At 69.8% G+C, this 42,056-nt stretch carries 42 protein-coding genes and 1 pseudogene (1 of these 43 cut by a window edge); 22 read left to right on the forward strand and 21 right to left on the reverse strand.

The annotated features are described in order from the left end of the window. Window positions 1-838, reverse strand: the 5' portion of a protein-coding gene (locus tag QZ607_RS06360; RefSeq protein ID WP_295880927.1) for a MerR family transcriptional regulator. 146 nt of this gene lie to the left of the window's left edge; the window shows 838 of its 984 coding nt (coding positions 1-838); the start codon lies at window positions 836-838; its stop codon lies beyond the left edge, outside the window. A gap of 344 nt (window positions 839-1,182) precedes the next feature. Between QZ607_RS06360 and QZ607_RS06365 the strand changes: the two genes are divergently transcribed. After that, window positions 1,183-1,476 (forward strand): hypothetical protein, encoded by a 294-nt coding sequence (locus tag QZ607_RS06365; protein WP_295880931.1) that lies wholly within the window; start codon window positions 1,183-1,185, stop codon window positions 1,474-1,476. A gap of 27 nt (window positions 1,477-1,503) precedes the next feature. Here QZ607_RS06365 and lptF read toward each other — a convergent pair whose 3' ends face one another. Then, window positions 1,504-2,604 (reverse strand): LPS export ABC transporter permease LptF, encoded by a 1,101-nt coding sequence (gene lptF / locus QZ607_RS06370; RefSeq protein WP_295880933.1) that lies wholly within the window; start codon window positions 2,602-2,604, stop codon window positions 1,504-1,506. A 345-nt stretch (window positions 2,605-2,949) separates the two neighbouring features. On the opposite strand from lptF, the gene QZ607_RS06375 reads away from it, so the two are divergent. Continuing rightward, window positions 2,950-4,713, forward strand: coding sequence for a vanadium-dependent haloperoxidase (locus QZ607_RS06375; protein WP_295880935.1), 1,764 nt, complete (start codon window positions 2,950-2,952; stop codon window positions 4,711-4,713). Between the two features lie 86 nt (window positions 4,714-4,799). On the opposite strand, the gene QZ607_RS06380 is transcribed toward QZ607_RS06375, so the two are convergent. The 4 genes from QZ607_RS06380 to QZ607_RS06395 are packed head-to-tail and all read right to left on the reverse strand — an operon-like array spanning window position 4,800 to window position 7,442. Further along, window positions 4,800-5,471: a uracil-DNA glycosylase family protein gene (locus QZ607_RS06380; RefSeq protein ID WP_295880936.1), complete on the reverse strand. Its 672-nt coding sequence runs from the start codon at window positions 5,469-5,471 to the stop codon at window positions 4,800-4,802. Window positions 5,472-5,517: 46 nt separating this feature from the next. Then, window positions 5,518-6,078, reverse strand: a complete 561-nt coding sequence (locus QZ607_RS06385; protein ID WP_295880939.1) for a YdcF family protein — start codon at window positions 6,076-6,078, stop codon at window positions 5,518-5,520. After that, on the reverse strand, window positions 6,068-6,952 hold the full coding sequence (locus tag QZ607_RS06390; protein WP_295880941.1) for an amino acid ABC transporter substrate-binding protein: 885 nt from the start codon (window positions 6,950-6,952) through the stop codon (window positions 6,068-6,070). The genes QZ607_RS06385 and QZ607_RS06390 overlap by 11 nt, the downstream gene beginning before the upstream one ends. 1 nt (window position 6,953) lies before the next feature. Next, window positions 6,954-7,442 (reverse strand): PH domain-containing protein, encoded by a 489-nt coding sequence (locus QZ607_RS06395; RefSeq protein WP_295880943.1) that lies wholly within the window; start codon window positions 7,440-7,442, stop codon window positions 6,954-6,956. Window positions 7,443-7,608: 166 nt separating this feature from the next. Here QZ607_RS06395 and QZ607_RS06400 point away from each other — a divergent pair, with 166 nt between their 5' ends. Further along, window positions 7,609-9,351: an ATP-binding protein gene (locus QZ607_RS06400; RefSeq protein ID WP_295880945.1), complete on the forward strand. Its 1,743-nt coding sequence runs from the start codon at window positions 7,609-7,611 to the stop codon at window positions 9,349-9,351. A 24-nt stretch (window positions 9,352-9,375) separates the two neighbouring features. Here the strand turns inward: QZ607_RS06400 and QZ607_RS06405 are convergent, their stop codons facing one another. Continuing rightward, a complete protein-coding gene (locus QZ607_RS06405) occupies window positions 9,376-10,644 on the reverse strand; it encodes a multifunctional CCA addition/repair protein (RefSeq protein WP_295880947.1) in 1,269 nt (422 codons plus the stop codon). After that, window positions 10,641-10,775 (reverse strand): hypothetical protein, encoded by a 135-nt coding sequence (locus QZ607_RS06410; protein WP_295880949.1) that lies wholly within the window; start codon window positions 10,773-10,775, stop codon window positions 10,641-10,643. The genes QZ607_RS06405 and QZ607_RS06410 overlap by 4 nt, the downstream gene beginning before the upstream one ends. A 157-nt stretch (window positions 10,776-10,932) precedes the next feature. Here QZ607_RS06410 and QZ607_RS06415 point away from each other — a divergent pair, with 157 nt between their 5' ends. Next, the gene (locus QZ607_RS06415) at window positions 10,933-11,421 is read left to right on the forward strand and encodes a DUF2939 domain-containing protein (protein WP_295880950.1); all 489 of its coding nucleotides are present in this window, start codon (window positions 10,933-10,935) and stop codon (window positions 11,419-11,421) included. 32 nt (window positions 11,422-11,453) lie between these two features. On the opposite strand, the gene QZ607_RS06420 is transcribed toward QZ607_RS06415, so the two are convergent. Beyond that, window positions 11,454-11,825, reverse strand: coding sequence for a PF20097 family protein (locus QZ607_RS06420; RefSeq protein ID WP_295880951.1), 372 nt, complete (start codon window positions 11,823-11,825; stop codon window positions 11,454-11,456). A 197-nt stretch (window positions 11,826-12,022) separates the two neighbouring features. Between QZ607_RS06420 and QZ607_RS06425 the strand changes: the two genes are divergently transcribed. Further along, entirely contained in the window at window positions 12,023-12,409 is a 387-nt protein-coding gene (locus QZ607_RS06425; RefSeq protein ID WP_295880953.1) for a hypothetical protein, read from the forward strand. Window positions 12,410-12,472: 63 nt separating this feature from the next. Here the strand turns inward: QZ607_RS06425 and QZ607_RS06430 are convergent, their stop codons facing one another. The 4 genes from QZ607_RS06430 to cysM are packed head-to-tail and all read right to left on the reverse strand — an operon-like array spanning window position 12,473 to window position 16,799. Next, window positions 12,473-13,978 carry an ABC transporter substrate-binding protein gene (locus QZ607_RS06430; RefSeq protein ID WP_295881021.1) on the reverse strand — a complete coding sequence of 502 codons (1,506 nt, stop codon included), beginning with the start codon at window positions 13,976-13,978 and terminating at the stop codon, window positions 12,473-12,475. A gap of 43 nt (window positions 13,979-14,021) precedes the next feature. Beyond that, window positions 14,022-14,489 carry a CYTH domain-containing protein gene (locus QZ607_RS06435; protein ID WP_295880955.1) on the reverse strand — a complete coding sequence of 156 codons (468 nt, stop codon included), beginning with the start codon at window positions 14,487-14,489 and terminating at the stop codon, window positions 14,022-14,024. A gap of 49 nt (window positions 14,490-14,538) precedes the next feature. Then, window positions 14,539-15,882: a 23S rRNA (uracil(1939)-C(5))-methyltransferase RlmD gene (gene rlmD, locus QZ607_RS06440; RefSeq protein ID WP_295880958.1), complete on the reverse strand. Its 1,344-nt coding sequence runs from the start codon at window positions 15,880-15,882 to the stop codon at window positions 14,539-14,541. 26 nt (window positions 15,883-15,908) lie between these two features. Then, a complete protein-coding gene (gene cysM / locus QZ607_RS06445) occupies window positions 15,909-16,799 on the reverse strand; it encodes a cysteine synthase CysM (RefSeq protein WP_295880960.1) in 891 nt (296 codons plus the stop codon). Between the two features lie 210 nt (window positions 16,800-17,009). On the opposite strand from cysM, the gene QZ607_RS06450 reads away from it, so the two are divergent. After that, entirely contained in the window at window positions 17,010-17,366 is a 357-nt protein-coding gene (locus QZ607_RS06450; protein ID WP_295880962.1) for an Hpt domain-containing protein, read from the forward strand. A 51-nt stretch (window positions 17,367-17,417) separates the two neighbouring features. Here QZ607_RS06450 and lptG read toward each other — a convergent pair whose 3' ends face one another. Beyond that, window positions 17,418-18,479 carry an LPS export ABC transporter permease LptG gene (gene lptG / locus QZ607_RS06455; RefSeq protein WP_295880964.1) on the reverse strand — a complete coding sequence of 354 codons (1,062 nt, stop codon included), beginning with the start codon at window positions 18,477-18,479 and terminating at the stop codon, window positions 17,418-17,420. 271 nt (window positions 18,480-18,750) lie between these two features. On the opposite strand from lptG, the gene QZ607_RS06460 reads away from it, so the two are divergent. The 3 genes from QZ607_RS06460 (at window position 18,751) to QZ607_RS06470 (ending at window position 23,296) form a co-directional block, all read left to right on the forward strand. After that, window positions 18,751-20,238 (forward strand): leucyl aminopeptidase, encoded by a 1,488-nt coding sequence (locus QZ607_RS06460; RefSeq protein ID WP_295880965.1) that lies wholly within the window; start codon window positions 18,751-18,753, stop codon window positions 20,236-20,238. Window positions 20,239-20,282: 44 nt separating this feature from the next. Then, window positions 20,283-20,711, forward strand: a complete 429-nt coding sequence (locus QZ607_RS06465; protein WP_295880968.1) for a DNA polymerase III subunit chi — start codon at window positions 20,283-20,285, stop codon at window positions 20,709-20,711. A gap of 338 nt (window positions 20,712-21,049) precedes the next feature. Beyond that, window positions 21,050-23,296, forward strand: coding sequence for a S8 family serine peptidase (locus QZ607_RS06470; protein WP_295880971.1), 2,247 nt, complete (start codon window positions 21,050-21,052; stop codon window positions 23,294-23,296). Window positions 23,297-23,419: 123 nt separating this feature from the next. On the opposite strand, the gene dapB is transcribed toward QZ607_RS06470, so the two are convergent. Further along, the gene (gene dapB / locus QZ607_RS06475) at window positions 23,420-24,235 is read right to left on the reverse strand and encodes a 4-hydroxy-tetrahydrodipicolinate reductase (RefSeq protein ID WP_295881024.1); all 816 of its coding nucleotides are present in this window, start codon (window positions 24,233-24,235) and stop codon (window positions 23,420-23,422) included. A gap of 192 nt (window positions 24,236-24,427) precedes the next feature. Between dapB and QZ607_RS06480 the strand changes: the two genes are divergently transcribed. Beyond that, on the forward strand, window positions 24,428-25,972 hold the full coding sequence (locus tag QZ607_RS06480; protein WP_295880973.1) for an AAA family ATPase: 1,545 nt from the start codon (window positions 24,428-24,430) through the stop codon (window positions 25,970-25,972). 132 nt (window positions 25,973-26,104) lie between these two features. Here the strand turns inward: QZ607_RS06480 and QZ607_RS06485 are convergent, their stop codons facing one another. The 4 genes from QZ607_RS06485 to QZ607_RS06500 form a co-directional block, all read right to left on the reverse strand. Beyond that, the gene (locus QZ607_RS06485; RefSeq protein WP_295880975.1) at window positions 26,105-26,857 is read right to left on the reverse strand and encodes a DUF1194 domain-containing protein; all 753 of its coding nucleotides are present in this window, start codon (window positions 26,855-26,857) and stop codon (window positions 26,105-26,107) included. Window positions 26,858-27,669: 812 nt separating this feature from the next. Then, on the reverse strand, window positions 27,670-28,671 hold the full coding sequence (locus QZ607_RS06490; RefSeq protein WP_295880977.1) for a 5-bromo-4-chloroindolyl phosphate hydrolysis family protein: 1,002 nt from the start codon (window positions 28,669-28,671) through the stop codon (window positions 27,670-27,672). Then, window positions 28,668-28,823 carry a hypothetical protein gene (locus QZ607_RS06495; RefSeq protein ID WP_295880979.1) on the reverse strand — a complete coding sequence of 52 codons (156 nt, stop codon included), beginning with the start codon at window positions 28,821-28,823 and terminating at the stop codon, window positions 28,668-28,670. Before QZ607_RS06495 ends, QZ607_RS06490 begins: the two co-directional genes overlap by 4 nt. Next, window positions 28,820-29,488, reverse strand: coding sequence for a TetR/AcrR family transcriptional regulator (locus QZ607_RS06500; protein ID WP_295880981.1), 669 nt, complete (start codon window positions 29,486-29,488; stop codon window positions 28,820-28,822). The genes QZ607_RS06495 and QZ607_RS06500 overlap by 4 nt, the downstream gene beginning before the upstream one ends. Before the next feature lie 313 nt (window positions 29,489-29,801). On the opposite strand from QZ607_RS06500, the gene QZ607_RS06505 reads away from it, so the two are divergent. From QZ607_RS06505 to QZ607_RS06515, 3 genes are all read left to right on the forward strand, one after another. After that, complete coding sequence (locus QZ607_RS06505) at window positions 29,802-31,094, forward strand: efflux RND transporter periplasmic adaptor subunit (RefSeq protein ID WP_295880982.1); 1,293 nt, start codon at window positions 29,802-29,804, stop codon at window positions 31,092-31,094. 1 nt (window position 31,095) lies between these two features. Then, complete coding sequence (locus QZ607_RS06510; RefSeq protein WP_295880984.1) at window positions 31,096-34,227, forward strand: efflux RND transporter permease subunit; 3,132 nt, start codon at window positions 31,096-31,098, stop codon at window positions 34,225-34,227. A 67-nt stretch (window positions 34,228-34,294) separates the two neighbouring features. After that, complete coding sequence (locus QZ607_RS06515; RefSeq protein WP_295880985.1) at window positions 34,295-34,459, forward strand: hypothetical protein; 165 nt, start codon at window positions 34,295-34,297, stop codon at window positions 34,457-34,459. Between the two features lie 26 nt (window positions 34,460-34,485). Here QZ607_RS06515 and QZ607_RS06520 read toward each other — a convergent pair whose 3' ends face one another. Continuing rightward, window positions 34,486-34,914, reverse strand: coding sequence for a hypothetical protein (locus QZ607_RS06520; RefSeq protein ID WP_295880988.1), 429 nt, complete (start codon window positions 34,912-34,914; stop codon window positions 34,486-34,488). Here QZ607_RS06520 and QZ607_RS06525 point away from each other — a divergent pair. The 7 genes and pseudogenes from QZ607_RS06525 to QZ607_RS06555 form a co-directional block, all read left to right on the forward strand. Further along, window positions 34,913-35,164 (forward strand): annotated as a pseudogene (locus QZ607_RS06525) (sigma 54-interacting transcriptional regulator); the annotation flags it as partial. The gene QZ607_RS06520 and the pseudogene QZ607_RS06525 overlap by 2 nt on opposite strands. 412 nt (window positions 35,165-35,576) lie before the next feature. Continuing rightward, window positions 35,577-35,681 carry a helix-turn-helix domain-containing protein gene (locus tag QZ607_RS06530; RefSeq protein ID WP_295881027.1) on the forward strand — a complete coding sequence of 35 codons (105 nt, stop codon included), beginning with the start codon at window positions 35,577-35,579 and terminating at the stop codon, window positions 35,679-35,681. 245 nt (window positions 35,682-35,926) lie between these two features. Beyond that, window positions 35,927-36,085 carry a hypothetical protein gene (locus tag QZ607_RS06535; RefSeq protein ID WP_295881030.1) on the forward strand — a complete coding sequence of 53 codons (159 nt, stop codon included), beginning with the start codon at window positions 35,927-35,929 and terminating at the stop codon, window positions 36,083-36,085. Continuing rightward, window positions 36,069-36,398: a helix-turn-helix domain-containing protein gene (locus tag QZ607_RS06540; RefSeq protein ID WP_295880991.1), complete on the forward strand. Its 330-nt coding sequence runs from the start codon at window positions 36,069-36,071 to the stop codon at window positions 36,396-36,398. The genes QZ607_RS06535 and QZ607_RS06540 overlap by 17 nt, the downstream gene beginning before the upstream one ends. 141 nt (window positions 36,399-36,539) lie before the next feature. Continuing rightward, window positions 36,540-36,794, forward strand: coding sequence for a transcriptional regulator (locus QZ607_RS06545; RefSeq protein WP_295880994.1), 255 nt, complete (start codon window positions 36,540-36,542; stop codon window positions 36,792-36,794). Between the two features lie 76 nt (window positions 36,795-36,870). Continuing rightward, complete coding sequence (locus QZ607_RS06550; protein ID WP_295880996.1) at window positions 36,871-37,209, forward strand: type II toxin-antitoxin system HicB family antitoxin; 339 nt, start codon at window positions 36,871-36,873, stop codon at window positions 37,207-37,209. Window positions 37,210-37,444: 235 nt separating this feature from the next. Beyond that, the gene (locus QZ607_RS06555) at window positions 37,445-37,729 is read left to right on the forward strand and encodes a UPF0175 family protein (RefSeq protein ID WP_295880997.1); all 285 of its coding nucleotides are present in this window, start codon (window positions 37,445-37,447) and stop codon (window positions 37,727-37,729) included. 355 nt (window positions 37,730-38,084) lie between these two features. On the opposite strand, the gene QZ607_RS06560 is transcribed toward QZ607_RS06555, so the two are convergent. Further along, window positions 38,085-39,506, reverse strand: a complete 1,422-nt coding sequence (locus QZ607_RS06560; protein ID WP_295880999.1) for an IS1380 family transposase — start codon at window positions 39,504-39,506, stop codon at window positions 38,085-38,087. 50 nt (window positions 39,507-39,556) lie between these two features. Here QZ607_RS06560 and QZ607_RS06565 point away from each other — a divergent pair, with 50 nt between their 5' ends. Both QZ607_RS06565 and QZ607_RS06570 read left to right on the forward strand, forming a co-directional pair. Beyond that, window positions 39,557-39,928, forward strand: coding sequence for a toll/interleukin-1 receptor domain-containing protein (locus QZ607_RS06565; protein ID WP_295881002.1), 372 nt, complete (start codon window positions 39,557-39,559; stop codon window positions 39,926-39,928). 10 nt (window positions 39,929-39,938) lie between these two features. Then, a complete protein-coding gene (locus QZ607_RS06570; RefSeq protein ID WP_295881005.1) occupies window positions 39,939-41,984 on the forward strand; it encodes a hypothetical protein in 2,046 nt (681 codons plus the stop codon). The last annotated feature ends 72 nt before the right edge of the window (window positions 41,985-42,056 follow it).

Below are 42,056 nucleotides of genomic sequence, written 5' to 3' on the forward strand. Positions count from 1 at the left end.
AGGCCACCAGGCTTGAGACCAGCTGCACCAGATGGTGCGGACACTCGCACTTGACCGTGGGCGAAGCGGCTGCGATCCGCGACAGGGCCGCGCTGTCATAGAGCCGCGCCGGCGCAGGCTCGCTCAGGTCGAACTCCGCCAGCAGTGCGGCCGCGCCGACGCCGCCCGAGCTGTGCATGGCCACGCACCAGCGCTTGAGCTCGGCGGCATCCACCGGGGCGCGCTTGGCCACCATGTGCTGGGCCTCCAGGCGGTTGACCACGTCGCGGCTCGCGTAGTTGTAGACCACCAGCGTGCGCGGGGCGCCGCTGCGTGCGGCGAGGTCGGCGAGCACGCGCAGCTGATCCTCGTGAATGGTCGGGCACTCCAGCACCAGCAGGTCCAAACCGAGCTGGCTTGCGTGATCGCGGAGCGCCGACTCCTCCGTATACAGACCGACCAGGTGAACGTCCTCGTCGGCCTCCTGCACTGCCTCTGTGCCGTCCGCCCGCAGCAGCAGCGGCAGCGATGGACCCAGCACGGCCACGCGGCAGGGCCGCGCCTCCTGGGCCGCCTGCACCGGGGTGTCCAGTCCCTGCGCCCGCTGCCGCAGGTGCTCCAGGGACAAGCGCGCCACATGGCTGATGGCATCACCGTTGTCCACGAGGCGCTTGATGAGGTTGAGTCGGCTCACGTCCTCGGCGCGATACAGGCGGGTGCCCGCCTCGGAGCGCACGGGCGTCACCACCGAATAGCGCCGCTCCCACACCCGCAGGGTGTCCGGCGGGATACCAGTGAGCCGCGCCACCGCGCCGATGCGGTAAGTCTGGCCGGTCTCGGGTTCTCGGGAATCAGTCACGGGCAACTCCGCGTGTTAATGTTTTGTCCATATCGTATCTGAACAGGCTCTTGACAACGCCAGCAGAGGGGTCTAGCTTGGCACCTACGGTTGGACATTTCTTGGACGGCTGCTGTTTCAGGTGCTGCAGCGACCCAACCGCCACCGACCTTCGGCTGCGTCTACGGAGATGGTGTCGTCGCGGGATCGTCCAAGTTTTGAACAGGCATCACCTGTCACGACACGCGGAAGCTCGCTGCCACCATCACTGGGCGACGCAACCGCCACGTGCCGATCGACACCGTTCAGTGCCCAAGGCGTTGTCTCACCCACGCTGATCGTCCCAACACCAGGAGCCCAGAACCATGCCCCAGTCCATCCTCACCGCCGACCTCAACAATGGCTTCGACCTGGAGCTGCCGCTGCATCCGGCCACCGACACAGCCGAAGACGTGGCAAGGCTGCTCGACCGTCTGCTCACGCTGGTGGACGATTTCTGCGTCGGCAGCAACGCCTCCGACGCGGATGTCGTGCAGGCCCTCACCCTCGCCACCGCGCTGCGCACGGCCATGGCCGAGGTGGGTGGCACGGCGGGCGCGGCGGTTCCCACGCGGCTCCTCGATGTGGAGGTGCGGGACGCCGCGGCCCTGGACGGCTGAGCGCACTGCGCCCGGCGCGCTGCCGGATCAGGTTCGGCGCAGCCGCGCGAGCACACGCCGCGCGAAATAGCTGCCCGGCAGCAGCGCCGCGAAGACGATGGCGATGATCGCCACCTGATACCACAGCAGTCCCAGCCACGGCGGCGTCACGCCGCCGGTCATCCACTCTTCGGCGAGTCGCTGGCCGTTGAAAAAGGCAAAGTAGGCGAGAAACGCCAGCAGCAGCCGCCCGCCGCTGCGACGCCGTGGCGAGAGCTGCGTCAGCGGCACGGCGAGGATGCCCAGCGAGATGACACCCAGGGCCGCTGCGAGCCTGTGCTCCACCTCGGCCCGGTCGCGGATATCGTCCGAGGCCAGCAGCTGCGCCGTCGGCGTCGCAGCCCGCCGCCAGTTCGCCTGCTGCATCGCACTGCCGGCGCTGATGTAGTAGGTCAGCCGGGCGAAATCCACCAGGGTGTAGTCGAGATCGCCCGCGCGCCCGTCGAAACGGCGGCCGTCCTCCAGAATCACGCGCTGCTCGCCATCCGCGGTGCTCTCGCTGTAGTACCCGCGCTCGGACAACACCAGCCGCGGCGGGTCACTGCTGCGGTCCTGCACGAACACATCCACGAAACGGCCGGCACCGTCCATGCCGGCCGCATAAAACGTCATGGTACCGCCCTGCTGCTGGTAGAAGCGCCCGGGCTGAAGCCCGCTGATGCGTGTGGCCTCGTCGTCCTTGCGTGCCTCGATGAGCTGAATCTGCGCCGACGCATAGGGCTTCAGCACCAGCGAGAACCAGGCGGTGATCAGCGCCACCGGCAGCGCGAACAGCAGCACAGCGCGAAACACCCGCCACGGGCTGAGCCCACCCGCTGTGAAGGCGATGAGCTCGCTGTCACGGGCCATGCGCCCGAGCGCCATCAGCACCGCGAGAAACGCCGCGGGCGCGAGCAGTGTGGCCATGTCCCGCAGCAGCTGCAGGCCCAGGAACTGGAGCACCAGCCGCGCCTGAAGATTGCCGACGTTCACCTGCTCCAGCGTGCGCAGGAACAGCATGCTCGCCACCACCAGCACCAGGGTCGCCATGATGGCGGCGAAGACCTTGACGAGCTCGGCAAGAAAGTAGCGGTCGACAATGCTCCACATGCGCAGGGCCTCAGGAACCTGACCGTACATTTTGGGCGCCGAGCGCGGCCCGGCGCAACGCGGCACCGTCGCCGTGCTCGCGCCCGGACGGTTTTGCGACCGGCGGCGTCCTGACAGCCTGTGAGCAGCGGCTGCGCCGTCGCCGCTGCGCCACCCTTTGCCCGCGCGGACCACTCGGAAATGCGCCAATGCGACGACGCGCTTTCTGACAGCAAGCAGGCGCATCCGCCCATTCGCCGACCCTGGGCAATGACCTAGAGTCAGTCGGGCAGCGCCGGCCGACCAAGCGGCCGGTCGCTTGCCGAGAGAGCGTAAACGACACCACAATCATCGGAGCGCAAGACCATGACTGACTACCGTCGCGAAGGAGCGTATCAGCTGCGCCTGTCGGCAGCCCGGAAGGCGAAAGACCGCGAGCACCCGCCGCACCAGGCCAATGGCGATGAGCAGCGCTGGGCCGGCGCCAATTACGCCATGTGCTTCACCAAGGGCCTGCACCATGACCCGGGCACGGGGCTGCTTCAGGTGAAGGCGGATTTCGAGCGCTTTCGCCGGGCCATCGATGAGGGCTTCATCGACGCCTTCACGGCGGGCGTGCGCGCATCGCCTGAGAAGGCGCGCGCCTGGGAGGCGCCCACCGCAGGCGTCGTCTACGACCTCCAGGGACCGGACGCGCAGGCGGTCACCATGCCGCCGGCGCCGGCCCTGGGCTCCGACGAGCTCGCCTACGAGATGGCGGAGGTCTACGAGCTCGCTCTGCTGCGCGACGTGCCCCTGCCGGAGCTACGCGCCGGCGCCACCGACCCGGCCGTGACCGCGGCCGTCGGCCGCCTCGACGCCCTGACTTACGCGCAGGATGGCTTCCCGGGCCGCCCGCGCACCACCGAGGGCGGGTCGGTGACGGCACGTACCCTGTTCCGCGGCTCCTCCCCCGGGGTCGAGGTCGGACCCTATCTGTCGCAGTTCATGCTCATCGGCAATGACCAGCCGGAGCCCGGCGGCAGCGGGGTGGCCGACGGCTATATCCAGTATGGCCCGCTGCGCATCGACCAGCGCGTGCCGGTTGCCGAGACGCAGGATTACATGACCGACTGGGGCGATTGGCTGGCCGTCCAGAACGGTGCCGACGTGCGCAATAACGCCGATCTGTTCTCCGGCGCGCCGCGGCGGTTCATCACCACGCCGCGGGATCTCGCCACCTATGTGCACGACGATGCGCTGTACCAGGCGTACCTCAATGCGTGCCTGATCCTGTTGTCCATGGAGGCACCCTTTGATCCGGGCTTCGGCCATCTCTCCGGACAGTCGCCGTTCTTCCTGAACAGCCTGGATGCAACCGGCGTGCTCGCCGACATCCTGGAGACCCATCCGAGCGCCGCGGGCGGCTTCGCGCTCTACGGCGGCCCGCACATCCTGACCCTGGTCACGGAGGTGGCGACGCGCGCGCTCAAGGCCGTGCGCTACCAGAAGTTCAACACCCACATCCGGCTGCGCCCGGAGACCCTCGCCGGCCGCATCCATCGCGCCGCCGAGATCCAGACCGCCTTCCCCCAGGTCGGCACGGTGTTCGAGGACCTCGAGGGCGCCATCCAGGACACGGTGAACGCCATCCGTGCGGCCAATGGGTCGGGCTCGGCGCTGCTGCCGATGGCCTTCCAGGAAGGCTCCCCGATGCACCCGGCCTATGGCGCAGGACACGCCACTGTGGCCGGGGCCTGTGTCACCATCCTCAAGGCCTATTTCGACACCAACGCCGTCTTCGTCCGGCGCGACGCCAGGGACAGGTTCGCGCTCTACGAGAACGGCGACACCGCCGTGCACTACGAGCCCGAGACCACCCCGGGCAGCCTCGGCGCCAGCCTGGATGAGCGGCTCGACGGCGACTTCCTCACCCTGGAAGGCGAGCTCAACAAGCTCGCCGCCAACATCTCCATCGGCCGCAACATGGCCGGTGTCCATTACTATTCGGACTACTATGACAGCCTGCGCATGGGCGAGCGCATTGCCATCGCCATGCTCGAAGAGCAGGCCCTGTGCTACCCCACCGACCCCTTCGTGCTCACGGTGCCCACCTTCGACGGGGACGTGGTACGGATCGGCGCGCGCTGAGGCGCGGCCAAGCCGGACCCGGCGCAGGGACAGCGCCGGTCTCTCTGCCCCTGCCGGGCGGCCCGGGCAGCACCGCCCCGACCGGGTCAGCCTGGATTAGGCGCGTTACCCGGCGCCGCCTGCATGCAGGCCGAGACGATCTCCTGCCAAGCCGGGTGCGCCGCGATCAGCGCCAGGGCTTGCGGCAGCAGCAGGCGGCCGGGATCTGTCCTGAACCAGGTGGAGGCACCGGACGGATGCGGCAGCGGGATCACATCGGCCGCCACGCCCTCCTGCTCGACACGGAACTGCTGCCCGACCACTGCATCCAGCCGCGGCGCCGCAAGAAAACGCGTGATGGCGAGTCGGCCCACGGGAAGCACCAGACGCGGGCGCACCAGTGCCAGCTCGCGCTGCCACCATGGCGCGCAGTTTGCCACTTCCTCCCGCGTCGGCACCCGATCACCGCCGCGGGCCAGCCCGCCGGGCCAACAGCGGCAGACGGCGCTCATGTAGACCAGGCGCCGGCAGGCGTCCTCGTCCAGCCCAATGCCGGAGAACCAGCCGAACAGGGTGCGCCCGGCGGTCCAGCAAAAGGGCCGGTGCTGCTGAATCTCCCGGCGCCCGGGGGCCTGACCCAGCAGGAGCACCGGCGAGAGCGCGGCCTCACCGTGCACCGGCGGACCCTGCATGCGCGGGCAGCGGCGACAGGCACGCAGCTCACCCTGTAGGCGCCGCAGTGCTGCGAGTCGATCACCCGGGGAGTCTGCCGGCGGCATGGCTCACGCTGGACGGGGCAGATACGACGCCGCCTCAGACGCCAGGTCAGGCGCCCGGCGGATGGGGGCGCCCACGCAGGCGCACACGCAGCCACCGCAGCAGATAGACACAGAGCCCCAGCATTTCGCGCAGCAGCAGCCGTGCCAGTCCCCGCCGCGGCCGCGCAGCCGCACCCTGCGGGCAGCCCGCAGACCGCACGACCAGCCCCTGGGCGCGGAAGGCGAGCGTCGCGCGCGGCAGGTGCCAGGGGTCCGTCACCAGGTACAAGGGCGGCCCGGACCAGGCGTGCGCATGCAGCAGGCGGGCAGTGTGCACGGCGTTTTCCCAGGTGTTGCGCGCCCTGCACTCCAGCAGCATACGCTCGCTGGCAATGCCGGCGGCGCGCAGCGCGTCAGCCGCCGCCGCAGCCTCCGAGCGCGCGCACGGGGCATGCGGCGGGACGCCGCCGGTGATCAGGATGCGCGCCCGGGGCTCGGCCAGCAGCAGCCCCAGGGCGCAGTCGAGGCGGCGGCGCAGCGCTGGCCCGGGGCTTGCGTCCGCGCACAACGGCGCCCCCAGCAGGACCAGGAGCTTCGGCGGGTCATTACGCCCACGCTCAATCGGCAAAGCCGTAGATGAAATAGACGGTCTCCAGCAGTGCCGTCGGCTCCGAGTCCTCGCCGAACCAGCGCTCGAAGATCCGGTCCACTTCCCGGGTGCGATAGATCTGCGCCAGGGCGGTGTTCACCACCAGCCGGAAGTCCGCATCGTTGCGCGGCACGGCGAAGGCATAGGGCTCCACGGAGAAGTCCGCGTCCAGGATGGCGAAGTCCTGGGCGTTGCCCGCCTCCGCCACCTGGCCGATGAGCACCAGGCGGTCGCCGGCGACGGCGTCGAGCGCGCCCTCCTTCAGGCGCTCGCGCCCGTCACGGGCGTCGCGGATGGGCTTCAGCTCCGCATTGATGAGCCGCGCCTCCAGCACCGGGCGCAGGCGCCGCTCCGTGGTGGTCTCCGGGATGACCCCCAGGGTCTTGCCGCCCAGGTCCTCCAGGGCGCGGATGCCGCTGTCGGCGCGCACCAGGACGCCGCCCGACTCCACGAACACCACGTTGGCGAAGTCCACCCGGCGCTGCCGGGCGAGGGTCATGGTGGTGGTGCCGCACTCCAGGTCCGCCTCGGCATTGGCCACTGCGGCGATGCGCCGCGGGGTGTTGCCCTCGATCCAGGCCACCTCCAGGGCATCCAGCTCCAGCGCCCGCTGCACCCCGGCGACAATGCGCCGGCACAGGTCCACGGAGTAGCCCCGCGGGGCGCCGTCGGCATCTTTGAAGGAGATGGGATAGGCGTTGGGGTCGTAGGCGATGGTGATGGTGCCGGACGCCTTGATCCGGTCCAGCGCACCCGTGTCCGCCGCCGCCGGCAGCGCCGCGGCGAGCAGCAGCAGGGCGACGCCCAGAACAGGGTGTTGCCCGCCGGCACCCATGCTGCGCAGCGCCCGCACGTTACTCCCCGCCGCTCTGCTGCTTGATGAGCACACGGATCTCGCCCGGACGCGGCAGCCCTTTGATGGTGAGCTCCGGCTCATCGCCGGTGGTGTAGATGACAAGATCCCCGGCGTTCAGGAGCCGCTGCAGCAGCGACTGCCTGACCCGCACCGTGCGCACCGAGGCCATGTTGGTCTCGGTGTACTGCTTGTTCAGAAAGCCGTGGGTCCACACCAGCTCGTGCGCGGTGATCTCCAGGTGGTCGAACAGCGCGCTGATCCACCAGCCGAGCAGCTGCAGCAGACCCCAGGCGATGAGCAGGTAGCCGACATAGCGCAGATCCGCCCAGGCCGGCAAGGGCGTGTCCGCCAGCAGCGCCGAGACGTAGGGGATGCTGCCGGTGACGGCGATGTAGGCGCCGGCCAGCACCAGGAGCCAGTTGAAGAGGGTTCCGAACGGGTGCATCCGCCAAACCGACGGTCTCGCTGCGTACAATGGCTGGGACATCGGACGGCTCCTTGGGGCCAGGTCGCGGGCACGAAAAGGCGCGCAGATACTACCAGTAACCACGGGGGAGTGACATGCAGCCGGCGTCCATTACGAGCATTTGCGCACAGGCCGCCGCACGCATGGCGGCCACGCTTCTGCCGCAGCCCAGCGCGGCATCCGCGTGATGCGCGAGCGAGCGCTGCGCGGGCGCGAGCGCCTGGCCCTGCTGGTGCTGCTGGTGACGGTCGCCCTCGGTGCCGCCGGCGGCGCCATCGCCGTGCTCCTGGACGTCGCCATGACCGAGCAGCGGCGGCTGCTGGCGGGGCTCGCCGACGGCCAGGCCCGACTCATCGAGGCCGTCGGACAATTCGATCAGCGCTTCTCCCAGGACTTTCCCGCCGGCGCCATGGCTGCGACCCTGGAGCAGGTCCGCCGTGCCGCGCGCACCTACGGTGGTCTCGGGCGCAGCGGCGAGCTGGTGCTCGCGCACCGCACCGGCGACGCCATCGAGTTCCTCGTCGCCGGCGGCGACGCCGAGCGCGCACTGCCGCGCAGCGTGCCCTGGCGCTCCGGCCTCGCCGAGCCCATGCGCGCCGCCCTGTCCGGCGCCGGGCGTGTGCTGGTCGGGCGCGACTACGACGGCACCCGGGTCCTCGCCGCCGCCGAGCCGCTTCCGGCCCTGGGCTGGGGCCTGGTGGCCAAGGTGGATCTGGACGAGATCCGCCGGCCCTTCGTGCGCGCCGCGCTGCTGGCACTCGGCATCACGCTGCTGCTGGCGGCGGCGGGCGCGGTGCTCTTCTTTCGCATCACAGACCCCCTGCTGCGCCGCCTCGCCACCAACGAGGCGCGCTTCCGCGCCCTGTTCGAGAGCGCGCCGCTCGGCATCGGCCTGGTGCAGCAGGACGGCCGGGTCGCCCTGAGCAATCCGGCGCTGCAGCGCATCCTCGGCCGCGATGCACAGACGCTGTCGACACAGGGCTTCGGCGAGTTCACCCATCCGGACGATGTCGCGGCCGACCTGACGCAATACCGGGCGCTCTGGGCCGGCGACATCCGGGGCTACCACCTCGACAAGCGCTACCTGCGCCCCGACGGCAGCCTGGTCTGGGGCCACCTCACCGTGGCCCTGATGCAGGGCGCCGACGGCAGGCCCCTTGGCGCCGTCGGCATGGTGGAGGACATCACCGCTGCCAAGCGCATGCAGGCTGAGCTCCAGGAAGCGCAGGAAAAATCCCTGCAGATGGAGAAGCTCTCGGCGCTCGGGACCTTCGTCGGCGGCATTGCGCACGAGATCAAGAACCCGCTCATGGGGCTCTCCAACTACATCGCCCACGTTGAGGCGAATCTCGCCGACCCGGCGATGCTGGACGTGCTGGCCCGGGCCCAAACCCAGGTGCGCCGCATCGGGCGCATCGTCGACGGCGTGCTCGGCTACGCCCGCGGCGACGACAGCGAGCTGCACCGCCTGGACCCGGCGCAGGTGGCGGCCGACGTGGTGCTGCTGGTGCAGAGCGAGCTGAAGCGCTGGTCCGTCCAGCTGCTCACCGACACACCGGAGACCCCGCTGGCGGTGATCAGCAACCGCGACGCACTGAGTCAGGCGCTGCTGAATCTGGTGCTGAACGCCATCCAGGCGCTGCGGGATGTCGAGCGCCGCGAGCTATGCATCGGCATCAGCGCGCGGGGCGGGCGCGTTGCCATCAGCGTCTGTGACACGGGTCCGGGCGTGCCGGCCGACATCCGGCGGCGCATCTACGACCCCTTCTTCACCACCAAGCCGCCGGGTGAAGGCACCGGTCTCGGCCTGAGCGTGGCCCTGCGCGGCATCGAGTCCGTCGGCGGCGAGCTTAAGCTCACGGACAATCCGGGCGGCGGCGCCTGCTTCACGCTCCTGCTGCCGGCGGCCACGCGCGACGAGCCCAGGTGAGCCGCATCTGGGATGGCCTGCCCATCAGCCCGTCTCGGCGCCACCCACCGGCCGGCGCCTGGCGGTGGCGATGGCGGCGAGGCGGGCGCGACGAATGGCCTCCGGGATGCGCCTCTGGTCGGTGGTGGCGGCGGCAATGGCGCGCTGATTCACCTGCCGGGCGGCGCGGGCGCAGCGGCGCACCAGCTCCCCCTGCGGGTAGGCCCGCTCCTCGAAGCCGGTGCGACCGCGATAGTCCGCCTCGCAGGCCAGCAGCATCTGCTCCAGTCGCCCCGGACGGCGGAACAGGTCCACGGCCTCCAGCATGCCGAGCAGGGTCGCGGGCCTGACGTCCGCCGCCTGGTGCACCAGGCCGTGCCAGCGTGCGGTGAGGCGGGCCAGCTCGCAGAAGCGCTTCGGCACCTTGTAGCGTGCACAGATGTCCGCCACCAGCGCGACACTGCGCGCCTCGTGGCCATGATGGCGCGGCCATTGCTCGCGCGGTGTGGTGCCTTTGCCCAGGTCATGGCAGAGGGCGGCGAAGCGCACCTCGGCGGCATCCGTGAGCCGTGCCGCGGTGTCCACCACCAGCATCACGTGCTCGCCCGTGTCGATCTCCGGGTGGGCTTGGGACGGCTGTGGTACGCCCCAGAGGCGGTCCAGCTCCGGCAGCAGTCGCGCCAGGGCGCCGCACGCCCGCAGCACGGTGAAAAAGCGCGACGGCCTGGACTCGGACAGGGCCTTGGCCATTTCCTGCCACACCCGCTCCGGCACCAGGGCATCCACCTCGCCCGCGGTGACCATGTCCCGCATCAGCGCCATGGTCTGGTCGGCGACGCGAAAGCCGAGCTCAGCGAAGCGCGCCGCGAAGCGGGCCACCCGCAGGATGCGCACCGGGTCTTCCACGAAGGCCGGCGACACATGCCGCAGCACCCGGGCCTTCAGGTCCGCGACGCCGCCGAAGGGGTCGATGATGCGCCCATCCCAGTCCTCGGCAAGGGCGTTGATGGTGAGGTCCCGGCGCGCCAGGTCCTGCTCCAGCGTCACCGTGGCTGAGGCATGCACCTCGAAGCCATGGTAGCCGGGCGCGGACTTGCGCTCGGTGCGGGCCAGCGCGTACTCGTCTTTGGTCTCCGGGTGCAGAAAGACGGGGAAGTCCCTGCCCACCTGGGTGAAGCCGCGCCGCTGCATCTCCTGCGGCGTGGCGCCCACCACCACATAGTCGGACTCGTCCACCGGCAGGCACAGCAGGCGGTCGCGCACGGCCCCGCCCACCAGGTAGATCTCCAACCCATCGGTGGCGGCGCCGCTCACGCGCCCTGCTCCGCGCCCTGCTCCGCGCCCTGCTCCGTGCCGTGCGGCGCGCACGCCGCGGCCGGCGCCCACGAGGAGGTGGCGCCCGCTGCCCGGTGGCGGGCGTCTGCGGCCATGTGCTCCGTTGCCATCGTCGCTCCGCTGGCGGGTTGGCCCCGGATTATAACGCTGCGGCTCCGGGGCTCCGACAGGGCTTGCCGGAGGATGTCATCGGACACGCCGGGCCGCGCGCACCGGGCAAGTCGGTACAATTCGGGGTTTCGGCTCCTGCACGCGGATTGAGACCCCATGCTGCGCCTACTGGGCTATCTCCTGATCCTGGCCGTACTCGGCTACGGCCTCTGGCCCTACTACACGGTGTTTCGCGTGGATGACGCGGTGCGCGATGCGGACCCCGAAACGCTCGCGCCGTTCGTGGACCTGGCGGCCATCCAGGCGCGCTACGCCAAGCGCATCCGCACCGCCGTGCCCGCCTTCGAGCCGCGCCCGGACCCGGGTGCGGACCAGGTGGTGGTATGGCTCAAGAGCAACTTGCCGCGGCTGGGTGATGCGGCGCTGGATCAGGCCATCACGCTTGAGTGGGTGCAGAGCAGCCTGCGTGAGGCGGCGCAGCGCACCACCGAGAGCCGCCCGGCGCTCTTCATGGACGCCATCGACTTCGCCTTCTTCGAGGCCTGGAACCGCTTTGTGATTCGCGTCGGCCCGCTCGGCAGCGAGACCCACGTCGTGCTCGGCCTGGACGGCAAGGACTGGCGCATCGTGGACCTGGTGCGCTGAGGGTGTCGCGCGGGCAGGCACTCGGGGCTGCGTCAATGCACCAGCTTGTCGTGGTCCAGCAGCAGCAGCCGGCAGCGCGGGCAGTGCCAGGCCATGTTGGCGGCGGGCCGCAGGTGCATGCTGAGGGTGTTGGGCAGCGCTCTGCCGATGTGCGCGAAGAGCCCGGGGCGGCCGCGCGCCCGGGGCGAGAAGATGGCCCCCTTGCCCAGCATTACCCAGCCCTGCTCCATGGCGGCCCCGCACTCGGGGCAGCCATAGTCCCGGCCCTGCCAGAGTGCCGGGTCGTCGGGCACGGCGCGGTTGCGCTTGTGTATCCACACCACCAGAGCAAACAGCAGGCCCAGTGCAAGCAGGCCGCCGGCGACACTGACGAGGATGGGCATGAGCTGGCCTGCATCGGCCATGGGCCGGGCTCCGTTGCGAGGTCGCCGCGCCGCGGGGCGGCTCCGCAACAAGCTCCCACAAGGCGCGACTCGGTACTGTGCGCCGCCTCACGCCACCGCAGCCCCACCCCGCAAGGGGTGGGGAGGCCGCAGCGGCGGCTCGGCTAAGATTGCGCCTTTCTCCGCTGCTGATCTGCGCTGCTGATGGAGCCCCGACCATGATACGACGCAACACCACCCTTGCCGCCCTGCTGCTGCTCATCGCCGGCGATGCCGCCGCCTTCAAGTGCATGCCCATCTACGGCAACTGGTGCGGCATCGACCATCCGCGCCGGGGCATGCCGCCGCCGGTGGATGCCTTCGACGCCGCCTGCATGCGCCATGACCTCTGCACCGCCGCCACACCGGTGGACCGGCCCTGCGATATCGCCTTCGTCAACGAGCTGCACGGCATCGCCGCGCAGGTGGGCGGCATGCCCCGGCCGCTGCAATGGGCCGAGTATGTCATCCGGCTGAAGGCCGGTGGGCCCTGGACCGGCATGCCCATGCCGACGCCCTGGGATGCCATGGGGGCCTTCTCCAGCCTGACTGCGCCTTGTTGGTGATGCCGGGCAAGTGCCCGCTGCTCCGACGCAGCGGGTCCGTGCCCTGGGAACGGGCCTGACCGATCAGGCCCTGGCGCTCAGCGTCACGTCCTCGAGGCCGTCGTACTGTCCGTCCGGCGCCAGCCGGTAGCCGGTCACGCCCAGCCGTGCCGCCAGCACCTGGTCTTCGAACCAGAGCGGCACATAGGGCAGGTCCAGGTGCAGCAGGTGCTGGAGCGAGCGGTAGAGCGCCGCCTGCCGCTGCGGGTCCGGCTCCGCGGCGGCGGCGTCGATGAGCCGGTCCGCGGCGGGGCTGAGGTAGCGCCCGCGGTTGGCACCCGCCGGCGGCATGGCGCTGCTGTGGAAGGCGTAGCGGAAGATGTCCGGGCTGCGGATACCCACCCAGGTGAGGCTGTAGAGCTGGAAGCGCCCGGCCTTGACGTCGCCGAAGAAGGTACCCCAGTCGTAGCTCTGCACCCGCACCTCGATGCCGACCTCGCCGAGCTGGGCCTGAATCACCGTGGCCAGGCGTACGCGGAAGGGATCGCTCGAGGTCTTGCAGCTGAGCCGCAGCGGACGGCCGGGACCATAGCCCGCCTGCGCGAGCAACGCCCGTGCCCGCGCCGGGTTGTGCGCATAGGGCGTCAGGTCGGCGGCACCCGCCCAGTGCTCCGGCGGGAACAACGCCTCGGCCAGCCGGCCGTTGCCCCGGAACAGCCAGCGGAGGATGGCCGCGCGGTCGATGGCGTGGGCGATGGCCCGGCGCACCTCGGGCTGCCCCGTCGCCGGGTCCGCCAGATTGAGCCCGAGGTAGGAGAAATTGACGCCCGGCGCCCGCGCCACCTGCACCTCCGGCCGGGCACGCAGGTAATCCACCAGCTCCGGCGGCAGATCGTTCTGAAGCAGTTGCGCCTCGCCGCGCAGCAGCTTCATGACGCGGACGTTCGGGTCCTTCACCGTCACCAGCTCCAGGGCCTGCCCATCGCGCCGGCGCGTCAGTGCGAGCCTGCCCGGCTCCGGCCAGCAGGCGAGCCGCAGCGGCCCACTGCCCACCGGCGCTCGCTGAAACCCGTGGCCGGCCTCCACCAGCCGCGCCGGCAGAATACCGATGCCGAGGTGGTAGGCGAAGAGCGGCTCCGGCGCCTTCAGGTGGACATCCAGGGTGCGCTCGTCGCGCACCACCAGCCGGTCGATCACGGACAGCACGGCACGATGGTGGGAGGCCGTCGCCGGGTCCAGCACAGAGGCATAGGTCGCCGCCACGTCCGCCGCCCGCACCGGGGTGCCGTCGCTGAAGGGCGCAATGTGGTCCCGCAGCCGAAAGCGCCAATGCGTGGGCGAGCGCTGCTCCACATCGGCGATGCCCGGGATCGGTCGGCTCGCGGCATCGAAGGCCACCAGCCGCGCGTAGAGCAGTCGGTTGACCCGCTCGGACACCGCATCCGTCGCGAGGCGCGGGTCGAGGTTGCGGGGCTCCGTGGCGATGGCGAAGCGCAGCGTATCCGCAGCCGGCGCGCGCCGCCCACAGCCGGCGGCGACACCCAGCAGCGGAGCGCCGGCCGCGGCCCGGATCAGCGCCCGGCGGCGCACGACGGACAAGCCATGGGTCGCGGCCGGCTCACCGCTGCCGACCTCACCAGTGCCGGTAGGGATGCCGTGCCAGGTTGACGTTGTAGAAGCGCCCGTCTCCGGTGACCTCACGGCCCGCCCAGTCGGGCATGTCGAAGGCCTCGTCCTCGTGGCTGAGCTCCACCTCGGCCATGACCAGGCCCGCGTTGTCGCCCGCGAAGACGTCCAGGTCCCAGACGTGCCCGCCGTGGCGCACGCGGTAGCGCACCTTGTCGATGGGTGCGGAGACGGCGAGCTCTTCCAGCATGGCCGCGGCGTCCTCGGGCGGGATGGGATACTCGTACTCGCTGCGGCTCGGGCCCTGCATCATGCCCTTGATGGTGAGCCAGGCCTGCTCCCCCGCCACGCGCACGCGCACCGTGGCGTTCTGGTTGTTGGCGAGATAGCCCTGCATGATGCGGGTCTCGGACTCCACGGCGTCCCGCCAGCCCTCGCCCTGCACCAGGAATTTGCGCTCGATTTCGGTCGGCATGGAAGGAGCCTCTGCTCAGGTTGCGCACTGCCGGCAGCAGCCGGCCGCACTACGCATGTTTCTCGAACACCGCCATCGCCTCCAGGTGCGCCGTGTGCGGGAACATGTCCATGGCCCCGGCGGCGGTGAGGCTGAAGCCGAGGTGGTGCACCAGGTGCCCGGCATCCCGGGCCAGGGTGCCGGGGTAGCAGGAAACATAGACCAGCCGGCGCACGCCCGTGGCCGCGAGCGGCTCCAGCACCTCCAGGGCACCGCTGCGCGGCGGGTCGAGCAGGGCGAGGTCGAAGCGCCCGGTGTGCCAGGGTGCGGCGGCGGTGGGCTCGGCGTAGAGGTCCGCGCACTGAAACTCGACGTTGTGGATGCCGTTGTGCGCTGCATTACGGCGTGCGCGGGCGACGAGCCCGTCCTCGCCCTCGACACCCACCACCGCCGCGGCGCGTCGCGCCACCGGCAGCGTGAAGTTGCCGAGGCCGCAGAACAGGTCCAGCACGCGGTCATCCGGTCCCGGGTCCAGCAGCGCCAGGGCCTGATCCAGCATCATGCGGTTCAGTTCCAGGTTCACCTGGGTGAAGTCGGTGGGCTCGAACAGGATCTCGACGGCGTCTGCCGGGTCGTGCGCCGGCAGCACATAGCTGAGCTGCACTGCCTGCCCCGGCAATGGGGCGATGGTCTCGGTGCCGCCGGGCTGAAGATAGACATGCAGGCCGGTGTCGGCGGCGAAGGCCAGGAGCTTGTCCACATCCCCGGCCGACGGCGGGTCCAGCACCCGAAACACCAGCACCATGGGGCCGTCGCCCTGGGCAACCTCGATCTGAGGCACGCGCTCGCGGATGGAGAGGCCCTCCACCAGCGCGGCGAGCTGCGGCAGGCGCTCCCCCACCTCCGGGCGCAGCACGTCGCAATGGGTGAGGTTCGCGACGAAGGACGACCCCCGCTCGCGGAAGCCCACCAGCACCCGGCCCTTCTTGGCCACCCGGCGCACGCCGAGCCGTGCCTTGCGCCGATAGCCCCAGGGCGACGCGACCAGCGGTGGCAGCCAACGCTCGGGCGCCACCTTGCCGATGCGTGCCAGCGTCTCCGCCAGCACCTGCTGCTTCATGTGCACCTGTGCGGCGGGGTCCATGTGCTGGAGGGCACAGCCGCCGCAGACACCGAAGTGGGCGCAGCGCGGCTCGACGCGCTCCGCCGCCGGAGCGAGCACCTCGGTGACCGTGCCCTCGTCGTGGCGCCGGGCGCGACCGGTGTAACGGAACAGCACCCGCTCCCCCGGCAGGGCGCCGTGCACGAACACGGCCTTGCCGTCGATGTGCGTCACGCCCCGGCCGTCGTGGCTCAGCGAGGCGATGTCCGCCGCAACGGGCTCCGTCGGCAGGGGCTTGCGCTTCTTGCCCAAGGTGCTTGCGTGCGCGCTGGATGGGCTCAGGCGGGGTAGACGCCGGTGGAGAGGTAACGGTCGCCGCGGTCGCAGACGATGCTCACGATGACCGCGTCCTCCACCTCCTTGGCAAGCCTGAGTGCGGCGGCCATGGCGCCGCCCGAGGAGACGCCGGCGAAGATGCCCTCGCGGGCGGCCAGGGCGCGCATGGTCTCCTCCGCCTCCTGCTGGGAGACGTCGATGATGCGGTCCACCCGGGAGGCATCGTAGATCTTCGGCAGGTAGGCCTCCGGCCAGCGCCGGATGCCCGGAATGCTGGAGCCCTCCTCCGGCTGCACACCGATGATCTGGACCGCCGGATTCTGGGCCTTCAGGTAGCGGCTGGTGCCCATGATGGTGCCGGTGGTGCCCATGGCGCTCACGAAATGGGTCACGCCGCCGGCGGTGTCGCGCCAGATCTCAGGGCCCGTGGTCTCGGCATGGGCGAGCGGGTTGTCGGGATTGGAGAACTGGTCCAGGCGCACACCGGCGCCCTGGGCCTCCAGGTCGCGGGCGAGGTCGATGGCGCCTTCCATGCTGTCCTCCCGCGGCGTGAGCCGGATCTCCGCCCCATAGGCGGCCATGGCCTGGCGCCGCTCCACGCTCATGTGCTCCGGCATGATGAGCAGCATGCGGTAGCCCTTGATGGCCGCCGCCATGGCGAGCGCAATGCCGGTGTTGCCGCTGGTGGCCTCGATGAGCGTGTCGCCGGGGCGGATCAGCCCGCGCGCCTCGGCATGCGTGATCATGCTGAGCGCGGCGCGGTCCTTGACCGAGCCTGCAGGGTTATTGCCCTCCAGCTTGCCGAGAATGACGTTGGACGTCTCGCCCGGCAGGCGCTTTAAGCGCACCAGCGGCGTATTGCCGACGAATTGCTCGATACCCGGATAGTCCATGTGCCTGTCGCTCTGCTGGCTGCCTGTGTCGCGCCGCGTCCGCCCGGACACGGGCGAGCCGGGCGAGCCGGTGATGGATCATTGTGCACCAGTGGCAACGGTCGGCAAAGACCGCCGCGGACCCTGCCCGAGGACCCGCTGGTATACAGCGCCGGCCCTGCGCGCTAGGTTAGCGGGTCACAGCGTCAGCCACAGTTGCGCGGAGCCGCCATGCAGCAGCCGGACAGCACCGATGAGCTTCCCGTCTGGGACCAAGCCGCCGCCGTGCGCAGCGTCGGCGACCTCGGCCTGGCGCGTCGGCTGCTGGCGCAGCTGTGCGCGGGCCTGCCGGACGACCTGGCGGCGCTGCGCCGCCTGCACGCTGCGGGCGAGCTCACCGAGCTCGCCGAGCGTGCCCATCACGTGAGCGGCGGCGCGGCCTACTGTGGGGTCACAGCGCTGCGCGCGAGCCTCAAGACGCTGGAGCAGCGGGCGCGCGCGGGCGATGCGGCGGACAGCGCAGCGGCGCTGCAAGCCCTTGCCGTGCAGATCGAGCGCCTGCTGGCGCACCTGCGTGCACTGGATTGAGCACTGGTTTGAGCACTGGTTTGAGCACCGGCCCGGGCCGGGCGGCCGGCATCAGCCCACCCGCCGCAGCAACAGCAGCGCGGCACCGGCAAAGAGCAGCGGCGGTGCCAGCGCCGCCACGGCCGGACTCATGCCGTAGAGCAGCGACAGGAACGCAAAGCTGCGGCTCACCAGGTAGAAGGCGATGCCGATGACGATGCCGACGAAGACCTTGATGCCGGTGCCGCTGGTGCGGGCCGAGCCGAGCAGCACGGGTATGGCGACGAAGATCATGGCCAGGATCAGCAGCGGCTGCACCAGCTTGCCCCAGAAGGCCACCTCGTACCGGCCCGCGTCCTGACCGCTGCGGCCCATGAAGCGGATGTAGCGGTACAGCCCCCACACCGAGAGCGCCTGCGGCTCCACCACGATGACCTTGAGCAGCGACGGGCGCAGCAGCGACGACCAGCCGGCCTCCGGCACACGCTCCACCTGCACGCCGTCGCGGCTGATGATGCTGCGCTCGATGTCGCGCAGCACCCAGCCGCCGTCCTGGTACACCGCGCTTTGCGCATGGGTGGCGGACCGCAGTGCCGTGCCCTCGACGCGGTAGATGGAGATCCCCCGCAGACCGGCGCCCGGACTGAGCTCGCGGATGTTGACGAAGGTGTCGCCGTCGCGCGCCCAGAGCCCGGCGGCGGTCATGGATAGATCATCCCCGGTCTGGAGCATCTGCCGCAGTGCCAGCGCGCGCTGCTCCGCGGGCGGCGCCACCACCTCCCCCAGCACCACAGCGCCCGCCGCCAGCAGCGCGCCGCCCAGCATGGCCCCGAGCACGATGCGCCCGATGGACACGCCCGCCGCGCGCATGGCCACCAGCTCCGACCCCGCCGCCAGCTGGCCCAGGCCCACCAGGGCGCCGATGAGGGTGGCGATGGGGAACACCTGATAGGCGTAGCGGGGCAGGCTCAGGGTCACGAACCAGAGCGCGTCCTTGAAGCCGTAGCCCTCGGTGCCGAGCTTGTTCAGCTCGTCGGCGAGCAGGAAGAACGCGAGCAGCGGCAGCAGCACCGCCAGGGTCGCGAGGGTGCCCAGGATCACGGCCCGGGCCAGGTAGCGGTCAAGCCGGTTCATTGCCGCGCGCGCCGGCCGGCTGCCGTCGTCTGCCGCAACCGATGCTGTGCCCCCGGCTTTCCCACTGGCTGCCGCCTAAGACGCCTTGGCCGCGGCCGCCCGCCCGGCACCGCCGGTGCCCCGCTGCGCTGGTGTCGAAGCATGTCGTTTCTGCCGCTCGTGCCGTTCCGGTAGACTCAGCGCCGCGGACGTTAGCACAGCCCGGCGGCGCCGCGGGGTCGGCACCCCGCCGGCGCCCGCCCTGACGCAGCCAGTGACCACAGGAGACCCCATGGAGCTCAAGATCGTCGGCGGTGACCTCGCCAAGGCCAAGACCCCCTGCCTGATCATCGGCGTATTCGACAAGCACAAGCTCTCGGCGCCTGCCGCGGCCGTGGATGCGGCCAGCGACGGCGCCGTCGTCAAGCTGCTGCGCCGGGGCGACCTCGACGGCGGCAAGGGCTGGCTCATGGCCTACGACCTGCCCGGCGTCGCCGCCGAGCGGGTGCTGCTGCTCGGTCTCGGCAAGCGCAAGGAGTGCGATGCCGCCAAGCTCGCCAAGGCCCTGGGCACGGCGCTGTCGCGGCTCGCCGAAACGCACATCACCAAGGCCCTGCTGGCCCTGCCGGACCGGCTCGACGACTACGCCTGCGCGCGCGCGGTCGGGCTCAAAGCGGTGGAAAGCGCCTACCGCTACGAGCGCACCAAGGCGCCCAAGGAGGACGCCCCCACCCCGCTTGCGCGCCTTGAGCTCTGGGTGGAGAAGGCGCAGCGCGACGCCGCCGAGCGCGCCCTGGCCCACGCCGATGCCATCGGCGCTGGGGTGGCGCTGGCGCGGGAGCTCGGCAACCTGCCCGGCAACATCTGCACGCCGGGCTATCTTGCCGAGCAGGCGCTTAAGCTGGCCGATGCCCACGCCGCCCTGAGCACCGAGGTGCTGGACGAGGCCGCCATGGAGGGGCTCGGCATGGGCGCCCTGCTGTCCGTGAGCCGCGGCAGCCGCCAGCCGGCCAAGCTCATCAAGATGACCTACCAGGGCGGCGGCACCGACGCCAAGCCCGTGGTGCTGGTGGGCAAGGGCCTCACCTTCGACGCCGGCGGCATCTCCATCAAGCCCGCCGCCGACATGGACGAGATGAAATACGACATGGCCGGCGGTGCCAGCGTCTTCGGCGCCGTGCTCGCCGCCGTGCGCATGGGCCTGCCCATCAACCTCATCGGCGTGGTGCCGGCCTCGGAGAACCTGCCGGACGGCGATGCCAACAAGCCCGGCGACGTGGTCACCAGCCTGTCCGGGCAGACCATCGAGATCCTCAACACCGACGCCGAGGGCCGCCTCATCCTGTGCGATGCACTCACCTACGTGGAGCGCTTCGAGCCCGATGTGGTGCTGGACATGGCCACCCTCACCGGCGCCTGCATCGTCGCCCTGGGCCGCCACCCGTCGGGGCTCTTCACCGCCGACGACAAGCTCGCCCGGGAGCTGACGGAGGCCGGTGAGGCCGCCGCCGACCGGGTCTGGCGCATGCCGCTGTGGGAGGACTATCAGCAGCAGCTCGACAGCAACTTCGCCGACATGGCCAACATCGGCGGGCGCGACGCGGGTGCCGTCACCGCCGCCTGCTTCCTGTCGCGGTTCACCAAGGCCTACCCCTGGGCGCACCTGGACATCGCCGGCACCGCCTGGGTCAAGGGCAAGGAGAAGGGCGCCACCGGGCGGCCCGTGCCCCTGCTCGCCGAATTCCTCATCCGCCGCAGCGGGGTGGAGACCGGGGCTTAGGCCGTCACCGTGCGTCGCACTGGGAGCATGGGCTCCATGCCGCCATGACCCGGGTGGACTTCTACATCCTCGCCGACGGTGCCCGCGGCGACCGCCTCACCCTCGCCTGCCGCATTGCCGAGCGTGCCCATGGCGAGGGGCGGCGGGTGCTGATCCATGCGCCGGAGCCCAATCTCGCCCGACAGCTCGACCGCCTGCTCTGGACCTTTCGCGACGCCAGCTTCGTGCCCCATGGCCTCGTCGGTGAGACCAACCCCGCCTATACCCCGGTCCTCATCAGCAGCGACGGCGAGCCCGCCACCGAGGACCAGGTCCTCATCAACCTGAGCCCCGGGGTACCGGAGTTCTTCGCCCGCTTCGAGCGCCTGTGCGAGCCGCTGGATCATGATCCAACCGTGCGCCAGGCCGGGCGCACACGCTGGAAGTACTACAAGGACTGCGGCTACGCGCTGAAGCACCACGAGATCCGCTGACCCGCTACGGCGGACGGACCGGCCGTTGGCCCACCGCACGACCGCGCCGCGGCGGCGCTGACCAACCCGAGGGTGTCGTCGTCCAACCGATTTGAGCCCCGTCAGGTCAGCTCAGCGCATCATGACAGGACGCTGACCCTGACCCGTTGCGGTGGCTGCGCGCGTTTCCCTCATCATCAACAAAAGACTTTCACCGATTGATAGCTCATCCCGCGCGGGTGAGGGTAGTGCGTTGACCCGCTTGCCGACGTGGCCGCCGCTGAACCCTTCCGTTTCACGGCGCGCCGACGACGCGGGCGCCCGCATCCAATGCAATTCATCCGGTGAATGGACATACAATGGACGTGAGAACCCTCTGCGGTGCGCTTGCGCTCACCTGCTTCTCGTCGACCCTCCTGGCGCAGGCCACTCCCGCAGCAGCGCCGGCGGCGGTCCCCGGCGCGGGCAGCGTCGCCTCCAGCAAGATCCAGCCGGCCCTGGCTGCGCAGCTGGGCACGGGCGACCAGGAGCTGGTACGGGTCATCGTCAGCCTCGACTCCCGCGGCCGTCTGCCAGGACAGGGGCAGGCCGCGGAGATCGCCGCCGCACAGGACCGGATCATTGGGGTCTTTGCGCAGAGCAGCTCGGGCGCCAGAGTCCTGAATCGCTACCAAACGCTGTTCGGCTTCTCCGCGGAGCTGACCCGCACCGAGATCCAGGCCCTTGCGGCGCGCAGCGATGTGACTTACGTGGAGCGGATGCCGGTCCACTATAAGGCTGACGCGGAGAGCTTTCCGTTGACCGACGTGGACCTGGCCCAGGGCGCGGGCGCAGACGGCAGCGGCGTGGTCATGGCGATCATCGATGACGGCATCGACTACAACCTCCCCGACTTCGACGGCAAATACCTCGGTGGCTACGACTTCGGCGACAATGACCCGGACCCCCTGAATGACTGCGCGAGCCAGTCCCACGGCACGTCCGTCGCCGGTGTGGCATTGGGTGCCGGGGTCACCGCTGCGGGTGTGGCCCCGGGTGCAGACTTCGTATTCCTGAAGATCCAGTCCTCCGGCCTCTGCGGTCTGCCGCTGTTGGACGGCGACCTGGTTGGGGCCATCGACTGGGCCGTGGCCAACCGGGATGTGTATGGCATCGACATCATATCCATGAGCCTCGGCGGAGGAACCTACAGCTCCGAGAGCGCGTGCGACGCCTCATCCAGTCTCTATTTCAATGCCATCCGCAATGCGGTGGATGCCGGCATCACGGTCATCGCCGCCAGCGGCAATGCGGGGTTGTGTGATGCCATGGCCCGCCCCGCCTGCTTCTCCGACGTCATCAGCGTCGGCGCCGTCTACGATGCCCCGCTCGGCACCATACAGTGGTGCGTCAGCAGCGACACCTGCGCAGACGCCGCCGTGAGTCCGAACTGCCCGACCGGCTATCTGGCGGCAGTCGAGGCTGCCCAGGCGGACAATGTGATCGTCTACTCCAACAGCGCCAGCTTCCTCGACCTGGTCGCCCCGTCCACCTGTGCCGCAACGGTCCTGCCCGGCGGCACGCCGCAGAATTGCTTCGGCGGGACCTCCTCCGCCACGCCCTTTGCCGCCGGCGTCGCGGCCCTCGCCATCGAGTCCGCCGGCAAAGGCGCGCTGACCCCGGAGGACATCCGCGCACTGCTGACGGGCACCGGCGATGCTGTCCTCGACCCGAAGAACGCCCGCATCTCGCCGCGGGTCAACGGCCTCACCGCCGTGACTCAGGCCCCGGACTACGCCAGTGGCGGCGGTGGTGAAGCCAATGCGCCGCCGACCGCGGCCTTCGTCTCCACCTGCACAGACCTTGCGTGCAGCTTCGATGCCGGTGGCAGCGCCGACAGCGACGGCTTCATTCAGTCCTACGCCTGGACTTTCGGTGACGGTGCCGGCGGCAGCGGCGTCAGCACCGACCACAGCTATGCAACGGACGGCAGCTACACAGTCACCCTGACCGTCACCGACGACGACGGCGCCAGCGACACCGCCACGGCGACCATCGACGTGAGCGCGGCGCCCGGCACCAGCTGCAGCCTCGTGGTGGACTTCGAGGACGGCGCCGCCGGCTGGAGCAACGACACCGCCGCAAGCACCTGCACCACCGGCGCCTTCGTGGCGGCGCGGCCGACGCTGGTGAACAACCTCGGGGTGATCACCCAGGTGGACGGCGATCACACCACCGGCAGCGGTGATGCCTACTTCACGGCACTCAACATTGCCGCGGGTACCAATGACGTGGACGGCGGGAACTGCGTCGCCACCTCGCCGGTGTACGACGTGGCACAGGATTCAACGCTGTCGTTGTGGTACTTCTCCGGTCAGCGTGATGCCGGCGACGACCCCGCGGGAGACTTCTTCCGCCTGGAGCTGTCCACCGACGGCGGCAGCACCTGGTCCACACTGGCGGCCAACGCCGATGAGACCGTCAACGCGGCCTGGACCCAGGCCACGGCACCGGTGCCCGCGGGGGCACGGGTGCAGCTGCGCATCCAGGCCTCCGACGGCACGCCCGCCGGCGACCTGGTGGAGGCCGGCATCGATGATGTGTCCGTCTGTGCGGCTGTGCCCTGAGCGGGCAGCGGCGAAACCTGTGGGTATGGCGCAGCCAGTGGGGGATGGGCGCGTTGCCGCGGCACCGTCGCACGGCCGCCGCAGGCCGCCCCGTCGCGAGCGACGGCCGCCGTTGACGAACAGCTACAGCTCCCGCAGCCCCAGCACGTCCTGCATGTCGAACTGACCGCGCTCCTTGTCTGCAATCCAGCCGGCGGCACGCACCGCACCGCGGGCGAAGGTCATGCGGTTGCTGGCGCGATGGCTGATCTCCACCCGCTCGCCGTCGGCGGCGAACCAGACCGAATGCTCACCGACGGTATCCCCGGCGCGGATGGTCTCGAAGCCGATGGTCTGCCGGTCCCTGGGCCCCGTGTGGCCGTGGCGGCCGTAGACGGCCACATCGCCGAGGTTGCGGCCGAGGGTATCGGCGATGACCTCCCCCATGCGCAGCGCCGTGCCCGAGGGGGCGTCCACCTTGTGGCGGTGGTGGGCCTCGATGATCTCGATGTCGACATCCTCGCCCATGACCTTCGCGGCGGTCTCCAGCAGCTTGAAGCAGAGGTTGACGCCGACGGACATGTTGGGCGCGTAGACCAGCGCGATGTCGATGGCCGCCTCGCTCACGGCCTCGCGCTGGCCCGGGCTCAGGCCCGTGGTGCCGATGACGGTGCGGCAGCGGGCATCCCGGCACAGCGCCAGGTTGTGCATGGTGGCATCCGGCGTGGTGAAATCGATGAGCACATCGAACTCGCCGAGCACCTCGTCCAGGTCCGGGCGGATGGCCGCGCCCAGCTTGCCGATGCCGGCCACCTCGCCCACATCGAGTCCGATGAGGCCGCTGTCGGCCTGCTCGGTTGCGGCGCTCACCACCAGTCCATCGGCCCGGTGCACGGCGCCCACCAGGGTGCGGCCCATGCGCCCACCGGCGCCCGCCACCGCCACACGAATCTCCGCCATCTTCGGCTCCACAGAATCTCTCCGGTTGCTCGATAGCCCAAAGATACCCGACGCGGCCGGCGCGCGCGATGCGCCAGCGCAGCCCTTCGCTGCCCCATCGCGCCGACCCGTCGCGGCGCTGGACGCCCCCACGGCGGCGGCGTACGCTCAGGGGTTGTCCCGTCTTTCCAAACCGTCGCTCGACCCACACCCATGGCTGTCCTGAACCGCAAGACCGTGCAGAAGATCTCGCGCGGACTGCGCTCGCGTTATCCCCTGTTCTACGTCCTCGGTTGGGAAGAGGAGCGCATCGAGCGGCTGCTGCGCTCGGTGGCCAAGAGCTATTACAACGGCGCCGGTGAGCTCATCGTCTGGAGCGCGAACGACGGCTTCCACGCCGGCGACGGCGACCCCTCAGGTACGGCCCTCGCCGCGGTGGCGGATGCCGGCGGCAACGCGGACCTGCGCGACCCCATCGCCGCACTGCGCGCCATCGCCGGGTCCGAGCGCCCGGCCATGTACCTGATGAAGGACCTGCCGGTGTGGTTCGAGGCCAATCCGGCCCTGGTGCGCGCCGTGCGGGACCTGTACTACCGCCTCAAGCAGCGCAGCATTCATGTCTTCCTGAGCTATCCGCAGCTCATCCTGCCGGAGATTCTCAAGAAAGAGCTTTTCCTCATCGAGATGGACCTGCCGTCCGAGGAAGAGATCGTCGACACCCTGGCCGGCGCACCCAACGTCGGCGACACGCCGCGCGAGCACCTGTACCGGTTCGCCGCGGCCATGCGCGGACTGTCCCTGAACGAGGTCATGCACCTGCAGGCGCGCCTGTTCCGCGGCGAGGGCGCGGACCTGGATGCGACGTTGGCCGAGATCCAGGAAGAGAAATCCCAGCTGCTGCGCAAGGAGAGCTGCCTGCGCTTCTATCCACCCCAGCGCAACCTGAACGACGTGGGCGGCCTGGAGAACCTCAAGGAATGGGTGGTCAAGCGCGCGGATCTGTTCTCGGAGAAGGCCTACGAGGCGGGCATTCCCCTGCCCCGGGGCGTGCTCTTCATGGGCGTCTCAGGCTGCGGCAAGAGCATGGCCGCCAAGGCCATCGCCGCCGCCTGGCAGCTGCCGTTGGTGCGCATGGACATGAGCCTGGTGCTGTCCGGCAGCTTCGGCACGGCGGAGTACGCGTTCGAGCAGGCCACGCGCATGGCGGAGGAAGTCGCCCCCATCGTGCTCTGGGTGGATGAGATCGAGAACGCCTTCGGCTACGACGAGCACGGCGGCGGCGGTGCCCATGGCGCCGGCAATGTGAACATCTTCTCGAGCTTCCTCACCTGGCTGCAGGAGAAGGACCCCCGCGTCTTCGTCGCCGCCACCGCCAACCGCATCCAGGCCCTGCCGGCGGAGCTGATGCGCAAGGGGCGCTTCGACCAGCTCTTCTTCCTGGACCTGCCGCACAAGGAGGAGCGCCGCGAGATCTTCCGCATCCACATCCAGGCCAACGGCGGCAATCCGGACGACTTCAACCTGGGCTATCTCGCCGCCAGCACCAAGGAGTGGAGCGGTGCCGAGATCGAGCAGGCGGTGAAGTCCGCCCGCATCGATGCCTATCAGGAGGACCGCCCCTTCACCGAGCGGGACGTGGTGAACAACATCGTCGCCATCATTCCCCTCTCACGGACCATGGTGGAGCAGATCAAGGCCATCAAAGACTGGTGCTTCAAGCGGGCCATCACCGCCTCCAAGCCGGCGCCGAAGGAATGAAAGCGCCGGACCGGCCGCGCCCGGATGCTGTGTCCGCGGCGCTGCCGGTCCCGGCGCCCAGCTCCGGGTCAAGTCGACTGGCGCCGACCGCAACGGCCGGCGCGCAACGTCGCGCTCAGGCCGATGGCCCCATCAGACCGTTGCGGCCCTGCGCCGACGCAGACCCACGCCCAGCAGGCCCGCAGCCACCAGCACCAGGGTTCCAGGTACCGGCACTTGGGGGATCGAGCTGGCCTCGATCTCGATCTTCTCGCGCACGGCTCGCTCGAAATCGTCGAAGGATGCGGCCGGCACCACGATGCCGTCCGAGGTGACGACGTTGTTGGCGTAGAAGGTGGCGATGGACGAGCTGCCGATGGCCAGACCGTTGACGACCACGCCGGCTGCTTCGGCGGCGTCCCGGGCCGCCTGCGTGGAGAACGCGCTGCTGGCCCCGTCGCCCGAGACATCCATGATCAGGTTGGTCGTCATCGGGCCGTCGATGCCCGTCAGCAAACCCAATGCCTTGTTCATACCCGCGGGGATATTGGTGCCGCCGGTACCCGGCCGCCCGAATGCATCCAGGGTCTGTGCAAAGGCATCGATGGCCGCCGCCGAATCCAGGATCTGGAAGGCATCCAGGGACGTCGTCAGGGCCCCACTGGCAAAGAACACGGCGTTCACCGCCACTGCGCCGTTCTGACCGGACAAGAGCTTCGACTGGATGCCTGAGTCCCGAAACGCCTGGGCGTAACCATCCATCTGCAGCGTATATTCGGACGAGCTGATGCTGCCTGAAACATCAATGACGAGGGAGAGGCCCAGATCCACCGGGATGAGGCTCGCGTGAGCGCTCCCCAATCCAAAGACCAACGGCAGTGCGGCGAGTGCGCGAAAAGCTTTCATGATGAGATCCTCTGAAACGAATAACGACTCTGCGACAGCCGGACAACACAGTGGCGCATTGCCTGGAGCATTGCCGCGACAGCCTTAAAGCACAGCGCATGCCAGTTAATGTTTTTCCTTTTTATACAGTGTCTTATGAGAGTTTTCCGGCAATTGAAGGTGCGGTGTACAAAGAATGTGTAAAGGCGATTACACGATTCGTATAACCCCTTCACAATGATCTATTTGATTGAATAGGGGCACGCTGCATTCAGTCGTCGAGAAAAGCTTATCCAGACATCAGGGTTTCTACCTATTATTTCTGTCTGTTCCGTTTTGCTGCGGCCTCATGTGGACTCTGTCGGCCTTATCGGGAAGACTGCTCTCATGCAGATCGGAGCTGTGCCCGCCCGGACACCGCAGCTGCGGGACTGACGGTCGCGCAAGGGCTTGACAAGCACGGATTCCTAACAGGCAGCAGTACCCGCCGCGTCCAGGCGAAACGCGAAGCAGGACTCGACGGGCAGCTGTAAAGAAAGCTGACACCCGAGGGTGCGCCGGCAGCGGGACGCCAGGGCCGCGGGTGTGGCCGGATCACCGCAACGCCGGAGGGCCACCGTCGCAGGCGTGCGTGGGAATGCGCGGCGCAGCCTGGAAAGCCAGCTGCGGGGAGCCAGGACATGATTTGCTGAGGCGCTCAGCAGCGCCGGATGGACGCGAGAAGCACGGCTCGATTGGACGCCGCAAGTCCGGGCTGGCGGCAGCGGTGAACGCCGCCCCGACAGCGCATTCCAGCGGGCCCGGCACGCCTCGGTCGGCGCTGCCGGCGACGCTCAGCGGAGACCTTCCTGCTCCAGCTGCTTGCGCAGCACCTCGATCTGCACGTCGAGGTCCATGACATCGGCGCGGCGCAGGCGCTCGCGCTGGCGGTGGAACTGCTCCTCGATGGTGATGAGCACGTTGCGGAAGCTCTGGGTGAGCTCAGGGCTGTCGCTGTGGCGGTGGGTGCGCACATAGCCGTCGGAGACCTGCTCGGCACCCTCCAGAAACACGGTCAGGAAGCGCCGCGCACGGCGCAGGTCCGACGGCCGCTCGGCGATCTGCGCGAGCATGCCGCGGCCCTCGGCGGCGATGCGCCCGAGCCGGGCCTCCAGCTCCGGGTTGCCGACGGCGCGTGCCGCCTGCTCGATGGTGATGAGCCGCTGCTCGGCCTCCGCCAGGGCCTCCGCAACCTGGCGCGACTCGCGGTCACCGGTGCCCAGCTTCTCTCCCGCCAACAGGGGCTCGAAGCGGTAGATGAGGTGGAATGCCAGCGCCGCCAGTGCGCCGAAGGCGAGTCCCACCGGCAGCGAGTGCCCCACCCCCAGCACAGCGGCAAGGGTGACGCCGGCGGCCACCGCGAGCCCGCCCAGGTTCCTGCGCGACAGCCGCAGCCGCCGGGAGAAGCGCCGCTCCAGCGCGCCCGGGTCGTCCGCACTGCCGCGGGTGAGCACCGCCCCGAGGGCAATCAGCCCCCAGCCCAGGGCATCGCCGATGAAGCCGCCGAAGCGCCCGGCGGCCAGCGCCATCACCGCCGACAGCAGCAGGGGTGCGGACAGGAGCCACAGGCCGAAGACGCCCGGGCGCCGGCGACGGGACATTGCATGGCGCTGCGGGGCGGCGGCCGCCTTGCGTGCCCGGGCAGGCAGCGTGCCCATGGGGCGGGCGGCCGGCAGGTTCAGGTGCAGGTCCAGATCCGAGACCTTGTCCAACAGCCGCCCGAGATCCCGGGTCCGGGTGGGGGCGCCCTTCGGCTGCCCGGCGCCGTCCGGGCGTTCATCAGGCTCCCCGCTCATAGGTAGAACAGCGACTGGCAGGACACCAGCCCCAGACTCAGGGTCATCAGGGACCAGCCCAGCACGCGGCTGCCGAGACGCGGTGACGGCGGTGCCGCTTGGGTCAGGCCACTGCTGGAGGCCGTAGATGGGTACGCGGAGGTCTTGCTCATGAGCGCGATGATACGGCGTCCGCCGGGGGCTGCGCACCGTGCAGACGCACGAAGTCATCCACGGCGCTGGCCAGGTGGGCGGCGAGCTCCGCTTCCGGCACGCCGTCGATGAGGTTCAGCAGCAACCGCAGCTGGAAGCTGCCGAAGCACAGGTTCAGCAGCTGCCAGGCCGCCGCGCGGGTGTCGTGGCGGCGCAGCAGCCCGCGCCGCACCAGCTCCTCCAGGGCCGTTGCCACAGTGTGCTGGATGGCCGCGGGTCCGCTGTCGAAAAAGCGCGCGGCAATGCCCGGGTGGGCGCAGGCCTCGGCGATGACGAGCCGATGTGTGGCCACGACTTCCGGGTCCAGGATCAGGTCCATGAAGCGCTGCACCAGGGTGCGCAGCACGGCCCGTGCGTCCTCGCCGGGCGGCACCGTGGCACCGTCGAAGCCATAGCTTTCCACCTTGGCGCGGATGCAGTGCTGGAACAGGTCCTCCTTACCGGCGAAGTGCGAGTACAGCGTCTGCTTGGACACCCCGGCGGCGCGGGCCACACGCTCCATGCTCGTGCCCTGAAGCCCCTGCTCCAGAAACAGCGTGCTCGCCGCCTGCACGATGGCGGCGCGCTTCTCGGTGCTCTTGGGTCGGCCGCCACGGCCGGCCGCCGCTGCGGGCTGCGCACTCATGACGGGGCGCCCGGCATGCCATGGCGCTCACGCTTCCTGCCGGGCGCTGCGGCGCCGATGCCTGCCGGTCCGCAGGGTCCTGAGCCCCGGCGGATCAGCTCGACGCGCTGCGTGGGGGTGCCCAGGGATCTACTGCGGGAATCCTCGATCTGGGTAAAAATCATACTGGACGGTCCAGTTTGCTTGATCTATTATCGAACCATACGGTCCAGTTTAGCTTCCACGCGGGGATTCCGCCATGTCCGTCCGTTCCGCAAGGCCACAGGCTGCACAACCGCCGCATCCCGCCGTGCTTGGGCACGCAGCCGATGCGATGGCCCCGGCGCACCAACCCCTGCCGCCGGCTGCCCGGCCCAGGGCCATCGCAAGCGGCGCCGCAGTGCGGCTGAGACCCCGCGTCCTGGCGCTGCTGACGGCGGCACTGCTCGCAGGGGCCTTGCCCGCGGTGGACGCCGATCAGCCGCCGCCCGCCGGCCCGTCCGCCGCCCTGCTGGTGCCGGTCAGCCATGCCGTGCTGCAGGACGGCTTTGCCTCCGCCCGCATTTTCACCGGCCGCGTGGAGGCAAAGCGCCTGAGCCGTCTCGGCTTCGAGCGTGCCGGCCTGCTGGAGGAGGTGCTGGTGCGCGAAGGTGATACGGTCCCGGCCGGTACCGTGCTGGCGCGTCTCGACCCCGCCCAGCTCGCCGCCCGCCGGGAGGAGCTCGCCGCTGCACTCGCCACCGCCGAGGCCGAGCTGGCGCTGGCGGAGGCGACGGCGGCGCGCTTCCGCGACTCGGTGCAGGACGGCGCCGTCACCCGCCAGGCGCTGGACGAGGCCGTGGAGGGGGCGCGGGCGGCGGCAGCGCGGGTGCGGCTGGCCCGTGCGCGCATCGCCACGGTGGATGTGGATCTGGACAAGAGCGCCCTGACGGCCCCCTTCGACGGCATCGTCACGGACCGGCTCGCGGACGAAGGGGAAGTGCTCGCCGCCGGCACGCCGGTGCTGGCGCTGCAGGAGCAGGCGCCGCCGGAGATCCGCATCGGCGTCGCAGGCCCCCTGACGCATCGGCTGACGCCGGGGGAGACCTACAGCCTCGGGCTCGGTAACGGGCAGATCCAGGCCCGGCTGCGCACCGTGCTGCCGCGGCGCACCGCCACCAGCCGTACCGTGGATGCCCTGTTCGACCCACTGTTCGACCCGGTGGATGCCGCTCACTGGCCGAGGCCGGGGGAGCTGGTGCGCCTGACCCTGTCGGAAGAGGTCGCAGAGCCCGGCCTCTGGCTGCCCCTCGCCGCCCTCAGCAGCGGCGAGCGCGGCCTCTGGCAGGCACTGGTGGCGGTGCCGGCGGACACCAACTCCGATGCCGGCCGCGGCGCCGGCCTGGGCGCGAGCCATCGGCTGGAGCCGCGCCCGGTGCAGGTGCTGGAGCTGCGCGACGAGCATGCCTATGTGAGCGGCCCCATCGCCGCCGGCGAGCCCGTGGTCACCGGGGGGCTGCAGCGCGTCGTCGCGGGCCAGCTGGTGAGAATCACACCGACCGCGGACAGTACGCCGCCGGACGCTCAGGTCGCCCAGGGAACGCCGGATGACGCACGTCTGGCGGACAGGCGCCCGGAGGCGCGCTGACATGGCACTCCCGGCGACCCAACTCCTGCGCAACCGCCACCTGCTGCTGCTCGTCATTGCGCTGGTGCTGCTGGCGGGCTGGTCCGCGTGGCAAAGCCTGCCGCGCATCGAAGACCCGCGCATCGCCAACCGCGCCGCGGCGGTCATCACCCTGCTGCCGGGCGCCACGGCGGAACGGGTGGAGGCCCTGGTCACCACCAAGCTGGAGGACGCCCTGCGCGAGGTGGCGGAGGTGAAGACGATTCGCTCCAGCTCCCGCGGCGGCATCTCCTTCATCGCCGTGGAGCTGGACGACGCCGTGACCCGCGCGGACAACGAGCGCATCTTCTCAGAGCTGCGGGACAAGCTCGCCGAGGCCGAGGGCGAGCTGCCGCCGGCGGCGTCCAAACCCATCCTGGACACCAAGCGCGGCGCCGTCGCCTACTCCCTCGTCATCGCAGTGCGCTGGGACGCCGGCGGCACAGCGCCGCTCGGCATCCTGGAGCGGCTGTCCGAGGGCCTCGCCGAGCGCCTGCGCAACCTGCCGGGCACCGAGCAGGTGGTGCGCTTCGGCGCCGTGGACGAGGAGATCCGGGTGAGCGTGGACCCGGCGGAGCTGGCGGCACTCGGGCTTACCATCGACGCCGTCGCCGCCCGCCTTGCCCAGGCGGACGTCAAGGACCCGGCGGGTGCCCTGCACGCCGATGCCCATCGGCTGCGCCTGACGGTGGACGGCGAGCTGGACGCCGCGCACCGCATCGCCGCCGTGCCGCTGGTGAGCGCGGACGACGGCGTGGTCGCGCTGGGCGACATCGCGCAAGTTCGCCGCGGCTGGCGCGAGCCGGCCGCGGAGATGGCCTACGCCGACGGCCGCCGTGCCGTCCTGCTCGGCGTGCGCACCCGCGAGGCGGTGCACCTGGACGCCTGGACCGAGGCGGCGCGGGCCCTGGTGCAGCAGGAAGGCGCCCGGCTCGGCGGCGGTCTCGACCTGGCCGTGCTCTTCGACCAGAGCCGCTACACCGACACGCGCCTGACGGAGCTGGGCGGCAACCTGCTCGCCGGCGCCGCCGTGGTGATGCTGGTGGTGCTGGTGCTGATGGGCCTTCGCGCCGCGCTCATCGTCGGCGCCGCCCTGCCCCTGTCCGCGGCCATAACGCTGTTCGGGCTGGACCTCGCCGGCGCCCAGATCCACCAGATGACCATCTTCGGCATGATCATCGCCATCGGGCTGCTGATCGACAACGCCATCGTCATGACCGATGCGGTGCGCACCCGGCTCGCCGCCGGCACTGCACCGGCAGCGGCCGTGGACAGCGCCGTGCGCCACCTGGGCGTGCCGCTGGCGGCCTCCACGCTCACCACCATCCTGGGCTTCATGCCCATCTTTCTGCTGCCGGGCAACATCGGCGACTTCGTCGGCCCCATTGCCATCGCCGTGATCCTGGCCCTCGCCGCCTCCTTCCTGCTGGCCCTCACCGTGATCCCGGCGCTGGCGGCCCTGGCGGCGGCGCCCGCCGGCGGTGGCTGGTGGCAGCACGGGCTGTCCAGCGCCCTGCTCGGCCGCGCCTACGGCGCGCTCCTGTCGGGCGCCTTCCGGCGGCCGCTGCTCGCCGCCGCCGCCTGCCTGGTGCTGCCGGTGGCGGGCTTCGTCGCCACCGGGCAGCTGGGGCTCCAGTTCTTCCCGCCGGCAGAACGGGATCAGTTCGAGGTGCAGGTGTGGGCGCCGACGGACGCCGCGGTGACCTACACGGCGGACTCGGTGCTGGCGCTGGAGCAGGCCATCCGCGCCGCCGGCGACGTGCGCGGCCTGTTCTGGGTCGCCGGCGCCAGCTCGCCGCCCGTCTACTACAACCAACTGCGCGATCAGGACCACAATGCCGCCTATGCCCGCGGCACCGTCACCGCCGGCAGCCCCGCGGAGGCGCGGCGGCTGGTGGCCGTGCTCCAGCGCACGCTGCCGGAGCGCTTCCCGGAGCTTCGCATCGTCGTACGCAGCTTCGGCCAGGGGCCGCCCATCACCGCCCCGGTGGCGCTGCGCCTGGAGGGGCCGGACGTGGACGTGCTGCAGCGCCTGGGAGCACAAGTCCGCCGCGTGCTGCACCTGCTGCCGGAGGTCACCGAGACCCGCGCCGGCATCGGCCCGGACACCAAGACCCTGGCGCTGGCAGCCGACGAGCGTGATGCGGGCCTCGCGGGCCTGAGCCTGGGCAACCTCGCCGCCCAGTACCGCACGGCGCTGGAGGGCGCCGTCGGCGGCCGGGTGCTGGAGGACGTGCAGGACCTCCCGGTGCGGGTGCGCTACGCCGCCACGGACCGCGACGACCCGGCGACGCTGGCCACGCTGCCGCTGGTCTCGCCGCGGGCGCCGGGCGAGTGGATCCCGGCGGCGGCGCTGGGGGAGCTGCGCCTCGCCCCCGAGACCGCCGCCATCACCCGCCGCGACGGCGCGCGCGTGAGCACCATCGAGGCCTGGCTCGCCCCGGGCGCCCTGCCCATCGAGGTCACCGCCGCCGCACGCCGGCTGCTGGCGCGCGAGGGCTTTGAGCTGCCCCCGGGCTACCGCCTCGCCGTCGCCGGCGACAGCGAGCAGCAGAGCGAGGCCATCGGCCAGCTGCTGGCCTATGCCCCCCTGCTGGGCGCCCTGATGCTGGCCACCCTGGTGCTCGCCTTCCGCAGCTTCACCCTCGCCGGCATCGTCGCCGGCATCGGCGCCCTCTCCGTCGGGCTCGGCATGCTCTCGCTCTGGGCCGGCGGCTGGCCGCTCGGCTTCAACCCCATCCTCGGCAGCGCCGGGCTGGTGGGCGTGGCCATCAACGCGAGCATCGTGGTACTCGCCGCGCTGCGCGCCGACCTGCGCGCCGCCGCCGGCGAGGTCCCGGCCATGGTTACCGCCGTCACCGGCGCCACCCGGCACATCGTCGCCACCACCCTCACCACCGTCGGCGGCTTCCTGCCCCTGATCCTGTTCTCCGGCGGCGACTTCTGGCCGCCGCTCGCCGTGGTCATCGCCGGCGGCGTCGGGCTCGCCATGCCGCTCGGGCTGGTGCTGACCCCGGCGCTGTATCGGCTGGCGGTGGGTGTGGGGCTGGTGCGGCGGATGGACGCCGAGCCGGAGGCCGCCGCTGCAACCGAGCCCGCGCCGGCTGCCGCCTGAGCCCGGGGTGATTGCGAACACTCGCACCGCCACCGGCATACCCGAGAGCCTGCGGGGTGCCTTGGACATGACCCGCGTCGAATTCGAGCAAGAGGCCCGGCTTGCGATGGCCGCCACGCTGTTCGAGACCGAGGCCATCGCGCGCATGCTGCACCCGGTGCCTGGCTCGGTGAAGCCACCCCGGCTCGTCCAGCGGCACGATGGTCGTGGAGCACGCGTCGATGGCTCATAAGCCGACCCCCGCCGGCTACAGCAAAGTCATTGCGACGTTGAGATACCGCCTTGCATCGCATCCTCCTGAGTTGGCTCGGCCGTACCGATCTGCGCGCCGCAACCGAGAGCGCCCAGGTCGGTACTGGCCCCATCGCCCAGGCCCTGGCCACCGGCCGCTTCAGCCGGCTGGACCTGCTCTGCGACTACCGCGCCGCCGAGACCGCGCCTTATCTGGCCTGGCTGCGCCAGCGCACCGACGCGCAGATCAATCCGCACCCGGTCACCCTGCCTGGCCCAACGGACTTCGAGGCCATCTACCGCCATGCACGCGCCCTGGCCGATGGGGTACTGACCGCCGACGACATCGGCGCCGATCAGCTGACCTTCCATCTCAGCCCCGGCACCCCGGCCATGGCCGCGGTCTGGATCATCCTCGCCAAGACGCGCGTCCCGGCCGAGCTGATCGAGGCCCATGCTCTTCGGCTACGAAAAGGGCGCCTTCACCGGCGCCGCCGTCAGCCGAGCCGGGGTCTTCGAGGCCGCCGACACCGGCACCCTGTTCCTCGACGAGGTGGGCGAGCTGCCCAAGCCCGCCCAGGTCCGCTTCCTGCGCGCGCTGCAAGAGGGCGAGATCACCCGTGTCGGCGCCACCGCGCCGATCCGGGTCGATGTCCGCCTCATCGCCGCCACCAACCGCAGCCTCATCCAAGAGGTCACGGCCGGGCGCTTCCGCGAGGACCTCTTCTACTGCCTGGCGGTCGCCGTCATCCCGCTGCCGCCGCTCCGCGAGCGCGACGGCGACGCCAGACTGCTGCTTGACCGCCTGCTCGACCAGGCCAACGCCGCGAGCGCCACGGAGCCCGGCTACAGCCCCAAGCAGCTCACCATCGCCGCCCGACGCCTGCTGCTCGACCACCCCTGGCCCGGCAACGTCCGCGAGCTGCTCAACACCCTGCGCCGCGCTGCCGTCTGGACCCCGGGCGAGATCATCGACTCCGACGACGCCCGCGACGCCCTGCTGCCGGCCCCCCGCGCCCAGCCGGGCTTAAGACCAGGCCCTCGCCCAAGACATCCGCCAAGGCATCGACCTCAATGGCATCATCGACCGGGTTGCGCGACGCTACCTGGAGCAAGCCATGCAGCACACCGGCGGCGACAAGACCCGCGCCGCCAAGCTGCTCGACCTCGGCAGCCCGACCACGCTGACGAACTGGCTCAAGAAGCACAGGGTCGAGCCCTGACGCCATGCGGCTGGCCAGTATCACGGCCGTCGGTCACGGAAGAACTTTGCGACTATCCGGCATTGCCGTATCATTCCGGCATGCATACCTTCGTTGAGTTGCCCCCGTTCTCGCGCTACGCCGCCGATTACTTCGACGACGCCGAGCTTGCTGAGCTGCAAACCTACCTCGACGCCAACCCCAACGCCGGCGACGTGGTGCCGGCAACAGGTGGCGTGCGCAAGCTACGCTGGTCGCGCCCAGGGATGGGCAAACGCGGCGGACTCCGCGTTCTCTATTATGTCCAGGACATCAGAGGACGTATCTGGCTCCTGACGGTGTATGCAAAAAGTGCACGCGAGAACGTCGCTGCCGCCACCCTCAACACCCTGAGAGAGATCGCCGACCATGCCGAGATTGACTGAAGACGAGCTGCAGCGCCGCGACGCCGGGCGCGACTTGAACGCAGAGCTGCTCGACGCGATCGATGACCTCAAGGCCGGGCGAATCGGGCGCGTGACCATGGTCCATGGCGACCAAGTTGTCGAGTCCCCCGTTGCCCGGGCGAGACTGGCCACCAACCTGTCACAGGCCCGTTTTGCGAGCCTGCTGGGCATCTCCAAGCGGACCCTCCAAGACTGGGAGCAAGGCCGCCGCCAGCCCAGCGGCGCTGCGAAGACCCTGATCCGTGTCGCGGAGCGGCATCCCGAAGTCCTGCGCGAGTTGGGCACGGAATAGGTGTGCGTGCCCTCGCACCACCAATGAAGCTGGAAGTACTACAGGCAACGCAAGCACACAGCCTGACCGATACCACTGACCAAAGCCTTCAAGCAAACCATCCAGGCCCGTTCGCAGACCGATCCGGAGTTTCGCATCGCCTTGCTGGAAGAGGCCCTCGACGCCTTTGTGAACAACGACTTGGAAACCGGCAAGCTGCTCCTGCGCGACTACGCCAACGCCAACGTCGGATTCGAGACCCTCGGCGAGCAATTACACAAGAGTCCCAAGAGCCTGATGCGCATGTTGAGTGTGGAGGGCAACCCGCGCGTGGACAACCTGTTCGCCGTGGTCTCCCAACTCAAGGCCCGAGAAGGCGTCTCACTCAGCGTCAGGGCCTCCGCCGGACCGCGGTAAACAGGAATCTTCCAGAGGCGAAGCGAGCCCAGGTCGAGGGGATCCGCGCTTGGCCAACCGAACAGGGAGTTATGCCATGACACCGAGCACATTAAGCTACAAAGGCTACATCGCCACTGTCGAGTATGACCCCCGCGACGGCATCTTCTGGGGCAAGGTCCTCGGGATGGCCGACCGCATCAGCTTCGAGGGTGAAACGCTCCAGGCACTGACCGACGACTTCCACAACGCCATCGACTTCTACCTGACCGATTGTGCCAATACCGGCCGCAACCCGGAGCCACCCCCCAGCGGCGACATGACACTGCATCTGGACCCGGAAACCCACGGAGCGATCCTGGTCGCCGCTACCGCGGCCGGTAAGACGCCGGACCAGTGGGCAGCCGAGCAGTTGGCTCAAGTCGTTGGACGCTGAGCGACTTGGAAGCGGTTGGCCAGCCGGTCGGTCACGATTCGCCCGCGCATTGTGATCCGCCTCTGATGATCGGCAGGCGAGTCCTGACAGCGAGTCCAGAAGCGCTGAGGCAATGCGACGCCGAGCGCAACTTGACTGCGGCGCTGTTGGACGCGATCAACGACCTCGTGGGCGGACAAGTCGGCCGCGTCGGCTTCGCAGCACTGACACCATCAACATCCGGAATCGTCCATCCATGAGCAACACGATATCGCTGGAGTACCCCGAGAACTTGCCGGACGCCTTGCATATGACCCGCGCCGAGCGCGAGCGTGAGGCGCGCCTCGCAATGGCCGCCAAGCTGTTCGAGACCGGCAAGCTGACCTCGGGGCAGGCAGACCGGTTGGTCGGCATGGCCCCGATCGCCGTCCTGGGCGAGCTGAGGCGGCTCAAGGTATCCGCCATTCAAACCGAGCCGGCCGAGCTGGAGCAGGACTTGGCCGCCGCTCTGGCTGCCGCCCCTGATCATCCGCAACAATAGTCAGATCCGCCATCGCGGAGTCCCTTTTCAAGGAGCACAGCAACCGTGCCCGACGTTTTTCTCTGCCACCGCACCGCCGACAAGCCCCTGGTTGAGCAATTGGCCCTAGCCCGGATCGCTCACACCTCTGGCTCCCCGCCCGACACCCTCGCCGAAGTGTGATTCCGGGTGCATTTTCCCGCGACGGCAGTAGCGATCGTTTCCATCGGGGAGCGATGTTGCGCACAATTTGGCCACAATGCGTCGCTTTTCCGCGTTTTGTTGACGCGATTGCGGGTATTGGACAATAGGGGATAGCCGGCACCGGGAAGCGGCGCCGTCAATGCTTCGAGGGTCTTAGCGCAGCGTGGCGCAGCTACGCCGGAGCCGCCCGGATCGGCACTTGCTGGAGATGACGCAGGGCTTGTACGAAGATCGCTTGTGCCGGAAAGCTCTCGGAGAAGGCAATGCGCACCCGGCGCACGCTGATGCGAATCTGCGCGCCGAATTTCAGCAGCCGAGTGCGGATGGTGCCGCATTGCGCGTCGGCGAGATCGGTGTCTCGCAGGCCCAGACGGCGCAGGGTACGCAGCAGCACGTAGGCGAAGGTGCTCAGATACAAACGCAGCTGATTGGCGCGCATGGTGTGGGTGCTGGTGCGGTCGGCAAATAGGTCGAGCTGCTGCTCCTTGATGCGGTTTTCCATATCGCTGCGCGCGCAGTAGATCGCCTCGTAAAGGGTGCGCGGGTCGGCCTCGTCAGCAGACAGCGAGGTCACCACGTAGCGGGGATTGGCGCCGTAGGAGAAGTGCTCGGCCTTGACGATCACGCGCCGCTCGCCGCTCCAGGTCTCAAGGGTGCTGTACTGGAATTCCTCGAACACCCGAGTGGTCTCCTCGGTGCGCAGGTACTCCAACTGCGCTTGCAGCCGCGCGGTGGCGCTCAGCGCGTCCAAGCGCTTGTTTTTGGCCAGGCCGAGCACGTAGTCGACCCGGTGCGCCTCGCACCAGGCCATGATCTCCTCGCGGCAGAAGCCCGAGTCCCCGCGGATGCGGATCTTGGTCTGCGGCAAGTGCTCGCGAATGACCGGCACGATGCGTGCGAGCTCCGCCACGCTACCGTCGCTGGCGTCGCTATCGGCCTTGCGCAAGCGCGCGCAGAGGGGGTGCTCATCGACGAAGATGTACAACGGCAGGTAGCAGTAATTGTCGTAGTAGCCGTGAAAGAACCGCCCCTCTTGTTCGCCATGCAAGGGGTCGTCGGTCGCGTCGAGGTCGATCCAGATCTCCTTCGGCGGGGTGTCGTAGGCCTCGAAGAACAGCGCCAACAGCAGCGCGTCCAGGCCCTCGGTATCGGCGGCGATCTTTTTGTAACGCTCGTCCTCGGCGACCTGCGCCAACGTCAGCTCCAGGCGATTGAGCGTGCTGGAGCTTGCCAGCGCCTTGCCCTTGTCGCGCTCGTGCCGGCGATCCTGACCACTCGGATCGCGCTTGCCGCAGGCGAGTGCCAACAGCGCGTCGAAACGCAACCGATCATGATCGTTGAGGTCTTCATAGCCCAACGCCAGGCCCAAAACACGCTGCGCAACGAGCGTCTCGACGCTGTGCTCGATCAGCTCAGGGTCGCGAAAATCGGTGAATTGCTTGGCCATCCGCGCGAGGATGCCGGTGCGTTGCTCGACCTCGCGCAGCAACAGCGCGCCGCCATCCGAGCTGATGTGTCCGCCGTCGAACTGCGCGATCACCGCGCGCCGGCCGAGGCCGTGAAATTCAAGCTGAGCTCCGCTACCCTCTGTCATCGAAGGGCCGCCCTCTGGTTTGTGCATAACCGGTTGTCTGCACTCCCTTTATGCCTCAGGAGGCGGCCCTTCTTCAACCCCCTGGTGAGATATCCGGGCTAGAGCTGCGCAACGCCGGCCATCAGGTCTGGCTCGACAAGTGGGAGATCGGCGTCGGCGACTCCATCGTCGAGCGCATCAACAGCGGCCTGACGGGGATTGGGTATCTGGTCCTCTGCTACTCCGCCGCCGGCCCGTCGCACTGGACGGATCGTGAATGGCAGTCCACGCTGCACCGCCAACTCTCAGGCCAGCCGGTCAAGATCCTCCCGGCGCGCATCAGCGGCGGCGGGCCGCCGGCGATCCTGGCCGACATCCGCTACGCAGACCTGGTCGTAGATTGGCGGCAGGGTGTCGCCGACCTGCTGGCGGCGATCCGCTGAGGCCCAGTTCATGACAGTCAAGGTCCTGATGGTGCACGCCGAGGGCGAGGCCGACCAAGCCGAGATCCTTACCAAGCCCCTGCGCGCCGAAGGCTACGAGCCGGTGCACCAGGAAACGGTCCTGGTGGGTGACTCCTTCACCGAGCAGGCCTCGCTGCTGCTCGCCACCAACGGCCCGCTGGTGCTCTGCGGCACCATCAAGGCCGCCGGCACCGGGCTCCCGTATCGGCTGCTCAACGCCAAGCGCGCGCAGAAAGGCCGCGTGCAGATCTTTCCAGTACTGATGGAGACCGGGGCCTATCTCGATGTCCTGGCCCAGAATGCCCGCATCGCCGACTACGCGGCCAACCCGGCCCAAGCCGTCGCCGACCTGCTCGCGGCCCTGAAGGCCCGTTGGCCGCTGGACGCCGAGGCCCGCGAGAGCCAGGCGCGACTCGATCTGGAGGCCCGCTACCGCCAGCTCGCGCTCAAGTCCCACGACATCGTCGACCTGGCCAACCTGCCGGAAGACGACCGCCACCTGGCGACCCAAGAGTTGGAGCTGCGCCGGCTCTACGTCCCGCTGCGGCTGCGCCTGGAGGTCCAGACCGGCGATGAGCCCAGCGACGAGACCTTGGCCGCGTTGGAGCAACGCCGCCGCCCCCGCTGGGGTGATGCCGAGCCCGACCGACCGCCCCGGCAGTACGAGCAGGGCGCCGTCGCCCCCATCGGCGAGCGCCTCGGCAGCGCCCAGCAGCTGGTGGTCCTGGGCGACCCCGGCGCCGGCAAAAGCACGCTCCTGCGCTGGCTCGCCACGGCCTACCTGCTGCGGCTGCAACGGGACCCAGACCTGCGCGACCTGCCGGACGTCCAAAGCTTGCCGGACGCGGACTGGCTGCCCATCCTGATCCGCTGCCGCGACCTGCCCCCGGGGCTGCCGCCGGGCAGCGAGACCCTGGACGCCATGCTCGACCACAGCCTGCGCAAGGCGGAGCTCCCCGAGTCCGACTGCACACCGCTGAGGGAGCTGCTGCGGACCAAGCTGCAACAGGGCGCAGCCCTGCTGCTCATCGACGGCCTGGACGAGATCACCGACCCCCGCGACCGCGCCCGCTTCGCCGAGCACCTGACGCACATCCAGCATGCCATCGACCAAGCGCCGATGGTGGTCACCTCCCGCATCGTCGGCTACCGGGAGATGGGGTACCGGATCAGGGCCGGCTTCGAGCACCTCACCGTCGCCGACCTGACCACCGAGGACAAGGTCCACTTCGCCGTGCGCTGGTGCGCGCTGACCGAGCACCCGGAGCGCCGCGTCGATGCCGCCGCCGAGCTGATCCGCGACATCCACTCGACCGACCGCATCGAGCGCCTCACCGGCAACCCGATGCTGCTGACCACCATGGCGCTGATCAAGCGCAAGCTCGGCCGGCTGCCCCAGCGCCGCGTCGACCTCTACGAGAAGGCGGTCGAGGTCCTGCTCAACTGGCGCAGTCAGGTGGACCAGCCCATCGACCCCCGCGAGGCCCTGCCCCAGCTCGAATACCTCGCCCACGCCATGTGCGCCGACGGCATCCAGCAGGTCCGCGAGGACCAGGTCCTGACCTGGCTCCGGCGCTGCCGCGACGAATTCCCGCAGATCCACCCCCTGCGCGAGCATAGCCCCGAGGCCTTCCTTGCCCTGTTGGAGCGCCGCACCGGCCTGCTGATCCAGGCCGGGCTGACTCGGTACGACGGCCGCACCGTGCCGGTCTATGAGTTCCGGCACCTGACGTTGCAGGAATATCTCGCCGCGATCGCGCTGGTGCAGGGGCACTATCGGGATCGGGACCGGAGCAAGGGATTGGCTGAGGTGGTGGGGGCGTTGGCGGGGCAGACCGTTGAGCAGGATGCTCCGTATCGCGGGGCTGAGACGCAGGAGACTGCGGTCGTCGAGAGTTGGCGCGAGCCCTTGCGGCTATGCCTGACGGCCTGTAACGACGACGAGGCCGATGCGGCGCTGCGCGCGATCCTGCGGCCTGCACCCGGCGAGATCAAGACCGAGCGGCCCCGCACCGTGATGGCCGCGCTCTGGTAAGCGTCCGGCCAACTACAGGATTGCCCCCTGCGGCTTGATGTCGTCCAATTTCAAATTGTGCGGCAGCAGTGC

It is taken from the genome of uncultured Thiohalocapsa sp. (genome assembly GCF_913063425.1).
GTDB lineage: Bacteria > Pseudomonadota > Gammaproteobacteria > Chromatiales > Chromatiaceae > Thiohalocapsa.

Excerpts from the sequence above, each read along its gene's own strand:
- lptG (WP_295880964.1), bottom strand. The coding sequence starts at position 18,479 with ATGAACCGGCTTGACCGCTACCTGGCCCGGGCCGTGATCCTGGGCACC.
- QZ607_RS06560 (WP_295880999.1), bottom strand. The coding sequence starts at position 39,506 with ATGACAGAGGGTAGCGGAGCTCAGCTTGAATTTCACGGCCTCGGCCGG.
- QZ607_RS06505 (WP_295880982.1), top strand. The coding sequence starts at position 29,802 with ATGGCCCCGGCGCACCAACCCCTGCCGCCGGCTGCCCGGCCCAGGGCC.
- QZ607_RS06570 (WP_295881005.1), top strand. The coding sequence starts at position 39,939 with ATGACAGTCAAGGTCCTGATGGTGCACGCCGAGGGCGAGGCCGACCAA.
- QZ607_RS06375 (WP_295880935.1), top strand. The coding sequence starts at position 2,950 with ATGACTGACTACCGTCGCGAAGGAGCGTATCAGCTGCGCCTGTCGGCA.
- QZ607_RS06550 (WP_295880996.1), top strand. The coding sequence starts at position 36,871 with ATGACACCGAGCACATTAAGCTACAAAGGCTACATCGCCACTGTCGAG.
- QZ607_RS06495 (WP_295880979.1), bottom strand. The coding sequence starts at position 28,823 with ATGAGCAAGACCTCCGCGTACCCATCTACGGCCTCCAGCAGTGGCCTG.
- QZ607_RS06540 (WP_295880991.1), top strand. The coding sequence starts at position 36,069 with ATGCCGAGATTGACTGAAGACGAGCTGCAGCGCCGCGACGCCGGGCGC.
- lptF (WP_295880933.1), bottom strand. The coding sequence starts at position 2,604 with ATGTGGAGCATTGTCGACCGCTACTTTCTTGCCGAGCTCGTCAAGGTC.
- QZ607_RS06410 (WP_295880949.1), bottom strand. The coding sequence starts at position 10,775 with ATGGCAACGGAGCACATGGCCGCAGACGCCCGCCACCGGGCAGCGGGC.
- QZ607_RS06380 (WP_295880936.1), bottom strand. The coding sequence starts at position 5,471 with ATGCCGCCGGCAGACTCCCCGGGTGATCGACTCGCAGCACTGCGGCGC.
- QZ607_RS06395 (WP_295880943.1), bottom strand. The coding sequence starts at position 7,442 with ATGTCCCAGCCATTGTACGCAGCGAGACCGTCGGTTTGGCGGATGCAC.
- QZ607_RS06565 (WP_295881002.1), top strand. The coding sequence starts at position 39,557 with ATGCCTCAGGAGGCGGCCCTTCTTCAACCCCCTGGTGAGATATCCGGG.
- QZ607_RS06415 (WP_295880950.1), top strand. The coding sequence starts at position 10,933 with ATGCTGCGCCTACTGGGCTATCTCCTGATCCTGGCCGTACTCGGCTAC.
- QZ607_RS06435 (WP_295880955.1), bottom strand. The coding sequence starts at position 14,489 with ATGCCGACCGAAATCGAGCGCAAATTCCTGGTGCAGGGCGAGGGCTGG.
- QZ607_RS06515 (WP_295880985.1), top strand. The coding sequence starts at position 34,295 with ATGACCCGCGTCGAATTCGAGCAAGAGGCCCGGCTTGCGATGGCCGCC.
- QZ607_RS06465 (WP_295880968.1), top strand. The coding sequence starts at position 20,283 with ATGACCCGGGTGGACTTCTACATCCTCGCCGACGGTGCCCGCGGCGAC.
- dapB (WP_295881024.1), bottom strand. The coding sequence starts at position 24,235 with ATGGCGGAGATTCGTGTGGCGGTGGCGGGCGCCGGTGGGCGCATGGGC.
- QZ607_RS06365 (WP_295880931.1), top strand. The coding sequence starts at position 1,183 with ATGCCCCAGTCCATCCTCACCGCCGACCTCAACAATGGCTTCGACCTG.
- QZ607_RS06460 (WP_295880965.1), top strand. The coding sequence starts at position 18,751 with ATGGAGCTCAAGATCGTCGGCGGTGACCTCGCCAAGGCCAAGACCCCC.
- QZ607_RS06400 (WP_295880945.1), top strand. The coding sequence starts at position 7,609 with ATGCGCGAGCGAGCGCTGCGCGGGCGCGAGCGCCTGGCCCTGCTGGTG.
- QZ607_RS06555 (WP_295880997.1), top strand. The coding sequence starts at position 37,445 with ATGAGCAACACGATATCGCTGGAGTACCCCGAGAACTTGCCGGACGCC.
- QZ607_RS06490 (WP_295880977.1), bottom strand. The coding sequence starts at position 28,671 with ATGAGCGGGGAGCCTGATGAACGCCCGGACGGCGCCGGGCAGCCGAAG.
- QZ607_RS06510 (WP_295880984.1), top strand. The coding sequence starts at position 31,096 with ATGGCACTCCCGGCGACCCAACTCCTGCGCAACCGCCACCTGCTGCTG.
- QZ607_RS06480 (WP_295880973.1), top strand. The coding sequence starts at position 24,428 with ATGGCTGTCCTGAACCGCAAGACCGTGCAGAAGATCTCGCGCGGACTG.
- QZ607_RS06470 (WP_295880971.1), top strand. The coding sequence starts at position 21,050 with ATGGACGTGAGAACCCTCTGCGGTGCGCTTGCGCTCACCTGCTTCTCG.
- QZ607_RS06425 (WP_295880953.1), top strand. The coding sequence starts at position 12,023 with ATGATACGACGCAACACCACCCTTGCCGCCCTGCTGCTGCTCATCGCC.
- QZ607_RS06485 (WP_295880975.1), bottom strand. The coding sequence starts at position 26,857 with ATGAAAGCTTTTCGCGCACTCGCCGCACTGCCGTTGGTCTTTGGATTG.
- QZ607_RS06450 (WP_295880962.1), top strand. The coding sequence starts at position 17,010 with ATGCAGCAGCCGGACAGCACCGATGAGCTTCCCGTCTGGGACCAAGCC.
- QZ607_RS06530 (WP_295881027.1), top strand. The coding sequence starts at position 35,577 with ATGCAGCACACCGGCGGCGACAAGACCCGCGCCGCCAAGCTGCTCGAC.
- QZ607_RS06420 (WP_295880951.1), bottom strand. The coding sequence starts at position 11,825 with ATGGCCGATGCAGGCCAGCTCATGCCCATCCTCGTCAGTGTCGCCGGC.
- QZ607_RS06535 (WP_295881030.1), top strand. The coding sequence starts at position 35,927 with ATGGGCAAACGCGGCGGACTCCGCGTTCTCTATTATGTCCAGGACATC.
- QZ607_RS06520 (WP_295880988.1), bottom strand. The coding sequence starts at position 34,914 with ATGGGCCTCGATCAGCTCGGCCGGGACGCGCGTCTTGGCGAGGATGAT.
- cysM (WP_295880960.1), bottom strand. The coding sequence starts at position 16,799 with ATGGACTATCCGGGTATCGAGCAATTCGTCGGCAATACGCCGCTGGTG.
- QZ607_RS06500 (WP_295880981.1), bottom strand. The coding sequence starts at position 29,488 with ATGAGTGCGCAGCCCGCAGCGGCGGCCGGCCGTGGCGGCCGACCCAAG.